Here is a 57,671-nt window from a genome sequence, read left to right on the forward strand (position 1 = left end):
TCCGGTGCGTGGTCGAAGACCATGCGCACCGCCCGTTCTTTCAGCTCCGGTGGATATCTCTTTTGTGTATTCATGGCTCCATCCTCTCAGACTATGGAGCCTCCAGGAAAGTCGGGGCGGTTCACTCAATGAAGATGGACGCATCTGGTGGGGCAAGAGTGGCAACAATATTCCACGTGTGAAGCGTTTTCTGACTGAAGTCAAAGAGGGCATGGTGCCCAATACCCTTTGGCTGCATGGCGAAGTTGGCAACACCCAGGAGGCAAAAAAGGAACTTCTTAGTATCTGTGACTTCGAGGATCCTCAGAGTGTGTTTATTACACCTAAACCGACACGTCTTATCCGTAGAATAATTGAAATGGCTTCAGACCAAGACTCATTGATACTTGATTCATTTGCAGGAAGTGGCACCACAGGACATGCGGTATTGCTAGCAAACCAAGCTGATGGGGGCAATCGCAGATTCATACTAGTAGAGATGGAACGGGATGTTTGCCAGAATGTGACTGCGCAACGATTGGAACGTGCAGTGCTGGGATTCACTAAGCATGACGAGAGGGGCACAAGAAGCATCGAAGGCCTCGGAGGTGGATTCCGTTATTGCAGGCTTGGTGCACCAATATTTGACGAAGAGGGTGGCATCAGTGCAGAAGTTAACTTCTCAGATCTAGCCGCCCATATATATTTCGCGGAAACAGGCAATCCAATTAGTATTGATACAGTCAACCAACATGAGTCACCACTGTTAGGAATTCATGAAGGAGTAGCAATATACCTGCTCTTCAACGGCGTCTTAGGAGATATAACAATCGATGGAGGTAACATACTTACTTCCTCAACGCTTTCGATGCTACCGGAACACAATGGCCCTAGAGTAATCTATGGTGAAGGTAGCAGGCTAGGACGGGAGCGAATGCGACGCGAGGGTATCACCTTCAAACAAATACCCTATGGGATTAAGGTAAATTGAAATGCTAACATTGTTGAATTACCAGCAAGAATGTTTACGCTGTCTTCGTGAGTATTTTTCGCACATAGGCTCAATGGGTGCTGCAACAGCTTTCTATCATTGCACACAACGTCCATACCATCCTGCCCCCAATCTTAGAGAATTACCATATGTTTGTATCCGTGTGCCGACTGGCGGGGGCAAGACCTTTATGGCTTGCCATGCCCTGGATATCGCAGCGAAGGAATATCTGCAGCAAGAACGCTTGGTATGTCTTTGGTTGGTTCCTAGTAACGCAATCCGTGAGCAGACACTTAAGGCTTTGCGTGATAGAGATCATTCATATAGACAGGCCATAGATACGGCATTCGCTGGCAATGTTGAAGTAATGGACCTATCAGAGGCACTTTTCATCCAGCCTAATACATTAAGAGGCGCTACCTGCATAATCGTATCGACCCTTGCGGCATTAAGGGTTGAAGATACAGAAGGCCGTAAAATATATGACTCTGCTGGAGCCCTTCAGCCCCATTTTTATGGCCTGCCATCTTTTCTCGAAGAGAAGCTTGAAAGGAACGGCGATGGTACAATCCCATATTCGCTGGCAAATGTAATGCGATTGTGGGAGCCGGTAATAATAATGGACGAAGCTCATAACGCCCGTACCAGGTTATCTTTCGAAACATTAGAGAGGTTCAATCCATCTTGCATAATAGAATTCACGGCAACCCCACAGTTGGAAAATGACCCAGGGCATGGGAAATATGCTAGTAATTTGATTGCGCATACATCAGCGGCACAACTTAAAGCCGAGCAAATGATAAAACTCCCGATAAAGCTGCATACAAGCCCCGACTGGAAAGAAATCTTGGCATATACAGTTCAATCACAGCGAACCCTTGAAGAGTTGTGTGTTAAGGAACAAGAGATGACGGGTGAATACATCAGACCCATTGCCCTGCTGCAGTCCCAACCGCACCACAGAGAAAGGGAGACAATCACGGCTGAGATAGTGAAGGAAGCCTTACTCAGCGACTGCAAAGTCCCAGAAGAGCAGGTTGCCTTGGCTACAGGTACACACAGAGAGATCGAAAACGTAAATCTCTTCGACACAGACTGCCCTATAAGATACATCATTACACAACAGGCGTTGAAGGAAGGATGGGATTGTTCCTTTGCATATATTTTCTGTAGCGTAGCTGATATTGGATCTGCTCGCGACGTTGAGCAGTTACTTGGTCGCGTACTTCGTCTACCGAATGCAAAGAGCAAACAATGTGAGGAATTGAACTGGGCTTATGCGACGGTTAGCTCCCAAAGATTCATTGATACGCTTAACAGCCTCGCTGAAGCATTAATTGAGAATGGCTTTGAAAGAATTGAGGCCCAGTCATTTATCGCACAAGAACCAACTGACGTGCCTTTATCGGGAACTTTGCTCTATACAGCCTATGTATCTGAGCAAGTACCCGAGGTACCGGACCTCTCTTCTCTTGAGGAGAGATTACAAGAACGAGTGGAATTCGATCCAGGGAACAAGACTCTAACTGTCTATGGGGCTTTGACTGAACCAGAGCATAGTGCATTGGAGGCATGTTTTCAAACACAGGAAGGCAAGCTAGTTATTCAGCGGCTAAATGAGGAGTTACAACAGAAAACAGCTGTTCTTTCTCAAGTAGCGGAGCCGGTGAGAGTTCCATCACTATGCATTAGAATAGACGGTCAACTAGAGCTATTCGAAGAATCCCACTTCCTTGACAATTTATGGAGCCTTACTGAATGCGATCCAGTACTGACAGAGAGCGATTTTCCTACTACAGTGGAGGCCCGCACAGATGGTGAAGTGGACGTTACGGAGGCCGGGACGATAGAAATCCGTTTCATTCAGGAAGTGCGCTCGCAGCTTTCAATGATGCGGATTGAGAGGGGTTGGTTGCAGCCCGAGCTAGTAAATTGGCTGGATAGAAATATTCTGCATCCGGATATCACCCGAACCCAAGCCACTCTTTTTATCTATCAAGTAGTTGGCCACCTTCACGAGAGCCGCGGAATGACCGTCGATCAGCTTGTCCATGAGAGATACCGCCTTCGCGATGCGATCGCCGCATTAATCGATAAGCATCGTGATGAAATGCGAAAAGAGGGATACCAGAAAACCCTTTTTGGGCCTCAGGCGGCAGAAATAGAAACAAGCCCCGATGTAACCCTTGATATCGGCCAGGCTACTTATGCACCACGCTGGTATTACAATGGAAGGTTTCAATTCCAGAAACATGCCTTCCCTCAAGTTGGAGAATTGGGCTCGGATGGAGAGGAATTTGAATGTGCCCAGTTCATCGACCAATTACCTCAGGTAAAACGATGGGTACGTAATCTAGATAGGCGCCCGGATTCCTCTTTCTGGCTTCAAACGGCATCAGATAGGTTTTACCCGGATTTCGTTGCTGAATTGGCGGATGGCAGATACTTGGTCGTGGAAAGCAAGGGCGAGCATTTATGGAGCAACGAAGATTCAAGGGAGAAACGCGCCGTCGGAGAGTTATGGGCGGCTCGTAGCAATGGGCAGTGTATATTCGTGATGCCCAGAGGACCGCAGTGGTCTGCCATAAATGATGCCATCAGAGCATGAGTAAATTGAATAGGATAGTTCTTAGAGATACCATTATATGGTATATTGTGTATTACAGTATAGGGATTATTGTGTGAAGGTATCAGATATTGATACGAATATGGGGTTGGAGGGATGAAGAATGATAAGGATTAATGCTAAAGGTTTAGCAAAGTACATGGCAGCAAGTCCGTCAACACAACGTCGAACCTTAAGGGACTATAAGAATCCAGATGATGAGAGTAGAGCAAAGATTATCTACTACAAAGAGGCTAGAGATTACATCCGCCGGTTTCATCAAGATAACAAAGATACTGATTGGCTACGACAGCAAGCTTCGATATTGAAATTAGTTGGTGAACAGGCTACGGGACAGACTGCTTCTCGCTTGAAAAATAATGCCAGAGCCCTCATCCAATATGCACATTACTTTGGAAATAAGACCTACACGCTTCTCGGCGACTTGAGCTTGCCAATGGACATAGCTGGCGTACGGGTTATTTGCACTCCGGATTTGTATGTAAGCGAGAACGATAGGGAGAAGTTGATCAAACTTGATTTCTTGGTGAAGGAACCAGACATAATGATTCCAAAGGTAATCTGTCAGCTGCTTTATGAAGCGGCAATTGCCACAGGTATTGATATAGCGAGTTCTGACGCGATATACATCGATGTTCCGCGAGGTAAGATGTACAAAAAAGCTAGAGGTGGGGCAAGAATCGTAAGAGATATTGAAGCAACATGTCAAAATATCGCTGCAATATGGGATTCAATTTAGGCGATGTCAAAAGAATCTTTAAGTTGGAACCCTCTACAAATTGTGCCCAAATTGTGCCCACTATATCGTTCAATATCATTAAGTATCAGCACATACCATTAACGTGACCTGTAAACATGCAGTTCAGGAAGACATATAATTACCAGCAAATTCCTTAATTCCGGCATCACGCCCTCGAAAGGCGTTGTGCTTCGAGAGCATTCTTCCCGTCCGATGCGGTTCAGGCGGGGACTATGGACTCGACACAGATGCCGTCCACGGGTATACTCTTGTCCACCCGCAGGCGGGCACCGGATGCCGTCACCACGGTGTCGTCCAGCACCATGGTGGCCTCGCACGCGTCCAGGTGCTCCGAACAGGCGTACCCGGCTGGGCACCTGCGGAAGGTATAGACGTTTTCCTGGGGGCCTCGGACCTCTTTCTCGTAGTCGCCGGCGCCCACCAGGGACAGGTAGACCTCCCAGTTGTGGATGGCGTTCTCGTACGAGGGCTCCTTTCTGAAGCCGAGGAAGGCGAGGCGCGGGGTCAGCTTTCCCAGTGCCCGGCTTGTCGCCTCCACCATCTTCCTCCCTCGCGGGACCCGTACCATAATGCGGCTCTCCATCCCTACCAGCTTCACTACCGGCTTCATGACCCCGGCCGCTACGGCGAGATCATCCATCGAGTTCTCCTTCCAGACTACGGAGGTGTAACGGAGAGACGCCTGTCCCGACAGCGGGAGCTTACCCGTTACCGGGCGGAGTTAGAAGGACCGCTCTCCTTGAGCCTTCCCGACAGGCACCTTCGCGTCCGCGGTGCGACAAGGCAGCGGCGGCTGTACGGACCGCCTCAGGCTTTGTACTTGCTGCGCAGCTCGCGCTTGAGGATCTTGCCGATGGAGCTCTTGGGCAGCGTCTCCAGGATGCGCACCTCGCGGGGCTGCTTGAAGGCGGGAAGGCGCTCGCGGCAGAACTCCAGGATCTCCTCGGCCGAGGCCTCGGCCCCCAGCTTCAGGGCTACGTAGGCCACGATCTCCTCGCCGTAGGTGGAGTCGGGGATGCCGATGACCGCCGCCTCGGCCACGGCGGGATGGGTATAGACGACCTCTTCTATCTGCATGGGCATGATGTTCTCGCCGCCCTTGATGATGATGTCCTTAACGCGGTCGGTGATATACAGATAACCGTCCTCATCGAGGTATCCGATGTCGCCGCTGTGCATCCAACCGCCGCGCAGCGCTTCCTCTGTTTCACGCGGCAGCTTGTGATAGCCCTTCATCACCTGCGGTCCCCGGATGACGATCTCTCCTATCTGGCCGGGCGGCAGCGGGTTGTCATCCTCGTCGAAGATGGCCAGTTCCATGTTCGGATAGGCCTTTCCGGTGGAACCGTCGCGCCATTCCTGGCTTGGCCGCAGGCAAGCTCCCATGCCCGCGGTCTCGGTCATGCCGTAGAGCTGGCGCATGCCGCAATCGAACTTGGCCATGAACTCGCGCCTCAGCTCCAGGGGCAGAGGGGCAGCGCCGGCAATGCAGTCCTTCAGCGAACTCGTATCGTAGGCATCGGCGTTGGGGTGGTTGAGGATGAGCGAGTACATGGTGGGGACGGCGGGGAAGAAGTTCACCCTGTACTTCTCGATCAGGCGCAGGCATTCCTCGGGGTCGAACCAGCGCATGAGTATGGCCTTGGTCTCAGGGATCTCGCTGAAGTTCCCGGAGTTCATGGCGCCCACGCCGTAGATGTGTGCCATGGGCAGGCACACCAGGGTTATCATGGCCTCGGTCACCTCGTTGGCGAGGTAGGCGCTCTCGGCTGCCGTGATGAGGTTCTCGTGGGTGAGCATGACCCCCTTGGGCTTGCCGGTGGTGCCCGATGTGTACATGAGGATGGCCACGTCGTCCGGCGCACGGTCCACGATCTCGAACTCGGGGGAGCTCTCGCCCAGCAGCCTCTCGTAAGAGAGGGTGCGCTCCGAGTCCTCTCCCCCCACCACGATGATATGGCGCAGCTTCTCCAGCCCTTCCACCGCCTCCAGTATCTTGGCAAGGAGGATGGTATCGGTGACCACGGCCACCGCCTCCGAATCCTCCAGGATGTAGCGGCACTCGTCGGCGGAGAGGACGAAGAGGATGGGCAACGCCGTGCCCCCGATGGCGTAGATCCCCCCGAAGGCCTCGAAGACCTCCGGGCAGTTGGACATGGTCACCGCCACCACGTCGTCCACGCCGATGCCCAGCCCCGTGAGGGCGTTGGCAAAGCGGCCGGACTTCTCCCTTGTCTCCACGTTGGTGATCTCCCGCCCCTCGAAGATCATGGACACGGTCTCTCCGACCCTCTCAACATGTTGTTCGCCCAGCATTCCCACGTTCATGCGATTACCTCCGCTTGGATCCGTGAGCGCCTAGCGCCCCCTGCTTTTCCCTCCCCGCCCGTGCCCGGCGGCGGTGTAATGTATTTTCCCCATCGCGCCCATTTCGTAACATGGTGCCGTGTACATCCGCCGCGATACTGTTTAGCTTATGCGAGACGGCCATGTTAATATCGCTTTGGGGGATCTACGCGATCGAACCTTAAGGGGGATACCGATGAGACCTTCGATCTTTACCTTCATTCACCGCCGCATCACGTTTTACGTGACGATCATCTCGGCGGCGGCCCTGCTCCTGACCTTGGTGCCTCTGGGGCCGGGCCTCGGGGCCGCGGGCACTTCGCCCCCCACCTATGAGGCGGCCACCTTCGACCTCTTCAGCATGTTCCCGCAGCAGTTCCTCTCCCCCGCCACGGGAAGGACCTGCACCTGGATGCCGCTGGAGACGCGCAACATCGCGGCCGGTGGCGACTGGACCTGGCTGTCGGCGCGGAGCGAGTCCCCCTATTTCAGCGCCCTGGTCATACCCCCGCTGGTGAGACCCGTGGGTGCCGGGGCCTCGGCGAAGTCCTGGGTCCTGGTATCGTGCTCCCCGGCGACGCCCGACGGCACCGTATGCTATATCGAGGTCACCGCCACGCGCGGCTCCGAGCGGCACCACGTCTGGCTTAAGGTGACCGCCCTGGCCTCGCAGCCACAGCTGGAGAACTCTACGGGAGACCTGCTGACCGGTCAGGGCTATCGCTCTCCCCTGCTGCAGGCCTGTGGCAGCGGGGCACTCTCCTGGTGCCTCGCGGCCACCAACCTGGGTGGCAACCAGGACACATACCACCTCGCCTACGAGGCGGACTTCCCCTGCCAGGTGAGGTTCGAGAACACCGGCGGAGCGGAGATCACCCAGCTGACCGCGGCCGGTCGTACCCACAACTACCTTTACTCCACGCCGGTCTACTTCTACGCAGAGGTCACCCCCACCGCCACCTTGCCCAAGAACCAGCCCTTGAGCGTGACCTTCATCCTCGGCCCGGGGTCGTACACCGCCGCCACTTCAAGGGTCACCGTGCAGGTGATGAACCCCGGCATGCTCTACTGCGCCAACGACATGGCCGGCATGCGTCCCCACGCGCACCAGGTGATGGCGGGCGAGACCACTTCCTTCATCTTCCATGTCACCAACCTCGACGCGGCCGCCGCCGACATCTCCCTGGACGTCACCGGTGGCGCCGGCGACTGGGAGGTGGGCCTGGACAGGGACACCATCACGGGGCTGGCGCCACGGCAGACCGGGCAAGCGGTGCTCACCGCCGTGTCCTCCCCGGCGGCTGCCCCAGGGGAACGCCTCGAGCTGACGGTGACCGCCACCAGCAGCCTGGGACGGGCAGAGAGCGTGCAGGTCGCCGCGGAGGTGACCGAGGTGCGCAACGTCTACTATTTCGCCATCGATTCCATGGACCCGGAGTACCTGGACCTTGACCGCTCCGGCACCGGTCCCGGCAGCGACGGCGACTGGCTCATGCCCAATCTGCACGCCTTCACCGCCGAGGGGGCGAACTACACCGACGCCAGGGTCTACCTGCCTTCGGCCACGGACATGAACCATACCAACGCCCTCGCCGGCACCTACACGGGGACCCAGGGCCTGTACATGGTGGGAGGCACCTTCACCGCGTTCACAGCGCACGACGAGATCGTAAGCGCCGCCAACTCCATGGACCTCATGCGTTACGGTCCCTCCGGGGAGCCCATCAAGCGCATCTACGAGGTGGCCAAAGACGAGACCGGGGGGGATTCCCTCACCGGCTTCTGGTCGAACAAGAACTGGCTGGCCAACATCGAGGGGGAGAGGACGGTGGACATCGTCGGCAACAGCGAGCGCTTCCCGCTCTTCTTCCCTCCCCCTTACAAGTACGGCGCGGCCGGCGACCCAAGCACGGACGAGGACCCCTCCGACCCGCTCTGCGGGCCCTTCTCGGCGTGCTTCTATACCGACACCACGCGCGAGGTGCTCATCCCGGCGCTGCTCGGCCAGTTCAACCTCATCCTGGGCCTCGGCCTCTACGTCATGCCCGTCGCCCTAATCGTCGGCAGGACGCCGGGCAACCACTGCGAGGACCGCTACCTCATGGACTCTTTCATGCGTTCCATCATCGAGGAAGACCCCGATGTCTGCTATATCAACGCCTCCGACCTCGACAACACCGGCCACTTCACCGGCAGCTCCTGGTACGCGGGCGAATGGGACACCAGGGGCACCGCGGGGGCGGCTGACGACACGAGCATGTTCAGCCCCTGGATGCGGCGGGACGACTGCCTGGACATCTGCCGCGAGATCGATGTGCTCTTCGCCGACTTCGTCCAGCTCCTCAAGGACCGGGGTGTCTACGACAACAGCATCATCGTGCTCCTTTCCGACCACGGCATGGAGAACATGAAGGACTACCGCAACGGTTACGAGGTTCTCGACCTGCGGCTCATCCTGCGGGACCAGGGCCTGCTCCACTTCGAGGACTACTACGAGGGCGGGGGGACGGAGATCAACTTCATCTGGTGCGACGACCCCGTAAAGCTGCAGGCCATCGAGGGCATCCTGGAGTCATATACCGTGGACGACCCCGAGCTGGGACCGGTGCAGCCCCTCATGGTCATCAACCGCGAGGAGACCGTCTCCGGGGTGGACTTCGGCGAGCTGGGGCACGTGCGCCCCATGGAGCTATACTCCGAGTTCTGGGCTAACCACCCGGACGAGCCCGGCGGGCACATCTGGCCGGACCTCTTCATCTTCCCCAGGTACAACTACAACGTCGCGGCACACGGCCAGGTGCTGGCCAGCGCTATCAACCCGGTGGGCATAACCCTGGGGAACGTCCCCGACAGCGTGGAGGTGGGCTTCCCCGGCGCCCACGGCGGGCTGCAGACCGCGCACATGCCGCTGGTCTTCAAGGCGCCCTCGGGCTGGCCGGACTACGTGCCCGGGACGGTAGTCGCGGAAGAGGTGGAGATCGGCGATATCGCGCCGACCATCTACGGGATACTGGGCTGGGAAGCCCCGGACTGCGTGGACGGGGAACCCCTGCCTGACTAGCCCGGCCGGAGCTTTGGGCAGCAAGGGGCGCGGGAGACCGCGCCCTTCAGGCGAGCCTACCTGATCTATGCTTGCATGCGCCGCCCTGCGGGCGTCGCTGTCGCTTACGCGATGCGACAGGTGCGCAGACCACACGTGCCAGGCGTCATTCTTAGTGCGTGGCGGCTTTGGCGATGCGCACGTCCTGGGCGTTGGTACCTCCCGCCACGCCGATGGAGCCGGCCAGTGCGCCTTCCGCGTCGAGGATGGGAATCCCGCCAGGTATGGGGCAGACCCTCTCGTTCCAGCCGCCGCCGGGTATGCCCAGTCCGGGAAGGCCCTTGACCCCGTAGGCGGATATGTCCGAACTGGGCATGCGGAATGCGGCGGCCGTCCACGCCTTGTCGCGGGCGAGCTCGGCGGTGGGATAAGGGGCGCCGTCCATGCGGTAGAGCACCCTGGGCCAGCCCTCCGCGTCACTGAGGCAGACGCTCACCGCCAGCCCCAGCTCCTCCGCCTTGGCCATAGCGGCCTCGACGACCTCGATATAAGCATCCAGCCTGCTCTCGAGCGGGGGGTCCTCGGCGTCGTACATGGCCGACCAGCAGCGCTGGCTAACGGTGTTGTCGTCCGAGGCGGATGGCGTGCCGCTGGTGCCCACGCCGCCGATGACCGCCATGTCTTTGTCTCGGATGGGGATGCCCCCCATGATGGTGGTCAGCCTTCCCTTGTGCTTGAACTGAAGCCCCATGCCGTGATGGCCCAGCGGGAGCTGCTCCAGGGGCATCAGCGCGGTGCGGGGCTCGGTCATACGCCCCAGCATGAGGGTGGGGGCGAGGAAGACCGCCGAGGTCCAGGCCTTCTCCACCCCGATATCGAAGGTGGCGGGGGGAGCGCCTTCCATGCGGTGTCCCGCGATCACCGCGCCCGCCTTGTCCACCACCACGATGCTGCAGGGCCAGCCGATGAGGTCGCCCGCCACGCGCTCCGCCGCCTGCAGCCCCTTGCGCGCGAGGTACAGTGTGACCACGTCTATCTCGTTGGGATTGGCCATATTCATCCCTCCCCTCGCGGTCCCGGCCAGTCAGCGGTGGCGATGAGGTCGGCCCTGGACTTCGAGACGTTCTTTGCGATAACGTCTCCCGTCCTGACGGGAGGTCTTACCTTCACCTTCACCGTCTCCTGCATGATGGGCGCCAGCAGCGCCTTGGGGACCGGACGCGAGGTCCGCACCGGCAGCAGAGGGAAGCCCTCGTCGCCGGTACGCACGGTGGCGGTGAGGGTGCGCACCGGGTTCTCCAGTTCCTTGAGCACATACTTCTCACCCTGCCTGCAGTCCGCGCCCTTCAGGCCGGCTATGTTGCCTTTCCTGTCCCTGAGCACGGTCACCCGGCATCCCAGCGGGCACCCTATGCAGACAACCGTCTCCCGGGGCGCCATCTCAACCACTCCCTTTCGTGTCGCAGTCCACCACGAGTTCCCCTTTGATACCCGATTTCCGCAGCGCCTCTCCCTCGAGGTCGAGGACGATCATCTCGCTGGGCCGTACGGAGCGGAACTTCTTTTTGAGCACGCCGCCCACGTCCAATCTTGCGCTGAGCCCGGGCTCCTTGACCCGCATGTGCAGGGTCACGTCGCCGGCGCCGGAGATGAGCTGGGGGACGACGTACCTGACGTTCTTTCCAGGGACGACCTTGATCCCCGCGGTGCGCTTTGCTCTTCCCTTGTCCGCGAAGACGGCGGCGGAGCGTCCGGCCACCTCCGCCTCCCTGCTCACCCAGTCCACCAGGTCGTGCACCTGTACCACGTTGCCGCCGGCGAAGATACCCGGGACGCTGGTCTGGCGGTCCTGGTCCACCACCGGTCCTCCGGTCACGGGGTCGAGCGCGACGCCTGCCCTCCTGGAGAGCTCGTTCTCGGGGATGAGGCCGGCGGAGATGAGCAGGCAGTCACAGGGGATGAGCCTCTCGGTGCCCTGCATGGGCTGCCGCTGTGCGTCCACCCTGCACACCGTAACCCCCTCCACCCTCTCCTCGCCGTGGATGAAGGATACGGTATGCTCCAGCAGCAGGGGGATGCCGAAATCGTGCAGGCACTGCACCTCGTTGCGGATGAGGCCCCCCGGCCAGGGCATGATCTCCACCACCGCCTCGACCTTCGCCCCCTCCAGGGTGAGGCGTCGGGCCATGATCATACCGATGTCTCCTGAGCCCAGGACGACGTAGCGCGAGCCGGGCATGTATCCCTCTATGTTCACGAACCTCTGGCAGGTCCCGGCCGTAAGCACCCCGGCCGGCCTGGTGCCCGGTATCCCCACCGCCCCCCGCGACCTCTCGCGGCAGCCCATGGCCAGCACCACCGCTCCCGGCCTGAACTTCATGTAGCCGTGTTTGCGGCTCACCGCGGTTATCTCCCTCTTTTCGTCCAGGTCGATGACCATGGTCTCCAACTGTGTCTCCACGCCCATGTCCACGGCTCTGTCCATGAAGGCCTTCTCGTATTCCGGCCCCGTCATATCCTGCTCGAAATAGACCAACCCGAAACCGTTGTGGATGCATTGCGGGAGCAACCCTCCCAGCTGTTCCGCCCTCTCGATGATGAGCACGTTCTCCGCTCCCTGCTCGCGGGCGGCGATGGCGGCGGCCAGCCCCGCGGGCCCCGCCCCGATCACGGCGACGTCGACCCGTTTAGCCATCTCTGCCCCCTTTCTCCAGGAGCTGCTTGGTCCGCAGGGGCACCTGGGTGGAGTCCCTCCCCGCCTTGGTGACCTCGGTCTCCGGGATGCCCAGTTCCCTGGCGATGATGCGGGTGACGCGGGGGCCGCAGAACCCGCCCTGGCAGCGGCCGGTGCCGGGACGCACCCTGAACTTCACGCCGTCCAGGGTGGTGGCGCCGCGCTTTACGGCCTCGACTATCTCGCCCTCGGTCACCGTCTCGCAGCGGCAGACCACGTGCCCGTAGCGCGGGTCCTTCTTGACCAGAGCGGCCCTCTCCTTGTCCGAGAGCTTGCTGAAATCGGGGATGTCCTTGCGGTGGGGGTTGAACTTCGGGTCCGGCTCCATCTGCAGGCCGTCCTTCTGCAGTATCTCCACCACCTCCAGGGCCGCGCCCGGGCTGGCGCTCACCCCGGGGTAACCGATGGTCATGTTGATGAAGCGGGGCACGCGCTCGGACATGGCCACCTCGCATTCGTGCCAACCGATCTCGAAGTTGCGGAACATGAGGTAGCCGCAGAAGGAGTTGATGACGTCCTTGTCCGAGATGTCCGGGATGAGCTTGCGGGCGTTCTTCAGCGCCAGCCTGGTCATGTGCTCGGTTGTGGAACGGTCGTGGCGCCTGTTTATCTGCAACTGGATGCCGAAGAGCAGGTTGCCCTCGACCGTGGGCACCACGATGTTCATGTCTCCGGGCTCCTCCGGTATCACCGCCAGCAGGCTGCTCGCCAGCTCGGAGCAGTTCCTGTCCAGCACGCCCACCTGGCCCTTGATGGGGAAGAGGACGAAGTCGTCGGCGCCCAGCATGGCCGCTATGCGGTCAACCCACTCGCCGGCCGCGTTGATGAGGTAGCGCGCCTTTATCTCCCCCTGGTCCGTCCGCACCGTGAACCCGCCGTGCTCCGCCTCGATTCCGGTCACCTCGGTCTCCAGCATCAGCCTGGCCCCGTTGGCGGTGGCGTTCTCCATCATGGCCTGGGTGAGGTAGACGGGGTGCACCACGGCGATCTCCGGGTCGTGGAGCCCGCCCTTTATCTCCGGCGATATGAAGGGCTCCAGCTCCCTCAGCTCGCTGTAAGCGTAGTATTTGTCCGACCCCAGGCCCAGGCTCTCGGTGCGCCTGGCCAGCTTGTCCAGCTTCTCTTTCTTCACCTGGTCCCGGATGAGCAGCCAGCCCCCCACCCGAATGAAGGGGACCTCGAGCTCCTCGCACAGGGGCTCCATGAGCGGCAGGGCCCTCCAGAGCAGCCTGGTGCGGTGGTACTCGGGACGGAACTCCAGGGTGTCCCTGCCCTGGCAGACCACGCCGACGTTGGCCTTGGTGATGCCCCAGCCAACGTCGGCCCTCTTCTCGACCACGGTGACGTCGGTCTTGTACCTTGACAGCTCCCTGGCGGTGGCGGCGCCGAGGATGCCGGCGCCGATGATGAGGACCTCGGTCTCGAGATCAGGCATGGCGAATCCCCCTCCCTCTTCACGTAGCGGCCATAGTAAATAGTATAGAGCATATGTAAACCTACACGGCGAACGGTTTCTCCCGCAGGATGCACCGCCGTTATGTGTATCGGGCACGGCGGCGAAAAGCGGGGGGTAACCACTAGTTAATTGCATATTGCAAAGTTTTCTAATTTCAATTATCCTGGTTAAAGGAGCCGTGAGTCAGCGGAGCTGTCCGCGGCCGCGCCAGATGACGAAGGTAACGCGGGTCAGTGTGCGGCCTTGACGGATGTGATAGAAATGAATGGGAGATTGCGATATGAGGAACAAGTTCGACATCAGGGGCAAGACAGCACTTATAACAGGGGGCGGGAGCGGCATAGGTTTCGCCATCGCGGCGAGGCTCGCGAACAGGGGGGCCGTACCCATCGTCCTCGACGTCAGCCGTGATTCCCTCGACCGGGCCGTGGGGGAACTCAAGGGTGAGGGTTACGAGGCGTACGGCTACCAGGCCGACGTGACCAGCATCGAGGAGCTGCGGAGGATCAAGGACGAGCTGGAGGCGGAGGGCTTGAGCCCGGACATCCTGGTCAATTGTGCCGGCATCACCCTCATCGCCCACGTCACCGCCACCGAGCACGAGGAGTGGCAGCGCATCATAGACGTCAACCTCATGGGCACCATCAACACCATCGAGACCTTCGTGCCGGCGATGACGGAGCGCGGGTGCGGCCACGTCGTAAACATCGGGTCCATAGACGGCATCATACCGATCCCGGGGCAGTCGGCTTACTGCGCGAGCAAGTTCGCCGTGACCGGGCTCACCGAGGTCCTGCATTACGACCTCAGGGGCAACGGTGTGGGCGTGACCCTGGTCTGTCCCGGTTATGTGAAGACGCCCCTCGCGAACACCTCCACCCTGAAGGACTTTCCCCTCCACTTCAGGGGGGCGCGTCTGGTGGAGAGGTTACTGCTCAGCCTGGGCGGCTCACCCCGCAAGCTGGCCTTCCGCGTGGTCGAGGCCATCACCCATGACAGGTTCCTGCTCATCCCGGGCCTGCCCAGCAGGACCATGTACCACTACCGCCGCCTCTTCCCCCGCCTCGCCACCCGTTCCGGGCTGGGTGTGGCCAAGTTCTTCGCCTGGTGGCGGAAGAAAGTCCCCAAGCGCACCATGCAGTCCATCTGAGGGTTCAGGCCCTGCTGTCGCTCAAGTAGTCCTTGGCCTTGCGGGCGTTGTGCCACCCCTCGCTGCGGACCTCGTGCCCCTCCAGCCTCTTGTAGGTGAGGAAGAAGTTCTCTATCTCATCGAGGAGGGATTCCGGCAGCTCGTACAGGTCCTTGATCTGCCCCCAGCGGGGATCGCTGAGGGGCACGCCGATCACCTTGTTGTCCCCGCCCTTCTCGTCCCGCATCTCCAGGTAGCCTATGGGTTTGGCCTCGACGAGGCAACCGGGGAAGGTGGGCTCCTCGATGAGCACCAGCACATCCACCTCGTCGCCGTCCTCGGCCATGGTGCCAATCGCGTAGCCGTAATCAGCGGGGTAGTGGACGGAACTGGAGAGGACGCGGTTCAGCTTGATCCTGCCGCTTTCCGGATCGTACTCGTACTTGTTGCGTGAGCCCTTGGGTATCTCCACGATGACTTTGATAATATCTGGAAACCGGTTGTCCATATGCTATCACCCCTCTGCAATCCGCCATCGCGCCGGGACAAAGCCGAGTATAATACTTTGCCCGCCAGGATTTCCATTTCCACCACCGGCCACGTTGACGGGGGGAGGTCGCTCGCTGTAAGATAAACCGACTAGTTGGTATGTTTAAGGGGAGCGCGTTGCCCGAGACCATTGCCAGGACCGCCAGGGGAGAGAAGACGCGCCGGCGCATCGTCGGCCACGCCACCCTGCTCATGTACGAAAAAGGGTTCGCCAGGACCACCGTGGACGACGTCATCGCCGCGGCGGGGGTGACCAAGGGCAGCTTCTACTTCCACTTCGCATCCAAGGAGGAGCTCGGTTACGCGGTTATCGAGAACGCCTCCAGCCACATCCTGGGAAGAATGCGGGAGTCCCTGGACCGGCATGACCTCACGCCCTACGAGCGTGTCGAGGCCATGCTCCGTTGCAGCCAGGACATCGTGGAGGCGGCGGACTGCTCGCGCGGCTGCATCCTGGGGAACCTGGCACTGGAGACCAGCCATTCCAACGATGCCTTCCGGGAGAGGATAGCCCGGGCCTTCCACGACTGGTCACGGCTCATCGCCTCGGAACTGGAGAAGATGAGGCTCGAGGGGGAGCTTCCACAGGACTTCGACAGTGCCAGCTACGCGGATTTCGCCATCAGCGCCCTGGAGGGCGGGATCATGATCAGCAAGGTCACCCAGGACCCCGCGCCCATGCGCAACAGCGTGGCCCTGATACTCAAGCAGTTCACGGACCTGCAAGAAAGAACTCATGCGGTCAAGAGGAGGTAATGCACATGGCGGACGACGTTTACGTGGCCCTGGCGAAGCACCTGGACGAGATGCCCATCGGGGCCCCCATGAGTGACGAGCTCATGGGGATACTGCGCATCCTTTTCACCCCGGAGGAGGCGGAGTTGGGGAAGAGCCTGCCCTTCATGAACTCTACCCTGGAGGAGATCTCGGACGCGGTGGGCATGCCGGTCGGGGAGCTGGAGGGCACGCTGGACGGCATGGTCTCCAAGGGGACCGTGTTCCGGAGCGTAAAGGGCGGGGTTGCGAAATACCGCCTGCTCCCCACGGTGGTTGGTTTCTCCGAGACGCCCTTCTGGCCCGGCCAGGACAACGAGAGGGTGCGAGCCCTGGCCCCGTTGTGGAACAGCTATTTCAAGGCCGCCTTCGCCAAGGAGATCGGCGACCGCAAGACCCCCATCCTGAGGGTGGTGCCCATCGCAGAGGAGATCGCCTCCGGCACGGAGGTGCTGCCCTTCGAGACGGTGAGCAAGCTGGTGGAGGAGGCCGACTACCGCGTGGTGGCCTACTGCCCCTGCCGCCAGTTCAGGGCGTACGTAGGCGAGGGGTGCGAGCACGAGCGCGAGAACTGCTTCCACTTCGGCTCCATGGGGCGCTACATGGTCGAACAGGGCATGGGCAGGGAGGTGACCCTGGAGGAGACCCTGCGCAAGCTGCGCGAGGCCCACGAGGAGGGGCTGGTCTTCTCCACTGACAACTACGGGGGCAAGGTCTCCACCATCTGCTGCTGCTGCGGCTGCTGCTGCGGTTTCATCCAGGCCAGGAAAGAACTGGGCTACGCCAACGCCATGTCCCCCTCCAGCTATGCCGCCGCGGTGGACGAGGAGTCCTGCGTCGGGTGCGGCGACTGCCAGGAGCGCTGCCCGGTGGGGGCCATCGCCCTGGACGACGGGGAGACAGCCCGGGTGGACGAGACCCTGTGCCTGGGATGCGGCGTGTGCATCCCCACCTGTTCGGGGGAGGCCCTGGTGCTGCAGCGCCGCGGGGACGCCGGGGAGATCCTCTCTCTGCCAGAGTTCGTGGCCGCGCAGATGGCAGAGAAGCAATAGCGGGAGAAAGGTCTCCGCGATCCGAGGAGGAGGATGTACATGACGGATGTTGTTTACGAGCGGCTGCGGGAGTTATTGGACCGGCATCCAACCGGGTGCCCGGCCGCGCCCGAGATCATCGAGATATTGCAGGCGTTCTTCACCGTGGAGGAGGCGGAGGTGGCCCTGGGGCTGGGTTTCCGGCCCTTCAAGGTGGCCGATGTCGCCCGCCGCGCCGGAGTCGATGAAGCTACCGCCGAGAGGTGCCTGGTTTCCCTGGCCGACAAGGCGGTGGTCTTCGTGCGTGAAAAGGAGGGGGTGCGCGGATATGCCCTCCTCCCGGTCATGCCCGGTATCTTCGAATTCCCCTACATGAAAGGGATGAGCGAGGAGATGCGCGCCAGGCTGACCCCCCTGTGGAGGAGCTACCTGCCGAAACTGGGCAGGGAGTTCGGCGGCACCGAGACCAGGTTCTCCCGCATCATCCCCATCCAGGAGGAGGTGGAGAGCGAGCCGGGCGTCCTCCCCTACCAGAAGGTCTACGAGATGATCGACAACGCCAGGGTGGTGGGCATCGGCACTTGCGCCTGCCGTGACATGGAACGCAGGTGCAACGCGCCGCGAGAGGCGTGCATGCTCTTCGACGAGACCTGCACCTACCTGGTGGAGCGGGGGTTCGGCCGCTATCTCAGCAAGGAGGAGATGAAAGAGAAGCTGCGGGAGTTCGACGAGGCGGGCCTGGTGCACCAGATCAACAATGTGCAGGAGAGCCTGACCTTCGTGTGCAACTGCTGCACCTGCTGCTGCGGCCTGCTGCGCATGAGCCTGCAATGGGGCAACGCGCCGGTCTTCACCCCCTCCGGGTTTTCTCCGGCGGTCGATACGGAGCTGTGCACGGGTTGCGGTATCTGCGCGGACGAGAGGTGCCCCGTCGGCGCCATCGAAGTGGTTGAAGGGGCCGCGGTGGTGGCCCGCGACCGCTGCATCGGATGCGGGCTCTGCGTCAGCGGTTGCCCCGAGGAAGCCCTGCGCCTGGTCAGAGACGAGGAATACCGCGAACCCCCGCGGACTACCGGCGAGATGGGCATGAAGATCCTGCAGGAGAAGGGCAAGCTGGAGGCCTTCCTCGAGGTCATCAAACCTTAAGAGGTCATTAAGGGGGCCAGGTCTTGGATTTTGGATACTCCGGTATCTAAAGATAGTAAAGGGATTTTCATAGGCGATGATCAGGTATGTCTCTATTTCCAAATTCTGGAATCCTAATCCAAGACCTGACCCCATGATGAAAGGAGCGGCGGTATGGATGACGTCTATTTGAGACTGAGGGAGTTCATGGACAGGTTGCCGGGGGGATTCCCGGCCACCGAGAGCGGAGTGGAGCTGAAGTTGCTCCAGCGCTACTTCACCCCCGAGGAAGCGGAACTCGAGATGCACCTCAATCCCTTTCCGGAGACCGCGGCCGCCATCGCGGCGCGCGCCGGCCTGGAAGAGGCGGCGGCAGCCAGGTTGCTCGAGTCCATGGCGAGACAGGGGTCGGTCTTCAGGATCAGGGCGAGCGACCAGACCATGTACATGGCCATGTCGTTCCTGGTCGGCGTATACGAGTTTCATCTCAAGATCATGGACCGCGAGCTGGCCGAGCTGCTCGACGAATACCTGCCCCACCTTACGGAGTCCTGGATCGGTGGGAAGACGAAACAGCTGAGGGTGGTCCCGGTGGGGGCGGCGGTCGATGCGGGCAAGGGAGTCGCGACCTACGACCGCGTCCGGGACATGGTGAAGGGATATGACAACATTGCCGTGGCCGACTGTATCTGCCGCGTTGAGCGCGGTCTCCTCGGACACGAGTGCGAACGTCCCCTGGAGACCTGCCTGGTCTTCGGTTTCGCCGCGGACTACTATGCCGAGAACGGCATCGGGCGCAAGATAAGTCTCGAGGAATGCCTGGATATCCTGGACAAGGCCGAGGAAAGCGCGCTGGTGGTCTCCCCGAGCAACGCACAGGACTTCGTGAACATCTGCTGCTGCTGCAGTTGCTGCTGCGGCATGTTGCGCGGGCTCTCCATCCTCGAGCGACCGGCGGACGAGGTGCAGTCCACCTATAGGGCGGTGATAGATGCGGATGAATGTACCGCGTGCGGCACCTGCCTGGAGCGCTGTCAGATAGCCGCCATCGTCGAGGGGGACGACTACATGGAGGTAGACGAGGCGCGCTGCATAGGGTGCGGCCTCTGCGTCCCCACCTGTCCCGCCGATGCCGTGGAGATGGCGCCCAAGGAAACCGCCGTGGTGCCGCCCGCCAACGTGGTGGAGATGAACATGCGCATCCTGCAGGAGCGCGGCCTGGCCAGGTGAGACCGTCGATCGTTGCGCGGTCCTACGAGCGGTCCATGAACTCCAGGACGTGACGGGCTATCTCCTCGCCCTTGTCCTCCTGGAGGAAGTGACCGGCGTTCTCAATCACTATCTCGGGCTGCTCAGCGGCGCTCGGGATCAGTCCCCTGAAGAAACGGTCGCCGCCCCTGGTTATCGGGTCCCGGTCCGAGAACATGACCAGCACCGGCTTGTCCCACGACGCCAGCACCTCCCTGGCCGCCCTCATCTCCGGGTCGGCGGGGTCACCGGGCTCGACCGGGATGAGCAGCGGCCACATCCTCGCCCCCGCCTTGTAACTGTCATCCGGGAAGGGGGCGTCATAGGCCGCGACGACCTCGGGCGGCAGCTCGCTGACGGTGGCGGACTGCACGATGTTACCTATCTCGAAGACCGGCGACTCGGCCGTGAACTTGCGCCACTGCACCAGTGCCTCCGGTATCCTTCCACCGGCCACGGGGAGCCCGGTGTTCATGATCACCAGGCGGGCGAAACGCTCCGGCATGAGGGTCGCCACCCGTAGGCCTATCAGTCCACCCCAATCCTGGACCACACAGGTCACCGCCTCAAGGCCCATCTCCTCGATGAATCTCATCAACGTGTTGCGGTGCATCTCGAAGGTGTAGTCGCCGCGCTCCGAATACTTGTCCGATCTGCCGAAGCCGATGAAGTCCATGGCCAAGACGCGGTGTTTCCCGGCGAGCACGGGTATCATCTTGCGGTAGAGATAGCACCAGCTCGGTTCGCCGTGCAGGCAGAGGACAACCTCGCCTTCGCCTTCGTCGATGTAATGCACCCTCACGCCATCGAAATCCAGGTAATGCGGCTTGAAGCTGTAGCCTGGAAGGGCAGTGAACATTTCCTCCGGAGTACGCAAGACCGCCATCACCATCACTCCCGTCCATACGTTTGCCCGCCGTAAACCACTATCCCCTATTCTGACGCTGTCCGTGCGGTGTCGCAATCATGCGAGGAGCCGCGCCCGCAGGGCCGTATGGATGAGGGGCGCGTTACGCGCCCCTCTGACCGACCTCGTTCCGCCGTCCGCGGGGAACGCGGGTCAACTCGTGTAAACGGCGGCCCCGCTGCGGGCGACGGGTTGCAGTCGCTGCCCCAGGTAGAGTTCGCGGCAGAGGAAGCGCCTCTTCTTGCCGCTGGAGGTCTTGGGCAGGCTCCCCGCCGGCACCAGCACCACCTCGCGCACCGGCACCCCCACCTCCTCCCGCACCGTGGAGGATATGGCGCGCGCCGTCTCGCGGGCAGCGTCGGGGCAGGTAAGGCGCGTCTCCCCCACCAACACCAGGCGCTCGCGCCCCCGGCGGGTGGTGACCCCGAAGACCACGGCGTTGCCCTTGCGCACCCCGCTCACCCGCTCGGCGCAGCGCTCCACGTCCTCGGGGAAGAGGTTGCGCCCGCCTATGATCACCATGTCCTTGATCCTGCCCACCAGGTAGAGTTCGCCGTCCGCCAGGTAACCGAGGTCACCGGTGTGCAGTCGGCCGTCACGCAGCGCCCGGGAAGATGCTTCCGGGTCGTCCCAGTAACCCCGCATGAGCGAGGCGCCGCGCACGCAGACCTCTCCCACCTCTCTCTCGCCCGCCTCGCCGCCGTCCTCCCTGACCACGCTGACCTCCAGCCCGTCCAGGGCGCTCCCCAGGGACACCAGCGCGCGTGTCCCCTCTTCGCCGGGCTCAGACGGGATGGCGCGGTTCTCCTCCTCTATGCCCGCGCGGGAGACGTGGTCCAGCCGGTATTTCTTGCCCGCCTGCGGGAAGGTCACGGCCAGAGTCGCCTCCGCCAGGCCGTAGACGGGATAGGGCACCTGTTTCCTCAGCCCGTATTCCCTCCCCGCCTCGACGAAACCGTCCAGCACCTCCGGGTCCACCGGCTCGGCGCCGTTCAGGGCCAGGCGCAGGGAGGAGAGGTCCAGGTCACCTGCGGTACTGGCCGCGAGCACGCGCGCGGTGAGGGCGTAGGCGAAATTCGGGCCGCCCGTTATGGTGGCGCGGTGGTCGCTCACCGCCCGCATCCAGGATGCGGGCTCCGAGACAAAACGCTGCGGAGACATGAGAACGAGGGAACCGCCGAAGCTGAGGGCAGTGATGAGGAAGCCGATGAGGCCCATGTCATGATACAGGGGCATCCACGACACCACCCTGTCGTGATGGGTCGCTCTGACCTTACGGCTTATCGCCCTCGCGTTGGCCATGATGTTCGCGTGGGTGAGCACCACCCCACGCGGTTCGCTGGTAGAGCCGGAAGTGAACTGTACCAGGGCGATGTCTTCCGGGGTGGTGGGCGCCGGGGGCATGCCGCCGCCGGCGTCGAGCTCCTCGCAGGCGACCATTTTCATGCCCACCCCCACCTCTCCCGCCATGGGGAGCAGGGACCCCGGCAGAGCCAGGAGTTTCGCCCCCACCATCTGCAGGCGCCGGCGGCTCTGTTCGATGAACGCATGGGGTTCGACGGCGCGCATGGGCAGGGGCAACGGGACAGCCACTGCCCCCGCAGCCCAGCAGCCCAGGAAGGAGATGACCGTGGAGGGGGTCGTCTGGGCCATGATCCCCACCCTGTCCCCCGGCTCTATCCCCAGCCTCACCAGCCCGCACGCGGCCCGTTCCGCCGCCTCCACCAGCTCCCGGGGCGTGAAAGCCGCCTCTCCGCCCTCTTCCAATATGGTCAAGCCCCGCTCCGAGCGGGACAGGCCCTTCATGATGTCCTGCCAGACGTTCCTCGCGTTTCTCATAGACTTACCTCCCTCTCTCCCGCCGCCGCAGCGGGCGGCCCCTCCTTGCCGATATCTTCCCGGAAAGCCATGCCGGGTGGCGCCCCGCCCGGAAAAGGCGCAAAGAGTCCCCCATCCATGATGCTGGTACTATCTGTCAGCCTCTGCCGAGACGGCCCGTTTAAGCCTTATCCTTCCACTCCGTTCCTGCAAGGAAGAACACGTTGAGGGCGGGAGGGTTACACGGGCCTCTCGCAGCCGGCCCTCCCGTCCGGCACGGATTATCGGACCTGAAGCGGAATGGATTACAATGGCCGTAACGGCATTTCGGTACGTGAACGGGAGGGGAGGTAAGGCGTGAAGGACCTCCGGGGCAAGGCCGTTCTGATCACCGGAGCAGCGAGCGGCATAGGCAGGGCCACGGCCCTGGAGTTCGCCCGCGCTGGCGCGGGTCCCATGCTGCTCTGCGACGTAGACGAGGGGGGCCTGGAAGAGACGGCCGCCATGGTCCGGGGCCTGGGAGGGGAGGCGGTATCCCTTCCCGCCGATGTCTCGGATTACGGCGCGGTCAGAGCGATGTTCGAGACGGCCATGGAAGCGGCCGGGCGCATCGATTTGCTGGTCAATGTGGCCGGCATCGGTATCGTGGGTCCCATGGAGGTGCTGGAGATAGAGGACTGGATGAAGGTCATGGGCGTGGACCTCTGCGGCGTCCTGCACACCGTGAACCTGGCCTATCCCCATATGCTCGCGAGGGGCTCAGGCCATATCGTCAACGTATCCTCGGGCGCCGGCCTGCTGGTCCCCACCCCCTACAATGCCCCCTATAACACCAGCAAGTTCGCGGTTGTGGGCCTGTCGGAATCGCTGCTGTACGAGGCCCGCGCCCATGGCATCGGGGTCACCTGCGTATGCCCCGGCCTGGTCAGGACCCCTATCTACGAGACCTCGCGCCTCAAGGGCCTGGCCGACGGGATGAAGCGCGAACTGGACGGGCTGATGGTGACCGCCGAAGGGCCGGAGGACACTGCCCGAGCCATCGTCGATGCCGTGAGAAAAGACCGTTTCCTGGTGGTGACGACGTTCTTCTTCAAGAGCCTCTACTTCGCGAGGAGGCATCTCCCCTTCGTCTGGTTCCCGCTGATGCGCTTCTTGTCCCGCCTGCTCGTACGCCACCTGGAGCGTTTCAGGATACCCGCTTGAAGCGCGGAAACGGATGGGATCCGGCCGGACCGGCGCTACGCGCACGTTCCGCTAGTGCTGTCTCCCCACGCGGAACGCCTCGGGTATCTCCAGCTCGGCGGATCCCGCGGAGCACTCCGGCACCGCCGCGGCCAGGTTGTGCACACGCTCGTAGGGCACGCTCACGAAGACCACGTCGGGGGAGAACTTCTGCATGCGCCGGGCGGTCCAGTCACCGAAGGTGACGTTGGTGCGGCCGCTGGCGACGGGATAGGCGATGGCCGCGTGGCAGAGAGAGCCGGTCAGCTCCACCTGCAGAGGGATGCCGTCCCAGTAATGGTCGAGGGAGACGAGGCGGCAGGCCTGCTCCGCGTTGACCAGGAAGACCACGAGATCTGGGCGGGCCTCCGCCTCCGCCACCGGCCCCATGAGTATGTGCTCGCTCAGCCCGGTGGGGGCCGGGGTGCCCAGGGCCATCATGCGGTGGAAGCTGGTGATGGAGTGGGTGAGCTTCTCCCCCCGCGTCAGGAACCATTGCAGGCCGCGGAATGCGGGGCCGGGAGGCGGCGGGGTGAGGCCACAGTGCCAGCCGCCGCCCGGGCAGGCTGAGGTCTCCTTGTCGATGATGAACGACTTCCCCCTGGCCGCCTGCTTCAGGGCGTTGCACATCCATACGCGCCTGCGCTTCCCCGCCTCCACCTCGTCGTTGGTGAAAGTGACCGCCACCGGCTTGCTCTTGATCCCCAGCACCTCGACCAGCTCGTCCAGCTCCGTCCGCCAGGCCTTTTCCATCTCTCCACCTCCACGTCGCACTACTCCAACAACGCGAGTATGTTACCACCGGTGATCATGTCCTTCAGCTCGCCGTCCTCCCCCGCCGCCTTGCGGGCGATGCGCAGGGAGTATTTCGGATCGCTCTCCGGCCAGTCGGACCCGAACATCACGCGCTCCCGCCCCGCCACGTTTATGGCCGCCTTCACCTTGCGCAGGGGCTGGAAGGAGGTCTCCAGGTAGACGTTCTCGTAACGGCGGGCCAGCTCGAGCGCCTTCTCCGGATAGTAGAGTCCCATATGCACCATGATGAAGGGGATGGCCGGGAAGGCCGCGATGAGCTTCTCGAAGCGGCTGGCTTCCCCGTAACCGGAACAGCCGTCGTCGGTGATGTAGTAGCTGAACTCGCCGCTATGGGCCTCCACCGGTCTGCCGTAGGGAGCGAAAGCCTCCAGGAGATCGAAGAAGAAAGGGTCCTCCGGAGGGATACGCTGCAGGATGGGATGTATCTTCAAGCCCTTGCAACCTGCCTCCATGGCCAGGTGCAGCCCCCTCTCCCAATCCGGGGAGGGGTGGGCGCAGGTGAAGGGGATGAGGCGCGGTTCCCCCATGCACTCCTCGAGATAGTCCATGGGCGCCGCGAAGGGAGCCACGGGGCATACCACGCTTTTGTCTATGCCGTTCCTGTCCATGTAGGCGAGGAGGTTCTTCTTGCATCCCATGGAGATGCGCAGCTGGCCCTCCATGGCTATGAGGATGCGAGCCCACTCCGGTGGCTCCCCTCTCCACAGGGGGTTGTTGAACCCCAGCAGCTCGTAGTCCCGCATCAGCAGCCTGGTCATCTTGCGGCGTTCGGGGTGCGGCGAGACCCCGTAGATGGTGGCCTCCATATGGGTATGGGCATCCACGATCATGGTGACTCCCCGTTCAGTACCGGTACCGCTCGACTGCTCTCAACAGATTATCACATCCCGCCACACTGCAATGCAGAGGTCAGCCAGATGGGGTCAGCCCCTGACATGTGACATTTCTTCAAACAAAGGGCTGTTCTTGATGCCCGAGTATCAGAAACGTCACATGTCAGGGGCTGACCCCATTAGAGGTATCCCGCCAGCAACTACATCCGAAGAACCTGTTAGAATATTTAGAGCGTCTCACCGGTCTAGCGGCCGGTCCCGGCATCCGGCCCCGGCGTCCGGCCCAGGCGCAAAGGTGGTGGATATGGACGAGGTCATAGCAGTGAGCAGGGAGCTGTCCTACGAGGAACACGTCTTCCGCGAAGAGCCGTTCTACGTTCCCGTCGCAGACGAGGTGGAGACCTTCCGGGCCGCCTACCACGCCAGCCTGCCGGTGAACCTCAAGGGGCCCACCGGCTGTGGCAAGACCCGTTTCCTGGAATACATGTCATGGCTACTGGGTAAGGAGGGCGGCTTCGACCTGCCCCTGATCACCGTGGCCTGCCACGAGGACCTCACCGCCGGCGACCTGGTCGGCCGTTACCTGCTGCGCGGGGAAGAGACGGTATGGGTGGACGGCCCCCTCACGGCGGCTGTGAAGACAGGGGCCATCTGCTACCTGGACGAGGTGGTGGAGGCGCGCAAGGACACCATGGTGCTCATCCACCCCCTGGCCGACCACCGTCGCATCCTGCCCCTGGAGAAGAAAGGCGGCTTCATCCACGCCCATCCCCGCTTCCTGCTGGTGGTCTCCTACAACCCCGGCTACCAGAGTATGCTCAAGGACCTCAAGATAAGCACCCGCCAGCGCTTCGCGGCCATCGACTTCTCCTACCCCGACCCGGCCCTGGAGGCGCGCATCATCGCCGGTGAGGGCGGCGTCACCATGGAGTTGGCGAAGCAGCTGGCCCTGCTGGGCGAGAAGGCGCGCAGGCTGGGGGAGAAGGAACTCGAGGAGGGACCCTCAACGCGCCTGCTCATCTACGCCGCCCGCCTCATCGGGCAGGGGGTCGGAGCGCGGCGCGCCTGCGAGACCGCGGTGGTCTCCGCGGTCTCCGACGACCCGGTGATGCAGCAGGCCATGCGCGACCTGGTGGCGGCGGTCTTTCCTTGACCTCGCACCTCAACCTCGCCATCTACGCCAGCATTCTCCTGCAGGGAGCTGGTGAAGCGGGCCGCAACACGGTCACCCTGGAAGAGGCGCGCGCATCCTTCTCCCTCTTCGGCAAAGGCCTGAGCGACAAGTACCTGCAGGCGGTGTCCTTGGAGAACGCACCGGCCATCCTGGCCAATCCCCGCCGCCCCCTCCCGCTCAGCAACGGCAGGGAGGTTTACCTGCCCCCCTGTCTGGATGTATGCGCCTCGCGGGACGAGAACTGGAGGATATACCGCCTCTACACCGCGATGCAGGCGGGGCAGTGGGAGGCGGGGACCTTCGACCGCCCGCGCGCGGACGAGGCCGCGGCCCGCGGCGGGAGGCAGGCCTGGATGAGGAAGAAAGAGCCGCTGGCCTTCCTCCGCTTCTTCCTGGGAAGTTTTCCTATGCCCTTCCTGGCCGCGGACATCTTCGTCATCCTGGAGACGGCACGGGTCTCCGCGGCCACGGCACGCCGCTACGCCGGATTGGCCGGGGACCTGGTCTGGTTCCTGGCCAGGCTGGGGCCACGCATCGAGCCGGTGGACCACCGCGCGGCGCTGTGGAACCTCTTCTTCGACCTCATGGCCCTGGTCACAGGGGGCACGGTACAAGGAGGTTATCCCGGCGGTATCATGGCGGCAGCGGAGGCTGTGGTCGAACCCGGCGCCCATCTCAAGGGATGCCTGGACGCCACCCTGGCAATCTATGCCATCCTGGAAACGCAGCTCAGGGCATCCCTGGCCCCCGAGGAACGCATCCTGCTCGAGGGGGCGGACGGTTTCTTCACCGACACTATGCCCGGACTGCGCGGCAACCGGGCAACCCGCTTCGGAAGGGAGGAAGCCGAGGGCATCGACCTGGTCCCACCCGAGGTGGCCGAGGCGCTCAACCTGGATTTCTACTCCTATCTCCTGCCGGCCGGCGTCGGAGAGTTCCTCAGCGAGGACGCGTTGGGCAGGAAGCTGACCGAGGACAGAGGCGGCGCGGAGGGCCGGGATAAGAGCGAGCGCCGGGAGAGAATCGCGGCGGATACCGGACGGGAGGAACAGCGCATCCTCTACCCCGAGTGGGACTACCTCGCGGGCGGCTACCGGCGCGACTGGGCGACCCTGTGTGGGATGAGGGCGGAGGAGGGGAGCGAGCGGGACGCGCGCAGGTTGCTGGCGGAGTGGGACGACCTGGTGCGCGAGGTGACACGGCAGTTCCGCATGCTGCGCCTGCAGGAGCGCACCTGGAGAAAGCGCCTGGAATGGGGCGAGGAGATAGACATCGCCGAGGCGGTGGAGCGCCAGGTGGCGCTGCGCTGCGGGCTTCCCCCCACGGAAAAGGTGTACATGGAGAAGCGTCGGGTGACGCGGGAGGTGAGCGCCCTCTTCCTCCTGGACCTCTCCGCCTCCACCTCCAGCGAGATCACCGAGGGCTGCCATGCGGGAGAGACGGTGCTGCGGGTACTGGTGGCGAGCGTGTCGATCATGGCCCGGGCCCTGGAGCAGCTGGGAGACCGTTACGGCATCTTCGGCTTTTCCGGTTACGGCCGGGAGCGCGTGGAGTTCCTGCGCATCAAGTCCTTCGACGAGCCCCTGTCGGAGGCGACATGGCAGCGCCTGGGGAGCCTCAAACCCCTGAAGAGCACGCGCATGGGGACGGCCGTGCGCCATGCCCATCATCTGCTCAACGCCGAGCCCTCGTCCCTCAAGCTGATGCTCCTGCTTTCCGACGGCTATCCCCAGGACTATGACTACGGCGAGGACCGTACCGACCGCGAGTACGGCCTGCGCGACACCGCCATGGCCCTGCGTGAGGCGGAGGCGGGGCACATCATCCCCTTCAACCTCACCGTGGATGCTGCCGGCCATGACTACCTGCGCCGTATGTGCCCGCCCCACGGTTACCTGGTGCTCAAGAGCGTGGAGGACCTTCCCGTGGAACTGCCCAAGGTGTACCTGCGCTTGAGAGGAAGCTGAGGTTTGGCCCCCGAATGTCTTGGGTAGAAGCAAGAGTGTCCCGTAATGCTGCACTGGCCCTTACCGGGAAAGAAAGGAGCCGGTGATGCCCGAGATAGAGCGCTGTCCCGCATGTGGAGTCCCCATGCAGACTGTCACCAACCACATCTGGCTGGCCGGTGGGGTTATCGTGCAGAGCAACGACCGCGACCACCGTATGGTGATCATCGAGTGCGAGAACCTGGATCCCCTGTATCAAGGTATCAGGGATATAATCGGCGTGCCCATCGAGCGCATCATCATCGAGACCAAGCGCAGGGCCACCTGTGAATACATCGGGCGCATCATACCACCGGAAGTAAAGGACATGATCCGGGACCACCAGATCAGTGTGGAGCCCATGGTCGAAGCTCTCAACATGACCAGCGCCGTCATGGGCTACGGTGAGACCAGCCTGGTCGGCGTCCGCTTCGAGGGGGATGACGACGATTTCGTGACCGAACGCGTGAAGAAACCTTACTCCGTCCCCCTGTGGTGCGGGGACCTCACCGGCTCCACCGAGGCGGTGACCGGGATAGACAACGACGTCGTCTACGAGATGGAATCGCCCGATACGGTGGTGATCACCTGCCGGCCAGCCGAACATCCCGAACAGTTCCAGGGCAGGCTGGAGATCAAGAGGATCGACTTCACCGAAGGTGGGATCGAGCTGGAGAGGTGCCCTTCATGCGGTGGGCCGGCGGCATTGTCCTCCTTCGAGTGGCACGACGACCGGGGCATCATCACCAGCCGGGAGACGGGAAGGCGGGTGGCGATGCTGGGACCCTCTTACCAGGACGCCATCTTCAGCGAGCTGGGGAAAGAACTCGGTGAGACCATCCCGCGAGTGATCGTGGAGGCGCAGCGGCGCTTCGTGAATACCGGCTTTTACAGCATCGAGGAGATCCAGGACGAGGAGGGCTTCCGCCGACAGTTCGCGCTGAGAGGCCTGGGAGAACTGGGAGAGATGGAGCTGAGCGGACGTGGACTTAAGGTTAGCATCAGGAACGCCGCGCTGCACCTGATGGTGGTGGGCCTGATGCAGGGCTACTTCGAGACCGCCGTGCGCTCCGGGTCCGAGGCGGACTGGGAGATGCGCGAAGACGGCGTCCTGGAGTTGGAGATCACCCGCAAGGGCTGAGCAAGAGCCGCCTGCCGCCGCCTTGTGTTCTTCGTGGCGAGAGTCTGTGCGACAGAGATCACGCGGCCACCCCGCTACCGTGCGTTCTTGCGCAGCATGCTGCCGGGCAGGGCGCCGGGCACCACCTCTCCGCCCTCGACCACCGGGGTGCCGTTGATGATCACCGTGTCCAGCCCGGTGGGGAAGCGTTCAGGGTCGCGGAAGACGGCCTCGGTGCGGAAGCCCTGCGCGTCCATGACCAGCAGATCGGCGTGGCATCCCTCCTTGACCAGGCCACGCTTCTCGATGCCGAAGAACTCGGCCGGCAGCGAGGTGCAGCGCCGCACCGCTTCCGGAAGGTCCAGCAGTCTCTTCTCGTTGACGTAGCGGCCTATGAACTTGGGGTAGCAACCGTAGAAGAGGTAAGAGGGCTTGCCCACCCCCATGAGGATGGTGTCGGTGGTGATCATGGTGCGGTCGTCCCGCAGAGCGGGGAAGGTGTAGCGCTCGGTGAAGGCGTCGTCAGGTTCGGACATGGACTCGAAGACCAGCACCTGCCCGTCCTCCTCGATGAGCAAGTCGCACATGACGTCGAAGGGGTGCTTTCCCTGCTCCTCCGCGATGTCCGTGAACAGCCGCCCCTCCAGGTGCTTGTTCTTCTCGCTGTGTACGGCCATGACGGTCACCGCGTCCCACCCCATCTGGCGCATGATATTGAGCGACCAGTTGTTGCGGCCGGAATGGGGCCAGGTCGGTTTGCCCTTCTCTATGTCCCGCAGCATCTCCCTGCGCCGCGCGGGGTCGCTGACGCGGGCCAGCACCTTCTCACGGTTGCCGGTGAGTACCCAGGGCGGGAAGAAGGCCAGCAGGTGGGTAAAGCCCGCGGTGGTGGGCATGATGTCCATGGCGATGTCAGCGCCGTCCTTGCGGTTCTTCTCCAGCCGTTTCAGCACCGTGTTCATGGAGGCGTCCAGGGCGAAATCCGGCGCCAGCCTAAGAGTGGTTTCGGGATGGCGGCACATCCACTTCAGGGCCTTGAGGGCGACGGGGTGTACCGGCCCCGTCCAGGGGATGGAGAAGATGTGGGAGACCTGCCCCCGGATGCCGTTGGCCCGCGCCACCTCGCCCACCTCGTCGATGGCCCTGCCAAGTGTGGTCGCGGTATAGGAGCGCAGGTGGCTGGTGAAGATGCCGCCGTAGCGGGTCAGGGGCCCCGATAGCTCGACCAGTTCCCTCGTATCCGAGAAGAGCCCCGGGAAATACTGCAGCCCGGTGGAGAGGCCGAAGGCTCCCGCCTCCATGGACTCCTCCAGCAGCCATTTCATCATCTCCAGCGCGCCGGTGCCCGCGGGCCTGTCCTCCAGCCCCAGGGCGGAGATGCGCAGCATACCGTGGGGCACCAGCAGGGCCATGTTGAGGAGGAGGCCTTTGCCGTCCACGTGGTCCATGAAATCGCCCATGCTCTTCCAGCGGATGTCGCCGTCGAAGTCCATCTGGGTGAAGACCTCCAGGTAGGTCTTGAGCCCCTCGCGGTTTTCATCGGTGATTGGCGCCAGCGACATGCCGCAATTGCCGCCCACGAAGGTGGTGATGCCCTGCCTTACCAGTGGTTGTAAGAGCTCCGCCGCGTCCTCACGGAAGAGGGCCAGGTCCGCGTGGGAGTGAACGTCTATGAAACCGGGGCAGACCACGCGCCCGCCCGTGTCGATGCGCTTCGCGGCCCCGGCCTCCCCCAGGTCACCCACGGCCGCGATGAAGCCGCCCTTTACGCCAACGCTGCCGCCGTACGGAGCACCGCCGGAACCGTCGACAACCATGGCGTTCTCGAGGATGAGATCGTACAACCTTATCGCCCCCTCTGCCTTATCGTGCATCTACCGACATGAACGGTTTGCGAAATCCCCGCACATATTCTATTCAACCACAGATCATTGATGGGGTCAGGTCTTGTTTCTTGGATTAAAGAGTCCCGATGCTTCTCTTATAGTCCATGTACAAAAGAGGTGTATTTGCTAAATTATGGCATTACATACCGGGGTATCCAAAATCCAAGACCTGACCCCTTAGACTTCAGTAGGAGATGGTTATGGTATGGATTGTCGGGTCGCCGGGGGCGCCGGCTGCTTCCCCGGGGACGCCCGCCGCGACCTCTGCCCTGAGGTACAGCAGCATGCCGCCCCGCTCCCCCGGCATCTCCACGGCACGGTACAGCTCCGCCCCCTCGACCTTATAGCCGCCCGGGGACGGCTCCGGAGCTTCCAGCACGATGCCGTTCAAGACCATGTCCTCCCCGAGATAGTTGCCCGCCTCGATACTGGCGCTCCAGGTCTCCACCGCCGCGGTCTTGCTCACCGCCGCCCACAACGCGGGCCGCTCCAGCCCGTCCAGGTCGGTCTCGCCCCCGGGCACCGAGCCGTCGTAGAAGGGATAGGAGGAGACCCCGTCGAGGTAGGCGAGGGAGACGATCTCTCCGCCCTCCACTTCCACCAGGCGGTAGCCGGGATAGTTGTCGCCGGTGCCGCCCTCGCCGAAATATACGCAGGTCTGGCAGGAGTAAACGGTGTCTCCCCCGCCGCTCTTCCAGGGGACCATCCCGATCCTGTCGCGGTGCTGGTGCCCCCCGAGGACCACGTCCACCTCCCGGCGCGCGGCGACCCCCAGAAGGGCATCCCCACCCTCTCCTCCACCGGCGCCTATGTACAGGGGGAACTTGACAACGTTGACGAAGGAGTACGCCCTGCCGTCGGGAGTATAGGGGTCGTGGTGCATGGCCAGCACCTTGAGGCGGGCGCTGTCATGGGAAGACAGGTCGTCCTCCAGCCACGCCAGCTGCCCCGTATAGGTGGAGGGGTCGCCCTCGTCCGCCGCTCCCAACACCTGGCCCTGCCATTTGCGCGGCTCCATATAGGCGAGCTTGTTCATGACCACGCGGTCGTCAAAGGGCCACTGGTAGGTGTGCAAGCAGGCGAAGTGGCAGTCCCCGAGGTCAAAGGAATAGTAGAGCGGCCCCAGGTTCTCCTCGAACCACCTCAGGCCGTCTATCTCGTTCACGTACCCGTCGTGGTTCCCGGGCAGCAGGAAGACGGGGACCTCCAGGCGCAGCAGGGCCTCGTAGAACCTCTCGTATTCGCTGAGCAGCTCGCCGGGTCGGCGCTGCCCGCGCACGAAATCGCCGAGCATGACCACCAGGTCCGGGCGGATGAGATTGACCTGGGCGATGGCCGCCTCGAAGAAGAGCGGTTCGCCGTCCTCGGATATGCCCTTGTCCGTCTGGTGCTTGGCCAGCGAGGAGTTGTTCGGCTCGTGGACGTGGACGTCGGAGAGGGTGACGAAGGTGAAGTCCCCATCCGCGTCTTCCACCAGGGCTACCGCGTGGGGCTGCGTGTCGCTGACATGTTCGCCGCCCACATCCACCTCCAGGGTGAGGTCATACAGTTCGGGCACCGCCTCCGCCGGGACGCGGAACGAGACGTGCCAGACCTCCGCGCCGCTCACGCCGGCGCGCTCCGGCCAGCGCTCCGAGGGTCCGGGCTTCGCACCCACAGCTTTTAGCTCCAGGGAGATGCCGGCCAGTTCCGCGCGGGAAGGTCTCAGCCTGGCCTGCCACCCCGAGGCGTCCGCCTGGATCACCTCCGCGTCTCCGCTGTCCAGGTCCACCTCCACCGCCAGGACCTCTCCGGGCACCACCATGGCGGGGCAGCCGATGGTGGGCCAGATGAGCTCGTCGATGCGGGGCTGAGGGTATTCCCCGTCCGTGGGATAGCGGAAGAAGGGCGAGTGCAGGAAGGAGAGCAAGGCCCCCGTGAGCCCCAGGCAAACCAGGACCAGGATGATGACGGCTCTTGCCGCCGCCTTGAAAAAACGGCTCATGCGCTTCCGCTCCCCGTTCATGGATGTCTGATCAGATTATATAGGACCATGCCCGCCTCTCTACTCGACGGAGAGAGGATACCTGCAGCAGAGACGTTGCCCAGCCGGTTTCCCGGTTCACACCGCTGTCCGAGCCCGAGGCTAGCCGTGCTCCTCCTCGATGCGCATGGCGGCGAAGAAGACTACTATGAAAAGGACGGCCAGGAAGGCCAGGCCCCAGAAATAGCTGTCTCCCCCCGTCAGCGACTTGATGCTCCCCAGGGCCAGGGTGAGGATCACGCCCCCCGCGTTTCCCAGCAGCAGCAGCATGCTGGTTGCGGTGCCGGTGAGCGCCGCACCCGTGGTCTCCTCGGCGAAGGCCAGCAGGACGGGAAAGGCGCTGAGGAGGAAGAACCCCAGGATAGCCCCGACGATGTAGATGAGGAACGTCATCCTCAGGGCGCCCACCAGGAAGAGGGTGGGGGCGGCCATCAAACCCGCCAGGAGCAGGAAGGGCTTGCGCCACATCAGCTTGTCGGAGATGAAGGGGATCACCAGGCACCCGATGACCCCCGCGACCACCATGGCGGCCCCGATATATCCCGCAGTCTCGGCCGAGATACCCTTGGGCGCGAGGATGTCCTCGATGAGCTGCATGAGGGCGACGAAGGCGCCGTTGCCGATGAGGATGATCAGGCACAGGATGCGGAAGTTGTGCAGCCCGAAGAGGGCGCGCAGGCTCTTGAGGTTGATGGCCACGTCCTCGCCCAGGGCCTCCTGCTCCGTCCGCTTGGGCGGGCTGGGCGGGCGTGCCCGGCCGAAGAACGCGAAGAAGAGGAACCCCGCCGCGGCGGCCAGGCTGTAGATGAGCACCACCATGCGCAGGGCGCCGAGGTCGTCGCCGAAGGCCTCGAGCAGCGGCTGGGTGGCGGCCTGCGCCACGATCATGCCCAGGAATAGGGAGAGGGTGGCCAGGCCGCTGGCCATGGCCGTCTCCTCCGATGGGAACCAGGTGCTGACCATCTTGGTGATGCTGTTGAGCACGAAGGGCTGACCGACGGAGATGCCGATCATCCCGATGAGCACCAGGGCATAGTTGTCCACGAAAAGGCGCAGGAAAGAGAAGGCCGCGGTAAGGAGGGCGCCGATCATCACCGCGTAGCGGAAGCCCTTGCGGTCGATGACGAAACCGGCCGGTATGGAGACCGGTATATAGATCAGCGGGAACATGAGCATGAGGACCACTATCGGGAATTCGTCGGTGAAGCCCATCAGTTCCTGGGTCCGCGACAGGATGGGGGCATAGTTGAGCCACATGAGCTGGGTGATGGCGGCCACGAACATAAAAGCGACGAGCACTACCCAGCGGTAGCGATAAGAGCCGTGTTCGACCTCGTTCTCCATGGCGGCCCCCCTCGGTCCGAAACGGATATGCCCCTTGCAGCCGGAAAGCGCTCCCCGTTACCTAAAAGCATAATCCAGATCGGGCGGCATGGATAGCTTGCATTACTCCAGGCGGACATTATACTTGATGCTTGTATGGCGAGAACGCGGCCGCGCGCCCGTATAGAGGGAGGAGAGGGAGATGGAGGACCTTGCGGGAAAGGTCGTGTTGATCACCGGCGCCGCGAGGGGGATGGGCAGGTTGCATGCTAACAACTTCGCTCGCGAGGGCTGCCGGGTGGTCGTCACGGACATCGACGAGGTGGAACTGCGCAAGGCGGCCGCCGGGATGCAGGAGGCGGGGTACGACGTCGCCTTCTATCAACAGGACATCTCCAGCCGCGAGGGTTGCTTCAAGCTGGCCGAGCGCGTCGCCGACGAGATAGGCCCCGTGGACATCCTGGTCAACAACGCCGCGGTAGCCACCAACGAGACCATCCTTGAGACCTCGGAGAGCGCCTTCCGGCGCATCACCGAGGTCAATTACCTGGGGCAGGTATGGATGCTGCAGGCCTTCGTCCCGGAGATGGTCAAGCGTGGCAGCGGCCACGTGGTCAACATCTGCTCAATGGCCGGAAAGGTCGCCGTGCCCAACCTCGGGCCATATTGCGCCACCAAGTTCGCTCTCATCGGCCTCACCGACTCCCTGCGCCAGGAGCTGAAGGGCACCGGGGTCAGCTGCACAATCGTCAATCCCGGCTACATCTCCACCGGGATGTTCGAGGGGTCCAACCCCCCCCTGATCACCCGCTGGCAGGACCCCCAGAAGGTGGCGGACGCGCTCCTGGAGGGCGTTAAAAAGAACAAGGCCGAGGTCTTCATGCCCCGTTTCGTGGGCTGGCTGTCGGGCTTCGGGCGCGGCCTGGGCCTGGCCAGGTTCACGGACGTGATCTTCGCCATCATCGGCGCCGACCGCAGTTTCGGTTCCATGAAGAAAGACCGTGGCCGGCCGTTCTGAGCCGCGGTCTAGCGAAAACGAGCAGGGAGAACCCGAGAAGGGAGATGTGAGGAAGATGAAGGACCTGGCAGGAAGAGTCGTGCTCATCACCGGCGCCGCCCGCGGCATGGGAAGACTGCACGCCCTCAACTTCGCGCGCGAGGGGTGCCGGGTGGTCATAACCGACGTGGACGGAGCCGAGCTGGAGAAGACAGCGGGCGAGATGCGCGACGCCGGGCACGAGGCCCATGCGTACGTCCAGGACGTCTCGGACCGCGCGGCGTGCTTCGAGCTGGCCGGGAAGGTCGAGGCGGAGGTGGGGCCAATCGACGTGCTGGTCAACAACGCGGGCATCGCCACGAGCGAATACGTCATGGAAACGAGCGAAGAGACGTTCCGCCGCATCACCGACGTGAACTACCTGGGGCAGGTGTGGATGATGCATGCGGTCGTCCCGGGGATGCTCTCACGCGGCCGAGGCCACGTCGTCAACGTCGCCTCCATCGTGGCCAAGGTGGCGCCGCCCAAGCTGGGGGCCTACAACGCCACCAAGGCCGCCCTCGTCGGCATCACCGACACCATCCGCCAGGAACTCGCGGGCAGCGGCGTGAACTTCACCATCGTCAATCCCGGCTACATAGCCACCGGCATGTTCGAGGGCGCCAAGGTGCCCTTCATCACGCACTGGCAGGACCCGCAGAAGGTGGCGGACGCCCTTGTGGAGGCGGTGAAGAAGAACAAGGCGGAGATATTCGTGCCGCGCCTCATGACCCTGCTGTCCTCCGCAGTGCGCGGCCTCGGCCTGCCGCGCATGGTCGATCTCTCCTTCGCCGTGCTGGGGGCCAAGAAGTCGTTCGAGACGATGCAGCGGGACCGCGGCCGCCCTTTCTGATCCACGTGCCTCCGCATCACCGGAAGAGGTCCGTTCTGTTCCCCGTAGGGTGGGGTCAGGGATATATTTAGAGCCGCGAGAAATCGAAGCCCTGACCCCGTTTCCATTACCTCAGATCAACGTTTACCATCCTCCCGTGCGGCGATCTCCAGCGCTTTCGCCTCGAGCTGCTCGGAGTACCTTTCCCACTGCGACTTCTCCCCTTCGTGAGCGCGCCACAACTCGAAACGGCAGGTATCGGCGCCCGCGGGGATGGTCTGGGTGAAACGCACCTGCCAGTCGGTGAGTATCCCCTTCTCCTTGACCGCCTCCAGCATGCCCTGGACGAAATAACGCTGCACGCGACAGTCGAAGGCCGCGTAACAGTCCTGGTGCGGGCACCACAGGATGTGGAAACTCACCTTGTCCTCGGCATCGATGCTCGGGTCCTCGACGGAGGCGTATGCGATGCAGTTGACCACGGTGGCGAAGAAACTGGCCACCTCGGCGTCGCTCAGCCCCTCGGGCCTCTCCAGGCCCTCCATCATCTGGCGCCCGATGTCCAGCCCCACCTCGCGCAGGACCGTGGCGACCACCCGCTGCCCCTCCTCCCCGAACTCGCGCTCGCAGGCCTTGAGGATGCCGATGACCGCCATTGCCTGCATGTTGCCCCACACCCACAACACGCCAGGGTCGAAGTCCGTCTCCGCCATCACCCCGCGCAGCCTCGCGAGCCCCTCGGCGTAGGGGAAGTTGAACTCGAACTTATTCCAGGACTTCTCCTTGCGGTGGTCGTAGTGGGTCATGCGGATTCCCTCCCTTTCCTCGAGCCGTCCCGGCCACGGGTACCCTCTCTGAATCTATCACAACGCGGGCGGCCTGGTCTTGTCTTTTACGGCACCGAGGGGCGAAAATAAACACGACTCTATCCCTCGATCACCGAGGTGGGCGCCGCATGGAGAGAGGAAGGCTAAAAGGGTGGCTGTCGTTTCGCGGGGAGGCCCTGCGTTACGGCCTGCTGACGAAGCGCGCGGGATTTCTTCTCCTGGTCAATATAGCCACGATCATCTTCGGGGGCGCCTTAGTCATCTTCATGCTGGAAAGAGACGCCAACCCCAACATGCGTTCATACTTTGACGCCGTGTACATGATCGTCATCACCCTGGCCACGGTGGGATACGGGGATGTGACCCCGGTTACGCGGGGTGGCCGGATCTCGATCATCGTCATCCTGTTGTTCGGCGTAGTGACCCTGAGCGCCTTTATCACCATGCTGGCCACCAGGAGGGCCAAGAAACTGAGAAGGAGGTTTGCCGGTTTGGATGGACAGATCACCACCAAGGACCATATAGTCGTCTGCGGGTGGAACCCGCGGGGGAAATACGTCATCGACCGCCTCAAGGAAGAGTTGAAGAACGAGCACACACGCATCGTCCTGCTATGCGATCTGGAGGAGAACCCCGTGGATGACGATTCCATCTTCTTCTTCCATGGCGATCCGGTGAGCGAGGCGGCGTTGCGGCGCGTGAATATCGCCGAAGCAAAGACCGTTATTCTGCTCGCTGACGAGAGCAAGGGGAGTTGCGGAGCGGACGCGGACGCCAGGACGGTGCTCGCGGCCTTGACCATCCGGGATATCAGCCCCGGTGTCAAGATGACCGCGGAGGTGCTCGAACCGGAGAACGTACACCACGTCAAGCTGGCGGGAGCCGGAGAGATACTCGACACCAATTCCTTCCTGGGGAACCTCATCGCCCGCTCGGCCCTCCATTATGGGCTCATCAACACCGTCTCGGGCATGGTCTCGAGGGATGCGGATACCCATCTCTATACCGTCCCCATCTCAGGGGAGATGCTGGGGAAGTCACGGCAGGAGATCGCCGACGAGATGCTCGAGAAATATGGGGCCCGCCTCATGGCCATCACCAGCGCCAAGGGAGTGAGGCACGAGGAAGAAGGCTACCGGCTGGAGGAGGGCGACTTCCTGATAGTGGCCGCGGAGCAGCCTCCGCCGGGCGCGCATCAGTGATCCAGTCCGGCAAACTCGTGCCACAGCCGGCTGATGCCCAGGGATCGGTCTGTTAAATGCATCATGCGCCGCTCTCCCGCGGCATGCCCAAGCATATCAACCATGCCGTCTGACAGATGCCATCATGGCTTCGACGTTCTCTGGCTTGGCGTTCGGAGGAGTGGAGCAGCCGGAGGAGAGGATGAAGCCGCCTCCCTCACCCACCTCCCTGATCAGCCTTTCACAATAGGCATCCACTTCATCCGGCATACCCAGGGTCAACAGAGACGCCGGGACATCCCCACAGATGCACATGTGGTCTCCCAAGATCTCCTTGGCCTTGAAAATATCCGTCATCCCGTCCAGGTAGAGGATGCATCTCCGTGCGGGAAGCTCCCTGATATATGGCAGCATGGGCGTCCAGTCCGCGTCAAAATGAAGGAAGGGAGTGATGCCTTCGGCCACCAGCCTCTCGGTCGCCTCCACGAAGAGGGGCAGGGCAAAACGCTCGAACATAACTGGAGAGATAAAGCTGGCCGAGGGCCGGGCTGAGCCGATATGGCAATAATGCACCCAGCGCGGCCTGGTCTGAAGGAGCATCAGCTCTATCATGAAGCGATTGGTCAGCGCCAGGGCGCGCAGCACCTCGTCGCCATGACGCTGCAGGTCCAGGCAAAAGTCGGCCATGGAGCGCAGCACCGAAAGAACATCGAAAGCGACGAAGCTGAGCGCGCCTCCGGTCAGGCACGGTATGCCCCTCTTCTCCCATTTCCTTACGAAGAGACTGGACCTTGCAAGAAAAGGAAGGGTTTTCAGCGTGAACCGCAGCCCTTTCCCGGCGCTTCTCAACTGGGGATAGTATTTACCCACCATGCGCCGGTAAATGCGCATGAAGCCATAACGGCATATCTCTTCGTAGATCTCCGGCCCTTCTCCTCCCGCCTCCAACATCTGGGGGATCTCGTCCTCGCCGCATCCATCCCTGCCGGGCATCTTGAAATCCTGCCAGAAGAAGAGCTGCATGTAGGGACCCGAACCGCCGATGAAGAGGTGGTTGCCGTCCCAGCGGAAATCATCGTAAGCGCGCTCAAAGGCCGCCTCCGCCTTGGCGAAATCGAAGAGCAGTTCTCGCATGGTGATGCCAGCATGGCGTGCGACATACAGATCGAAGTTGGGGGCTATCGGAACACGGTCCGGTTTGCGCAGGTACACTGCCGCTGCGATGCGTTCCCTGGGTGTCATGCTTTCCATGCTCTACCTCCCATTCTCCGTTTCCACCGGGAAGGAGATACCATATTCTCTCTTCCTCCTTCGGTCTGCCGGGGATCAACCTCCAGCCGGCCGGAACTTGGGGAGGGTGATCTCCTCGGTCACCTGCGCAAACACTACCTCCACCGGCATCTCGCATGCGAGTGCGTCGAAATCGCAGTCCACGATGTTGCTCATCATGCGGTAGCCCTCGTCCATCCTGATGATGGCCACGCAGTAGGGGGTCACCCCCATGAAGGCGGGCGGCGCGCCCTCGTAGGTGACGGTGAAGGTGTCTATCGCTCCCTTTCCTTTCGACTCCAGCCATTCCAGGTTGTGGCCCATGCATCCCGGACAGAGGTGCTTGGGGAAAAAGATGACCCTCCCACAGTCCCGGCAGTGCTGGTAGAGGAGCTTGTTCTCCCTGCAGCCATCCCAGAAGACCTTGCTCAGGGTGGTTATCAACGGCAGCGGCAGCGTGTACTCTTCCATGCTCTACACCTCGTTTCCCAGTATGCCGACGTGGAAGTCCATGCCTATCCCCCCGGAGGCGGTGTCCAGGGCGTACTTAACGTCCGCTACCTGACGCTCACCCGCCTTACCCATGACCTGGCGGGCCGCCTCTACCAGGACGGCCACGCCGCCCCCGGCCCCGGTATGGCCCTGGGCCATCATGCCGCCGTTGGTGGTCACCGGCAGCCTGCCCCCCGGAGCGGCGTGCCCCTCCTCGAAGAACCTGCCAGCCTCGCCTTTCCCGCACAATCCCACCAGTTCCATGGAGATAAGGATGAAGGTGGGGAAAGCGTCGTAGAGCTCCGCCACGTCGATGTCCTCGCGCCCGATGCCCGCCATGGCGAAGGCATCGTCCGCCGCCGGGGTCCAGGTCTTGTAGAAGTCCCCCTGGCCCTCCGTGGCGGTGAAGTTGGTGCAGCGGGAGCCCACGCCCAGGATATAGGCCGGCCTGTCCGTCAGCTCCCGCGCCCTTTCCGCGCTGGTGACGATGAAGGCGGAGGCGCCGTCGGCCAGCTTGTTCATCATCCGCTTGCGCACCGGGCTGGAGATGACCTTGGAGGCCAGCACATCGTCGGCGGTCCTCAAGTCGCGCAGCATGGCGTTGGGGTTGAGGGCAGCCCACTTACGCAGCGTCTCAACCACGCTGGCGATCTGCCTCTCGGTGGTGCCGGTATCGTACATGTAGCGCTGCTGCAGGAACCCGGCCAGGGCGAGCTGGCTGAAACCGAAGGGGATCTCGTATTCCTGGCTCATGGAGACCACCGCGAACTGCGCGATGGCCGCGCCCATGTCCAGCCCCGTCCCCAGCCGGTCGGAGTGCACCACCAGCACCGCCCTGGACAGCCCCGCGCAGATCAGCCCCATGGCCGCCTTGAGGGAGTTAGAGGAGCTGGACCCCCCGGAACCGCAGACGAAGTTGGCCTTGCAGCTCCCCCCGAGGCCCATCTCCTCCACCATCCAGGAGCAGACCATGTTCGCGTTATCGATGGGGTTGGCCACCGCCAGGACCGGGATGACCGTGTCTATCTCGTCCTTGGAGATGCCCGCGTCCAGGATGGCCATCTCGCTGACCGCCACCGCCTGCTCTACGAACGATCGCTCCGGGTAGATGCCCGTCGGTACCTCGCCGATGCCGACGATGGCCGTCTTGCCTCGAATGCTTTCCATATCCTTCCTCCTGTTACTCGGTTGTCAGAGCAAACTCGCTGGTTCCAGGTCCTGCCCTGGGTGCCTCCCGCCGCCACAACCCGCTCGCGCCGAGGGCACGATGCCATCCCTCAGATGATCTCTTTCGGTATCTTCCACACCCTCTCTTTCAGGGAGAGCAGCGGCCGGGTGTTGTATCGCTCCATGAACTGCTCCTGCCCCATCTCGGGATTGACCATGCAGCGCGAGGGCAGGCCGAGGACGAAGCGCTGGATGCAGCCCTTATTGCAGCGGGTGCACCTGACGATGTCCTTCACCTTCCCCTCCCTTACCTTGTTGGGCCACTCGGGGTCGGCGATGAGGGCGCGCCCCTGTGAGATGATATCCGCCTTGCCCGCGGCTACGGTCTCTGCCGCCAGGTCCGGGTCGTGCACCGAGGGACAGATGACCGGATAGTCCCGGCCCATACCCTCCTTGATCCCGGCCTTGATGATCCCGCTCTCGTCCACTACCTGCCCGTCGGTATCCGGAAGGAAATAGCGCATGGATTCGTAGCTGCCGTCGGAGAGGTGGACGCCGTCGGCCCCCGCCTTGATGGCCAGTTTGCAGAACTCGATGGTGTCCTCGACGTGGAAACCGTCCTCCTGGTGCTCGTCGGCGCTGATCCTCACGGTCACGAGATACTCGTCGCCCACCGCCTGCCGCATTTGGCTGATGCATTCACACATGAAACGTGCGCGGTTCTCGAGAGAACCACCATATTCGTCGTCTCGCTGGTTGGAGCGAGGCGAGAGGAACTCGTGCAGCAGGTAGCCGTGGGGGGCGTGCCATGGTCTCCAAATCCACGCCCTTGGGCATCATCTCCTCCTGCGGCGCCCAGGGGATAGCCGAGGGGGCCGTGGGCTGGATGCCGGAATACTCCGAACTTCCCTGGCGCCCGGCTCCCGGGGCGATCTGGCAGATGACCCTGGCCCCGTGGGTGTGGATGGTCTCCACCAGCTCGGAGTGGTCCGCCGCCTGGTACGGGTAGACCAGCATCAGGTTGTTGTGCGCCTCGTAGGTCTTTACCGTCTCGTGATCGGTGCCGCCCACCGCCTCGATGACGATGAGTCCCGCTCCACCCATGGCCCTGGCGGCATAATAGGCCGTCTGCTGCCTGCTTACGACATGATTGGGGCCGGTGAAGCAGACGTTCATGGGGGCCATGGCGATGCGGTTTTTCACCTCCACGTTCTTGAGCATAATGGGCTCGAACAATGCGTCGTGCTTGGACATCTCGGCAATCCCCTTTCTCTGAATATAGGGTCTTACATCCGTCAGACCTGGCGCACCCGGCCCTCCCAGTAAGGGGCGCGCAGCTCCGTCTTGAGGACCTTACCCGCCATGTTTTTGGGCAGGGCGTCAACGAACTCCACGGACTTGGGCTTCTTGTAGGAAGCCAGGTTGTCACGGCAAAGTGAGATGATCTCCTCTTCCGTCGCCTGCATGCCTGGTTTGAGGGCCACGAAGGCCTTGACCGACTCCCCCCAGGTCTCGTCGGGCACGCCGATGACCGCGGCCTCGAAGACGGCCTGGTGCCTGAAGATGACGTTCTCCACCTCCTTGGGGTACACGTTGTACCCCCCGGTGATGATCATGTCCTTGAGGCGGTCGGCGATGAACAGGTAGCCCCCGTCGTCCAGGTAGCCCACATCCCCGGTGTATAACCAGCCGTTTCTCAAGGCCTCTGCCGTGGCCTCGGGGTTGCGCCAGTACTCCTTCATCACCAGGGGGCTCGAGACGATGATCTCACCCGTCTCGCCCGCCGGCAGGTCGTTACCGTCCGGGTCCACAACCCTCACCCTGGTATAGATGATCTCGCGCCCGGCCGAGCCCAGCCGCTTCGTCTGTTCCTCGCCTCCCCCCACCACGTGGTCGCCCTGCGCAAGCATGGTGATCACCGGGCACTCCACCAGGCCGTAAGCCTGGGCGAAGACGCCTCCGAAGACATCGAGTGCTTCCTTGAGCTTCTCCACCGCGATGGGCGCGGAGGAATATGGCAGCGAGCGCAAGGACGAGAGGTCGAAGTCTGCCCGGCTGGGATAGGCCAGGAGAAAGTAGATGATGGTGGGTGCCAGCCACATGGTGGTCACCCTCTCCTTCTGGATGACGTCGAGGATGTAATCCACGTCCAGGTGGCCGATGAGGATGTTGGGCACCCCCATCATGAGGTGGGGCGGCAGCAGGATACCCGCGCCGTGGTTGATGGGGGCCACGTAGATGACCACATCATCGGCCTGTATTCCCATTTCGATGGCTGAGAAGGTGGCCAGGGCGCCGAAGCTCTTATGGGTGTGCAGCACCCCCTTGGCCTGGCCGGTGGTGCCCGAAGTGTACATTAGGGCTACTGGGTCGTTTTCGTCGATATCGACAGCGGTGTGCCTGCCGCTCGCCTTGGCCATGAGGTCCTCATAAGATTCCATGCCGCCGAAGCCCTCTCCGTCCACGATGAAGTGCTCCACCGTCTCCAACTGATCCCTTACCGAGGCGATGCTTTCGGCGAACTGCTGCTGCATGATCACTGCCTTTGAGCCGGCGTTGTTGAGATGGTAGACGTGCTCCGCCGGAACGTGGCGGAAGTTGAGCGGCGCCCACACCATGCCGCTCTTCTCGATGCCGATCATGGCCTCGGCGGCGGTCATGGAGTTCTCGGAGAGCACCGAGACGCGGTCGCCCTTCTCAAGGCCCAGACCGTAAAGCATATTGGCGAGCTTATTGAGGCGTGTCTCGAACTGCCGGTAGGTCGCCCGCTGCTCACCGAAGATGACGCAATCCCGCCCGGGCTGGTACATGAACCCCCTCTTAATGATGGACCACATATCCATGGCTTCTCACCCCTCCCTCTTCGCTCGCAGGTATTCCCATGCGATGATCACCCGCGGCATCCCTTGCATGTTCATCAGCTCCTAGCGCAGCAGCGTCCTGGCGATGAAGACGCGCTGTATCTCCGAGGTCCCCCCTCCGATTACCGACGCCTTGGCCGCCCACAGGGAGCGGCCGACGTTCTCGTCGGTCATGCACCCGTACCCGCCGAAGACCTGGATGGCCTCCAGGGCGTTGCGCAAGGCGGCTTCGGTGGTGAAGAGCTTGGCGATGGCGGCCTGCAGGTGGAAGACCTGCCCGGTGTCGAACATCCAGGCCAGCTTGTAGGTGAGCAGGCGCGCCGCCTCCAGGTCCACCGCCATGTCCGCCAGCTTGGCCTGGACGAGCTGGAACTTGGAGATGGGCCGTCCGAAAGCGTGCCTCTCCTTGGCGTATGTGATGCAGTCGTCCAGGTTGCTGGCCATACCGCCCAGGAACCCGGCGAAGGCCAGCCGCTCCCATCCCAGGGAGGTGAGCATGGCATAGAAGCCCTGCCCCTCCACCCCCATGAGGTTCTCCACCGGAACGCGGCAGTCGTCGAAGGCGATCTCCCCCACGTCGGAACCTGCCGACGGGGTGTACAATCTCAGGGGCTTGCCCCGCACGAAACCGGGGAAGCCGCTCTCCACGATGAAGGCGGAGATGCCCTCGATACCCGCCGCGTCGGCCGTCTTGGCGAAGGTGACGAAGGTATCGGCGTGGGGGGCGTTGGAGATGTAGATCTTGTTGCCGTTCAAGACATAGGAGCCGCCGTCCCTCACCGCCTTGCTCTTCATGGCCGTGGCATCGGAGCCGGCTTCCGGCTCGGTGAGGGCGAAGGCCCCGATACGCGAGCCGTCGCACAGGGCGGGGAGATACTCACGCTTCTGCTCCTCGCTGCCCAGCACGGCGATGGGCATGGCGCAGATCATGGTGTGGGAACCCCACTTGATCATGAGGTCCATATCCTTGCAGTACCGGGCCATGACCTCGTTGGCCAGGGTGGTGGTCACCGCATCCGCACCTCCGCCCCCGTACTCCTCGGGGACCGGCAGGCCGAGCAGTCCGAAGTCGGCCAACTTTTTCCATATTTCGTGAGGGAATTCCTCGGTCTGTTCCCGCTCCCGCGCCCCCGGGGCGATCTCCTTCTCCGCGAACTCCTGCACCGACTTCGCGAAGGCTTTCTGCTCTTCCGTGAAATCGAAATCCATGTCTCACTCCTTTGAGGGCAGGGCGACCACGGCTATACCGTCGATCTTGCTTTCGCTGCTTGCGTTGACCACGGAGAGCGCGCAGTCGACGAGCCTCTCCCCGTCCTGTTCGTATTTCCTCACGATCTTACCCTTGCAGACGATGGTCTCACCCGGCCATACCTGCCCGGTGAAGCGGATCCTATACAGCCTGACGTTTCCCGCGCCCACCCAATCGGTGAGCATGCGCGCCAGGTAACCGCCCTGCATGAGGCCCATGGCGAAGACGGATGGCAGGCCTATGGCTATCGCGAAGGCCTCGTCGTGATGGATGGGGTTGAAGTCGCCTCCCGCCCCGGCGTACTTGACGATATGGGTGCGCGTGACCTCCAGGGAGAGTTCGGGGCTTTCGTCTCCTTCCGCTATGTCCTCGAAGTAGAGCTTGCCTTCTGCCATGCTCATCCCCCCTCAGGCCGCCGATTCGCGCTCGATGAAGAGCATGCGGTCCTTCTGCACCAACACGCCTTCCTGATTGGTGTATGTCGATTCAACGGTGATGAAGTTCATCTTCCCGCCGCGTTTGCCCTCCTTCTGGTAAAAGTCTTTGACCTTTACGGCGACGGTCAGCACGTCCCCCGCACAGACTGGCGCCAGGTACTCGAACTCCGATTCGCCATGCACGCTGGTGGCCACCGATATGCCCATCTCCTGCATCATATTGAGGAGGAAGTCCTCGTCGGGCACGTGGTGCAGGAAGGTGGCGGTGAAGGTGGGCGGGGCGGGGACGGACCTGAAGCCCATGCTCTTCGCGATTTCCTCGTCGTAGTAGAGGGGGTTCCTGTCCCCCAGGGACCGCGCGAACTCCTTGATCTTGCCTTTCTCGACGGGCAGCTCGAAGGACGGGAACTCCTTGCCTACGATGGCTTCGTTGACCATTTCACACGCCTCGCTTTCTTTGCCTAGAGCTTGAAGAGCTGCTCGGAATTGGTCTCGGTGATGGTCTTTATCTCCTCGACGGTGAAGGGTATCTCCGTCCTGGGGCTGGTGTGGATATCCAGCCACTCCTTGGGTGGCACGAGCACGTTGGGGAGTGGCGTGTCGGTCCCCCACAGCACCTTCTCCGGGCCGCAGTCGTCGATGAACCTCCGCAGCAAGGTGTAATATTCCTCAGCGTGCAGACCGAAGAGGAGCTGCCAGTAGGAGCAGTCGAAGTAGAGGTTGGGCAGCAGCCTGCCGAACATGATGGCCTCGGGCCACCAGTCCATGCCGAAGTGGGCGGCGATGAACTTGGTGGCGGGGAACTTGCTGGCCGCCTCGGCGATCCATACCGGGCGGGCCGTTTCCAGCACCACCGGCGCCGCGGGCTGGGCGCCGGAATGGAAGAGCAGGGGGAGGTCCCATTCCGCGCATTTCTCGTAGACCGGATACATCACCGGGTCCATGGGGTTGAAACCGGCGGAGGGATGGAGTTTGATCCCCCGCATCCCCCATTCCTCGATACACTGGACGATGTGGTCCATGGCCCCCTTGCGGCGAGGGTCGATGGCGCAGAGAGCCACGAAGCGATCGGGGTGGGCCTTGCACAGGTCGGCGTACATGCGGTTCATCTCGAAAATGGGGATCTCCGGCTCCCCGATCTCCTCGCCGAAGTCCACCCCGAAGAGCACCGCCCTATCGATGCCCGCCTCGTCCATGTGCGCCAGGTATTTTTCGCCCTTCTCGTCCTGGAGCATGGGATAGAGCGTTTCTTTGCCCTGCTCGAAGGTTAGTCTCTGCCCCAGCGCCCTGCCCGCAGCCATGACCATGGTGCGGATGCAACCCTCCTCGTAGGCCAGGGGGACCATGCCCGGGATCCAGATGTGCACGTGACAGTCGACGACCATCTCCTTCTCCTTTCAATAGGAATAGTTATTATTCACGTTTCGTGAGCGATAACTCACATATGGGCAAAAACGAACGTTTCTCTCCTCTGCGCTATTTCTTTCTTCGGAGTTCTCTCGTGCGGCCTACCTCTTGAACATCGCCCGCACGAAAGCGCGCACCCTCGCCTCGTCCAGCATGGACCCCATGTTTATCTCCCTGGCCAGGATGAGACTGTAGTACTGGCCCACGTAATCCCAGGCTAGAAGCTCGGTGTCGACGTCCCTTCCGAGATCGCCCTGCTTCTTCGCCTGGTCGAGCGCCGCCTTGACCGTGCTTACGCTGGCCTTGAAGAACTCGACCAGGGGTTTCTTTAGATCCGGGTCATACGTACTGCTCAACAGGTGCGAGAAATACTTGGAACCTCCGGTGGAGGACTTGATGTAGTCGAGATAGGCGGCTGCGCTGTCCTCCAGGTACTGCAATGGGTCATCCCGGTTCTTTGTATAGCACTCCCTATAGCGCGCCATCAATTCCTGGACGATCTCCTGGAAACAGGTGATGAACAGCTCTTTCTTGCCGTCGAAGTGCTTGTAGAGCATGGCCTCGGAGATACCCGCCTCCTCCGCGATCATGGCCATGGTCCCCACGTCGTAGTTCTTCTCGGAGAAGACCTTTATCGCGCCCTGGATTATCCTCTTGTGCTGCTGCTCGTACTGCTCGTATTTCTCTTTGGCCTTTTCGACGATGCTCATATCCGGCCTTACCGTGAGTTATCAATATCTTTTCCGTAATTATACGCTCACAAAATATCATCGGTTGCTTCTGCTGTCAAGCGGGGCGCCGCCCCCAGGACTCTCCGTCATCGCGCACACGCGATGCGGTTGGCAGCGCAGATCACGCGTGCCAGGCCTGGTCTCCTGGAATCGGCCAGGCGACTGGCACCGCCGCGCCGGAGACGGCACTGTCTATTTCGCGATGCATTCCGTCGAGGATCTGCTCTACTCCTGGGCGCCGAGGCCCTGCCCCCATCGCTCGAAGATCTTCCGGATGGCTTCGCGGTGCTCCTCGGAGAGGAGCATGATGGGCTGGACGTGGGATTCAAGGTCCAGTACCGAGCGCAGGTCGAGCAGGTGCGAGGTGTTGAGCATGCGCTTGCTCGCGGCCAGGGTCACCGGCGACTTGGTGGCGATATAGGCGGCCAGTTTCATCACCTCGTCCGATATCTTCGTATGCTCGACGACCTTGTTGACCAGCCCTATTCGCAACGCCTCCTCCGCCCCCACCACATCGCCGGTGAAGGTCATCTCCTTCGCTTTCGCCAGGCCAACACGCTCGGCCAGGAAATACGAGCTGCCCATGTCGGGCGTGGCGGCTATCTTTATAAAGCCCATGCTGAACTGCGCCCTCTCCGTGGCGTAGGTGATATCCGAGGCCAGCGCCAGCCCCAGCCCGCCCCCCACCGCATAGCCGTCAACCTCGGTGATGACCGGCTTCGTCCCCGTGTAGAGCCTGAGGATCACCTCGCCGATGGCCCTCATGCTCTGGTTTAAGAAGACGGGGTCGAGGTTGTCCCCCAGCAGGGTGAGGTCGGCCCCGGAGCAGAAATGGCCGCCGTCGCCGCGCAGCACGATGACCCTCACCGCCTCGTCGTCCAGCACCCGCGTCAGCCCCTCCACTATGGGATAGCCCAGCTCCACGCTTAGGGCGTTCATGTCCTGGGGCCGGTTCATGCTGCAGCGCGCGACGCCGTCCGTTATCTCGATGCGGAAGACATCGGGGTCCATGCCTCCCCCTTTCTCCACCGGTGGACCATGAGACGCGATGCCGGTGCTTGACAGAAGTCCTTGTACTCCACGCCCACCAGCCCGTGCAGCTTCTCGTCCAGCGCCTTCTTCCTCGCCTTGTCCGCCTTGACCTCTTCCAGGTCGATCCCCGCCTCCGCGAGGACCTCGGCCGTGTGTCGGAAGTAACAGGACATGGTGACCTCCCGCCTTCGAACCATCTCCGCCTTTATTCAACCATAACGGGGCCGGAGCTCAAAACTCGCCCACAGGTTCCCGGGGTCGGCCACCCATGTCGTGAGGCCGCGACATACCGGGGATGAAGATCCACGGAATGCTGTGCCGCAGGGACCATATCGTCTATCATTGAGTAGCCGTGCACGGAGCGGAGAGAAAGATGAGCGGGAGATGCGCGTAGCCCTTATCTATCCCGATTACTACCAGTCCGGCTGCATCGAGGGCGAGCCCCAGGGCAGGATACACCTCGGCAGCGCGTATCTTTCCGCCTGCCTCAAGCAGGCCGGCCACGAGACCGCCTTCCTGCACCTGGTGGAGCCCACCGGCCGCGAAGAGTTCCTGGAATGGCTGACCTCCCAGCACGCCGGCCTTGTGGCTTTCTCCTCCACCAGCCTGATGTTCTCCAAGGTGCGCCAGATGGCGCGCTGGGCCAAGGAGGAGACTGGCCTGCCGGTCCTGGTGGGCGGTGTCCACCCCACCCTCGATCCCCTGGGGGCCCTGGAGGACGAAAGCATCGACATGGTGTGCGTGGGCGAGGGCGAGGCGGCGCTTGTGGAGCTGGCCGGAGCGCTGGAGGGCCGCGGCGAGGTGGACGGGGTCGCGAGCATCATGGGGCGCTGGCGCGGCAGGGACTTCGCCAACCCCGTGCGCCCCCTCCTCGAGGACCTGGACCAGCTGCCATTCCCCGACCGCTCCATCTTCGACATGGAGAGGATGGCCCCGGACCAGCTGGAGCGGATAACCGTCATGGCCTCGCGGGGCTGCCCCTACCGCTGCCGCTACTGCTCCAACCACGCCCAGAGGAGCGCCTACCCCAACGCGGGCCGCTACGTGCGCTTCCGCAGCGTAGACAACGTGCTCAGCGAGGTAGAGGAGCTGGCCGCCCGCGCGGAGGGCGTCGACCACGTGCGCTTCGACGACGATATCCTCACCCTGCGCCCCCGGTGGTTCGAGGAGTTCGTGCGCCAGTACCGCCGCCGCATCGACCTGCCCTTCATCTGCAACTCCCGCGTCGACCTACTGGACGAGGAGAAGATCGCCGCGCTCAAGGAGGCGGGGTGCAAGACCATCTGCATGGGCATCGAGAGCGGCAACCCCTGGCTGCGCCGCAACGTGCTCGGGCGCAGGATGAGCGACAGGCGGATCCTCGACGCCTTCCGGCTCTGCCGCAAGTACGGCATCGGTACCGTCTCCCTCAACATGATGGGTTTCCCCCAGGAGGACTTCTCCATGGTGCTGGACACCATCAAGCTCAATGGACGCGCCGAGCCCGGCATCACCCAGATAACCGTCTTCTACCCCTTCCCCGGCACCGAGCTCTACAACACCTGCAAGGAGAAGGGGCTCTTCGTGGACGAAGGCACCGACACCCTCTTCACGCGCCGCTCCGGCCTCAAGTTAGACGGCATAAGCGAAGAGCAGATGGAGCTGGTGAGCGAATATTTCACCCCCCTGGCCTGGCTGTATCACGGCATCTTCACCCTGCCGGACGGGCTGGCCCGCCCCCTGGAGCAGGCCGTCGATTTCGCGCTCGCCAGCGACCGCATCCCCCACGGCTGGAAGAGGAGAGCGGCGGAGCGGCTGCTGCGGCGCCTTCCCTGGGACTGGTACATGACCACCAAGTACTGAATCTGCCCGCTTTGGTCGCGCTATCCTTCCGGGTGTCCCCTGGAGACGCTCCTCGTTACCGCTGGCGTTAGGTCCAGAGGGCGCCGGGAACCGCATGCCGCTGGTCACGGGATTCAGGTTAAAAAGAACCTTGCCGAAGCAATACTAAAGGTGCACGCTGGTTAAACAAAGGGTGGGAAGTTGGACATCCTCGACAAGACCAGGGGAAGGTACAGAAAAGAGGCTCTTCTCCTCTACGGCAAGGTCATGCTCTTGGCCCTGCTGCCGGGTATCGGAGGCATCGTCCTCACCGCCTGGCTGGCCGCGAACACCGACGTGAACCCATACCTCATCGGGGTGCTGGTGGGAGCGGTCACGGTAGCGGTGGCTGCCTTCGCCGCCGTGGCGTACGCGTCCAGGACCTACATCAAGCCCATGGTGTTGATAAACGCCTTCGCGCAGGAACTCAAGGACAACAATTTCCAGACCATCGAGCAGGTGGAGGGCGCGGGCCTCCTGCGCAGCGCCATCGAGACCATGAACGAGCTCAGCGAAGCGTTAAGCGCCTTCCTGTCGCAGACGGGGGATACCTCCGGGAACCTGGCCCTCTCCAGCGAGACCCTCCTGCATATCACCAGCGCGAGCAATACCACCCTGCAGGGCATTACGAAAGCGCTGGTGGACCTGACGTCGAAGGCCGAAAACCAGCTGAACAGCGTCTTGGGGGCCAAGAGCGCCACCGACGAGATCTTCGAGAACATAGAACGGGTGGAGGAAGCGGCAAGGATGTCCCTCGATTTCTCGGGACAGGTCATGGAAGCGGTTGAGCGGGGCTCGGCGACGGTGGAGCGTGTCGTGGAGAAGATGGCGGAGATCAAGGAAGCCACGGGCATGCTCGCCGGCCTGATCAAGGACCTCGATGAGCGGTCCGAGGAGATCGGGATGATCGTCGAGGTCATCACGTCCATAGCCGACGAGACCAGGCTGCTCGCCCTGAACGCAGCCATAGAAGCCGCCAGGGCGGGAGAACACGGGCGGGGCTTCTCCATCGTCGCGAGCGAGGTGAGGAGGCTGGCGGACGGCTCGTCGGAGGCCGCTGGCAAGATAGAGGGCCTGCTGAGCGAGATAAAACGCTTCGTGGACGGTGCCGCCACGGCCATGCAGGAGAGCATCGAACGCGTGGAGGACGGCGCGTCCGTCGCCGCCGAAGCGAGGGCGATGCTGAAAGACATAAGCGATGTCTCGGTGAGGATAGGTCACTTCATCGATTCCATCACCGACGCGACCAGGTCCATGGGACCGAACAATGAAAGGATATCCGGCGTGATTGAAGCCATGACCCAGTTATCGGAGGACGTGGCCGCCAACATGCAGGAGGTCGCCGCATCCGTCGAGGAGCAGGCGGGTTCGGTACAGGAGATAACCGCCCTCATGCACGAGCTGGACGCCATGTCCAGGGGACTTCACGAACTGATCTCCTTCTACAAGCCGTCGGCTGAGACCGCGAGCTGAGGTCATGGCGGCAGGGCGGCCGCTCCCGGCCGGGCATCCGCTGGCAGACCAAGCGCTGATCCGGCAACCCGGGTTGACCATGGCCCGGACCGGCGTCTACAAATGCTGCCGGGGCGCGTCTTTCAGTATCCGGACGGTGCCGCGGTCCCCGTCTACCTGCACTATCTGCCCCGTCTTGATGATGCGCGTCGCCGGGCCGACGTTGACCACGGTGGGGATGCCGTACTCGCGCGCCACGATGCTGCCGTGGCTCAAAAGGCCTCCCAGGTCCATGACGATCCCCGCCGCGGTGAGAAAATGGGGTGTCCAGCCGGGATCGGTGAAAGGGGCCACCATGATCTCGCCCGGCTGCACCTGCCCCACATCGGAGCGCAGCATAACCCGCGCCGGTCCGCTGACCACTCCGGGGCATACCGCCAGGCCCTTTAGCTCATCGACGCCGCTGTCTATCTCGTCGGGGATGAAGTCCTCGGGATCGAACCTGCCGTAGATGAGTTTGGGCGGGGTTATGGCCAGGTTCCTCTCGTAGTCGGCGCGGCGACGCCGGATCTCTTCCCTCACGGTTTCCCGGTCCTCGTCACGCAGCACACCGTCTATCTCTTCCAGGTAGAGGAAGAAGATGTCCTCCGGCTCGTCCAGCAGGTCGCGGGACGCCATCCGCCTGCCCAGCTCGAGGAGGAGGGTACGGATAAAGGCCACTCCCTTCACGGCTTCGTTCTTGACGTTCTCGCGCATGAGCAGGCCCTGCTGGGCTTGCCGCAGCACGTGGTCGAAGAAGAGGCGCTTTATCGGGTTCGCGAGCAGGCGCCGGCACCGCGAGGTCAACTCCTCGCGTACCATCTCGTTCTCGCGCAGCTTCGCCAGGGGATCGACCTTGTCCATGCTGAGCAGATAACCGCGCAGGACATCCAGGACGAAAGCGGGGTCCTCAGACCACCTGCGGTTACGCAGCTCGAGTTCTCCCCGGGAATGATGTCCGTGCTCCAACATGAACCTTCTCCAGCCGGAGAAGAAACCGGCCGCGGCCAGGTCGTCCCGGAAGATATCCTCCAGGGCCTCGAAGGAGGTGCCGGAGAGAACGGCGTCCCTTAGCCCCGGCTCCGCATGCGCCGCCAGGGCCAGCCCCCACAGCTCGAAGCCGGCATCGGCGCTGCGCATGCCCGCAAGACCGCTGCAGAGCCGGTTTGCCGAGATGCCGCGGTATTGTTTCAGCCAGGTGCCGCAGAGCCTGTCCAGGGTCATGAAGTAGTACATGCCGCGCGCGGCGACGCCGAGGATGGCGTCGCTCTCCGCCATCAGCCGCAGGACGCGGTCGATCCTGGCCACAATTTCATCCTCACCGGCGCGGGAGATGTCGATATCCTGGATATCAGCGATCTCCGTCCGCAGCTCCGCGATGAAGTCGCGCCCCTTCTCGCTGGAGAGAGAATGAAACCAGGCCAGAAAGGCGGGAGCCCTGGCCAGGACCTTGCCCAAACTGAAGTCCAGGTCCGGGACGTCCCCGTCCGGGATGGATACCTCCTGGAGCTGCGACCCCTCGCCGCTGAGGCCTCCCTGTGCCCCGCCGAGGGCCTGCCCGACGTCCATGCGGCGCAGCCCGGGGAAGGAGCGTATTGCGCCGGTCATGGTGTTGAGGTTGAAGTACGCGCGTCCCGCGATCTGTCCCACGATGGTGTTGTCCCCGAAGTCGAGGCCGATCCTGCCGAAGATGGACCCGAAGACCTGGAAGACTATGATCTGCACCAGCGACCAGGTAGCCGGGGTGACCACGTCGGGGAGCACCTCGCCCGCGTTGATGTTGCTCCATACCTGGCGGTCCTCCCAGCTCCTCTCGCGGCCCAGCGCGGTGATAGGCCGCGCCTGCAGCAGGAAGACCCTCCCCGCTGCGATGGCCCATTCCAGGTCCAGCGGGCAGCCGAAGACCGCCTCCGCCCGCATGGCCATGAGGCAGATGATCCGGGCCGTGTCCTCGCCTATGCAAGGGTTGGATGCGGATGAGGACAGCATGAGGAGGCCTCTCCTGGAGACGATGAAGCGGTCGGGCGCCGCCCGGCCGGAAACCAGGGAATCCCCCAGGCCGGTCACGGCCTCAATGGTGATGCGGTCGGCCCTGGCGGTGACCGGGTCGGCCGTGAAGACGACCCCGGCCGCCTCCGCCGGGACCATCTCCTGGACGATCACCGCCATGTCCACGCCGAGCTGTTCGAAGCCGTTCTTACGCCGGTAGTCGAAGGCACGCTCCGTCCATAGCGACGCCCAGCACCTCTTGACGGTCCCGAGGAGGCCGTCAAGGCCCGTAACGTCGAGAAAGGAATCGTACTGTCCCGCGAAGGACGTGCCGGGGAGGTCCTCGGCCGTGGCAGACGAACGCACCGCCACCGAACCGGCAGCGAGCTCCCGGTAAGCCTGCTCAAGCTCGCCGCACAGCCCGCTGCTCAGGGGAGCCGCGGCGATATCTCGCCGTATTTTCTCAAGAGCGTCCTTCACCTCCTTGGTCGTGAGCTTCGCGGCGTCCCGCTTCAGGGATTCTATCTCTGCGGCGATACCTTTCCCGTCGATGTGCCCCCTATAGGCGGAAGAGGTTATGCAGAATGCCGGGGGCACCGGAAGGCCGGCTCCGACCAGGCGGGCAAGGCTCGCGGCCTTGTGGCCCACTAGGCCCAGGTCCTTCTCGCTCAGCGCATACAGGGGGATGATATGGCCTGACCTCACGCTGCTCCCCGTCTCTCAAGCCGTTTGCGACTCAAGTTAGTTATCGAGAGAAATATCGCTCCCCTGAAGGGACCCGATGGTGAGAGGATGGGGTCAGCCCCTGACATGTGACATCTTCTCGATCAAGAAAGATCGTAAAGAGATACCGCCATTGAAGATGTCACATGTCAGGGGCTGACCCCATATAACAGGCCGGAGGGTCGGCCCTCCGGCCTGCCGTTTCGCTGGTAGCGGGGGGGAGATTCGAACTCCCGACCTTCGGGTTATGAGCCCGACGAGCTACCTGACTGCTCCACCCCGCGCCGGTTTTCAACGTTTTCATTATACATGCCACGACGGTGAATATGAAATGTTGCGCGATGGAGACACCGCGACGGGGGCAGGCGGCGGCGAGAGAAAGGCAGGGCCTGGCCTCGGGCTGACATGGATATGGACGGGAGCACGGATGGTCGAAGGGAACCGCGAAGGTATCCGGCATTGTCAATAGAAATAACGTGTATATAGAATTCTCCACAGAGAGAAGGGAGGACCGATGACTGGAGGTCGGCTCAGGTGAGGGAACACAAGGGCACGGTAATCGCGATAACCCTGTCCGTCGCCATCCTGGTGGTCCTCGCCGTCCTGGGACCTTACCTCTACGACCGCCTGCGCCGGGATTCCGCCGCGGCCGGCGGGGGAGCTGCCGAGGCCGAGGAGTTCAAGCCCCTGACCCACGACGAGCTGCTGGGGCCTCCCCTCTCCTTCGAGACGCCGGCTTTTGTCCGCATCCCGGTGGTGGGGATAGACGAAGAGGTAAGGGAGGGCAGCGACGACGAGGATGAGATGTACACCATCCTCTCCATGGGACCCATCCACCTCACCCATACCGGGTTCCCGGGCTGGCCGGGCAACTGCGTCATCTCGGGCCACCGCACCACCAAGACCAGGCCCTTCAACCGCCTGGATGAGCTCGTGGCGGGAGATGCCATATTCATACAGAACCCGCGCGGCATCTACGAGTATCGCGTGACCGAGCTGCGCTACATCGACCCCAGCGAGAACGTCACCATCCAGACCGAGGAGCCCATCCTCACCCTCACCACCTGCGCCCCCGAGGGCGACGCGACCTTGCGCCTGGTGGTGCGGGCATCCCTAGCCGGTTTCACCCCCGTCGAGGAGATGGAGGTGGGACCGTAGCCCTCAAGTGGCCTTGATCTCGAGCTCGAGCAGCTGGGGCTCGGGGCAGCGGTAGCTGATGTCGGCCTCAAGCCCCTCCACGTACTCGAAAAGCCCCGCTATGCGACCCACCAGCCTGGGGACATAGAGGGGGTTCTCGATGGTCATCTCCAGGTAGCCCTCGCCGCAGTTGAAGCTCCGGACGTTTCCGAACCCCCCGGCGTGCAGGTATCTGGCCGCGGCGCGGTAAGCGCCGTTACGGGTGCGTATGGGGACCCCCCGGAAGTCGCGCAAGTGATAATCCTTGGTTACCTGGATGATGAGGGGCTCCAGGTCTCTGCCGGTCTTTCTCTCCAGGTCCCTTACCACCCCCAAGAGGATATGCGTGGTTGAGAAGACGAACCTGCGGTTGTTGTCACGCCTGCATATCATCCCCTCGTCCTCCCGCCACTCCAGCTCCGTCAGCGCGCGGGGGAGCCCGCAGGATGAACACCCCTCTCTGCGATCGCCATGAGGCGGGATCAGCCTGCCCGCCAGGGAGAGTTCCCTCTTGGCCTCCCTGATCGACCTCATTGCCTCCACGTCCACCTCCGCCCAGTGCTTCTTCTCCGGTTGGAGCAATATGGAGATGATGTAGTCGTCGCCCTCCTTCCTCCACGCCAGCTCCGAGCCCATGCCCTCCACGAACTCGAGCAAACCCTTGGTGCCCCAGGCGATGGAGATGATGTCGAAAGGATGCCTGACCCTGAAGACCATGAGCTTGCCGCGCCGGTATTCCTCGAGTTGCATGTGGCCGAAGCCGAACAGGGCCAGCTCTCCGACGATGCTTTTAAAGGCGAGGCGCATGGGCAGAAGGCCGATGACAAACTTACGCCATCCGTACAGGATGTTGTCCTCGATGTAGTCCCGCGTCGCCGCCTGCTGGCCCCGGAGCATAGCCTCCGAGATGTTGACGCCCAGGAGCTGCTCTAGCTCCGACCAAAGGCGGGTGTAGTAGTCGGCCTCAAAGAGCACCATGCGCATGGTGGGATCGTTCCGCGCCAGGATCACCCCGTT

At 62.6% G+C, this 57,671-nt stretch carries 49 protein-coding genes and 1 tRNA gene (1 of these 50 running past the window's edge); 19 read left to right on the forward strand and 31 right to left on the reverse strand.

From position 1 onward, the window contains the following. From AB1384_10750 to AB1384_10760, 3 genes are all read left to right on the forward strand, one after another. On the forward strand, positions 1 to 970 hold a 970-nt coding region (locus AB1384_10750), incomplete at its 5' end, for a DNA methyltransferase (GenBank protein MEW6554751.1). 1 nt (position 971) lies between these two features. Continuing rightward, entirely contained in the window at positions 972 to 3,578 is a 2,607-nt protein-coding gene (locus AB1384_10755) for a DEAD/DEAH box helicase family protein (protein ID MEW6554752.1), read from the forward strand. A 121-nt stretch (positions 3,579 to 3,699) separates the two neighbouring features. Beyond that, positions 3,700 to 4,335, forward strand: a complete 636-nt coding sequence (locus tag AB1384_10760) for a hypothetical protein (protein ID MEW6554753.1) — start codon at positions 3,700 to 3,702, stop codon at positions 4,333 to 4,335. A 220-nt stretch (positions 4,336 to 4,555) separates the two neighbouring features. Here the strand turns inward: AB1384_10760 and AB1384_10765 are convergent, their stop codons facing one another. Then, positions 4,556 to 4,996 (reverse strand): hypothetical protein, encoded by a 441-nt coding sequence (locus AB1384_10765; protein ID MEW6554754.1) that lies wholly within the window; start codon positions 4,994 to 4,996, stop codon positions 4,556 to 4,558. 167 nt (positions 4,997 to 5,163) lie between these two features. Further along, entirely contained in the window at positions 5,164 to 6,684 is a 1,521-nt protein-coding gene (locus tag AB1384_10770) for a long-chain-fatty-acid--CoA ligase (protein ID MEW6554755.1), read from the reverse strand. A 214-nt stretch (positions 6,685 to 6,898) separates the two neighbouring features. Here AB1384_10770 and AB1384_10775 point away from each other — a divergent pair, with 214 nt between their 5' ends. Continuing rightward, positions 6,899 to 9,763, forward strand: coding sequence for an alkaline phosphatase family protein (locus AB1384_10775; protein MEW6554756.1), 2,865 nt, complete (start codon positions 6,899 to 6,901; stop codon positions 9,761 to 9,763). 151 nt (positions 9,764 to 9,914) lie between these two features. Here AB1384_10775 and AB1384_10780 read toward each other — a convergent pair whose 3' ends face one another. From AB1384_10780 to AB1384_10795, 4 genes are read right to left on the reverse strand one after another with little or no spacing between them, the layout of a single operon-like run. Then, positions 9,915 to 10,796, reverse strand: a complete 882-nt coding sequence (locus tag AB1384_10780) for a heme-binding protein (protein MEW6554757.1) — start codon at positions 10,794 to 10,796, stop codon at positions 9,915 to 9,917. A gap of 2 nt (positions 10,797 to 10,798) precedes the next feature. Beyond that, the gene (locus AB1384_10785; protein MEW6554758.1) at positions 10,799 to 11,182 is read right to left on the reverse strand and encodes a DUF1667 domain-containing protein; all 384 of its coding nucleotides are present in this window, start codon (positions 11,180 to 11,182) and stop codon (positions 10,799 to 10,801) included. 1 nt (position 11,183) lies between these two features. Next, the gene (locus tag AB1384_10790) at positions 11,184 to 12,437 is read right to left on the reverse strand and encodes an FAD-dependent oxidoreductase (GenBank protein MEW6554759.1); all 1,254 of its coding nucleotides are present in this window, start codon (positions 12,435 to 12,437) and stop codon (positions 11,184 to 11,186) included. Then, positions 12,430 to 13,911: an FAD-dependent oxidoreductase gene (locus AB1384_10795; GenBank protein ID MEW6554760.1), complete on the reverse strand. Its 1,482-nt coding sequence runs from the start codon at positions 13,909 to 13,911 to the stop codon at positions 12,430 to 12,432. The genes AB1384_10790 and AB1384_10795 overlap by 8 nt, the downstream gene beginning before the upstream one ends. A 301-nt stretch (positions 13,912 to 14,212) precedes the next feature. Here AB1384_10795 and AB1384_10800 point away from each other — a divergent pair, with 301 nt between their 5' ends. Continuing rightward, complete coding sequence (locus AB1384_10800) at positions 14,213 to 15,082, forward strand: SDR family NAD(P)-dependent oxidoreductase (protein MEW6554761.1); 870 nt, start codon at positions 14,213 to 14,215, stop codon at positions 15,080 to 15,082. Between the two features lie 4 nt (positions 15,083 to 15,086). On the opposite strand, the gene AB1384_10805 is transcribed toward AB1384_10800, so the two are convergent. After that, positions 15,087 to 15,569 (reverse strand): inorganic diphosphatase, encoded by a 483-nt coding sequence (locus AB1384_10805; protein ID MEW6554762.1) that lies wholly within the window; start codon positions 15,567 to 15,569, stop codon positions 15,087 to 15,089. A gap of 158 nt (positions 15,570 to 15,727) precedes the next feature. On the opposite strand from AB1384_10805, the gene AB1384_10810 reads away from it, so the two are divergent. From AB1384_10810 to AB1384_10825, 4 genes are all read left to right on the forward strand, one after another. Further along, positions 15,728 to 16,366, forward strand: coding sequence for a TetR family transcriptional regulator C-terminal domain-containing protein (locus AB1384_10810; protein ID MEW6554763.1), 639 nt, complete (start codon positions 15,728 to 15,730; stop codon positions 16,364 to 16,366). Positions 16,367 to 16,371: 5 nt separating this feature from the next. Next, complete coding sequence (locus AB1384_10815; protein ID MEW6554764.1) at positions 16,372 to 17,436, forward strand: 4Fe-4S binding protein; 1,065 nt, start codon at positions 16,372 to 16,374, stop codon at positions 17,434 to 17,436. Between the two features lie 39 nt (positions 17,437 to 17,475). Further along, positions 17,476 to 18,561 (forward strand): 4Fe-4S binding protein, encoded by a 1,086-nt coding sequence (locus AB1384_10820; GenBank protein MEW6554765.1) that lies wholly within the window; start codon positions 17,476 to 17,478, stop codon positions 18,559 to 18,561. Positions 18,562 to 18,714: 153 nt separating this feature from the next. Continuing rightward, the gene (locus AB1384_10825) at positions 18,715 to 19,770 is read left to right on the forward strand and encodes a 4Fe-4S binding protein (GenBank protein MEW6554766.1); all 1,056 of its coding nucleotides are present in this window, start codon (positions 18,715 to 18,717) and stop codon (positions 19,768 to 19,770) included. 22 nt (positions 19,771 to 19,792) lie between these two features. On the opposite strand, the gene AB1384_10830 is transcribed toward AB1384_10825, so the two are convergent. Continuing rightward, the gene (locus AB1384_10830; GenBank protein ID MEW6554767.1) at positions 19,793 to 20,674 is read right to left on the reverse strand and encodes a haloalkane dehalogenase; all 882 of its coding nucleotides are present in this window, start codon (positions 20,672 to 20,674) and stop codon (positions 19,793 to 19,795) included. A gap of 174 nt (positions 20,675 to 20,848) precedes the next feature. After that, the gene (locus tag AB1384_10835) at positions 20,849 to 22,534 is read right to left on the reverse strand and encodes a fatty acyl-AMP ligase (protein ID MEW6554768.1); all 1,686 of its coding nucleotides are present in this window, start codon (positions 22,532 to 22,534) and stop codon (positions 20,849 to 20,851) included. A gap of 336 nt (positions 22,535 to 22,870) precedes the next feature. Between AB1384_10835 and AB1384_10840 the strand changes: the two genes are divergently transcribed. Further along, positions 22,871 to 23,716 (forward strand): SDR family NAD(P)-dependent oxidoreductase, encoded by an 846-nt coding sequence (locus AB1384_10840; GenBank protein ID MEW6554769.1) that lies wholly within the window; start codon positions 22,871 to 22,873, stop codon positions 23,714 to 23,716. A 51-nt stretch (positions 23,717 to 23,767) separates the two neighbouring features. Here AB1384_10840 and AB1384_10845 read toward each other — a convergent pair whose 3' ends face one another. Together AB1384_10845 and AB1384_10850 are read right to left on the reverse strand one after the other, a co-directional pair. Next, on the reverse strand, positions 23,768 to 24,487 hold the full coding sequence (locus AB1384_10845) for a DUF169 domain-containing protein (protein MEW6554770.1): 720 nt from the start codon (positions 24,485 to 24,487) through the stop codon (positions 23,768 to 23,770). Between the two features lie 20 nt (positions 24,488 to 24,507). Continuing rightward, positions 24,508 to 25,380, reverse strand: coding sequence for an amidohydrolase family protein (locus AB1384_10850; GenBank protein ID MEW6554771.1), 873 nt, complete (start codon positions 25,378 to 25,380; stop codon positions 24,508 to 24,510). Positions 25,381 to 25,687: 307 nt separating this feature from the next. Here AB1384_10850 and AB1384_10855 point away from each other — a divergent pair, with 307 nt between their 5' ends. The 3 genes from AB1384_10855 (at position 25,688) to AB1384_10865 (ending at position 29,683) form a co-directional block, all read left to right on the forward strand. Next, a complete protein-coding gene (locus tag AB1384_10855) occupies positions 25,688 to 26,536 on the forward strand; it encodes a CbbQ/NirQ/NorQ/GpvN family protein (GenBank protein MEW6554772.1) in 849 nt (282 codons plus the stop codon). Next, positions 26,533 to 28,524, forward strand: a complete 1,992-nt coding sequence (locus tag AB1384_10860) for a hypothetical protein (GenBank protein ID MEW6554773.1) — start codon at positions 26,533 to 26,535, stop codon at positions 28,522 to 28,524. The genes AB1384_10855 and AB1384_10860 overlap by 4 nt, the downstream gene beginning before the upstream one ends. Positions 28,525 to 28,609: 85 nt before the next feature. Further along, a complete protein-coding gene (locus AB1384_10865; protein MEW6554774.1) occupies positions 28,610 to 29,683 on the forward strand; it encodes a hypothetical protein in 1,074 nt (357 codons plus the stop codon). Positions 29,684 to 29,757: 74 nt separating this feature from the next. On the opposite strand, the gene AB1384_10870 is transcribed toward AB1384_10865, so the two are convergent. From AB1384_10870 to AB1384_10880, 3 genes are all read right to left on the reverse strand, one after another. After that, positions 29,758 to 31,506, reverse strand: a complete 1,749-nt coding sequence (locus tag AB1384_10870; protein ID MEW6554775.1) for an amidohydrolase family protein — start codon at positions 31,504 to 31,506, stop codon at positions 29,758 to 29,760. A 226-nt stretch (positions 31,507 to 31,732) separates the two neighbouring features. Further along, positions 31,733 to 33,532 (reverse strand): metallophosphoesterase, encoded by a 1,800-nt coding sequence (locus AB1384_10875; GenBank protein MEW6554776.1) that lies wholly within the window; start codon positions 33,530 to 33,532, stop codon positions 31,733 to 31,735. Between the two features lie 141 nt (positions 33,533 to 33,673). Beyond that, positions 33,674 to 34,915: an MFS transporter gene (locus tag AB1384_10880; protein ID MEW6554777.1), complete on the reverse strand. Its 1,242-nt coding sequence runs from the start codon at positions 34,913 to 34,915 to the stop codon at positions 33,674 to 33,676. Positions 34,916 to 35,096: 181 nt separating this feature from the next. Here AB1384_10880 and AB1384_10885 point away from each other — a divergent pair, with 181 nt between their 5' ends. Together AB1384_10885 and AB1384_10890 are read left to right on the forward strand one after the other, a co-directional pair. After that, positions 35,097 to 35,912 (forward strand): SDR family NAD(P)-dependent oxidoreductase, encoded by an 816-nt coding sequence (locus AB1384_10885; GenBank protein ID MEW6554778.1) that lies wholly within the window; start codon positions 35,097 to 35,099, stop codon positions 35,910 to 35,912. Between the two features lie 55 nt (positions 35,913 to 35,967). Further along, a complete protein-coding gene (locus AB1384_10890; GenBank protein MEW6554779.1) occupies positions 35,968 to 36,783 on the forward strand; it encodes an SDR family NAD(P)-dependent oxidoreductase in 816 nt (271 codons plus the stop codon). 116 nt (positions 36,784 to 36,899) lie between these two features. On the opposite strand, the gene AB1384_10895 is transcribed toward AB1384_10890, so the two are convergent. Continuing rightward, a complete protein-coding gene (locus tag AB1384_10895; GenBank protein ID MEW6554780.1) occupies positions 36,900 to 37,568 on the reverse strand; it encodes a hypothetical protein in 669 nt (222 codons plus the stop codon). 149 nt (positions 37,569 to 37,717) lie between these two features. On the opposite strand from AB1384_10895, the gene AB1384_10900 reads away from it, so the two are divergent. Then, on the forward strand, positions 37,718 to 38,791 hold the full coding sequence (locus tag AB1384_10900) for an ion channel (GenBank protein MEW6554781.1): 1,074 nt from the start codon (positions 37,718 to 37,720) through the stop codon (positions 38,789 to 38,791). Between the two features lie 96 nt (positions 38,792 to 38,887). Here the strand turns inward: AB1384_10900 and AB1384_10905 are convergent, their stop codons facing one another. The 13 genes from AB1384_10905 to AB1384_10965 form a co-directional block, all read right to left on the reverse strand. Next, entirely contained in the window at positions 38,888 to 40,021 is a 1,134-nt protein-coding gene (locus tag AB1384_10905; GenBank protein MEW6554782.1) for a uroporphyrinogen decarboxylase family protein, read from the reverse strand. Between the two features lie 75 nt (positions 40,022 to 40,096). Next, positions 40,097 to 40,510, reverse strand: coding sequence for a Zn-ribbon domain-containing OB-fold protein (locus AB1384_10910; GenBank protein MEW6554783.1), 414 nt, complete (start codon positions 40,508 to 40,510; stop codon positions 40,097 to 40,099). A 3-nt stretch (positions 40,511 to 40,513) separates the two neighbouring features. Then, positions 40,514 to 41,698, reverse strand: coding sequence for a thiolase family protein (locus AB1384_10915; protein MEW6554784.1), 1,185 nt, complete (start codon positions 41,696 to 41,698; stop codon positions 40,514 to 40,516). 110 nt (positions 41,699 to 41,808) lie between these two features. Further along, entirely contained in the window at positions 41,809 to 42,486 is a 678-nt protein-coding gene (locus tag AB1384_10920) for a hypothetical protein (protein MEW6554785.1), read from the reverse strand. Beyond that, positions 42,398 to 42,952 carry a hypothetical protein gene (locus AB1384_10925; GenBank protein MEW6554786.1) on the reverse strand — a complete coding sequence of 185 codons (555 nt, stop codon included), beginning with the start codon at positions 42,950 to 42,952 and terminating at the stop codon, positions 42,398 to 42,400. The genes AB1384_10920 and AB1384_10925 overlap by 89 nt, the downstream gene beginning before the upstream one ends. Before the next feature lie 41 nt (positions 42,953 to 42,993). After that, positions 42,994 to 44,541, reverse strand: a complete 1,548-nt coding sequence (locus AB1384_10930; GenBank protein MEW6554787.1) for a long-chain-fatty-acid--CoA ligase — start codon at positions 44,539 to 44,541, stop codon at positions 42,994 to 42,996. Positions 44,542 to 44,622: 81 nt separating this feature from the next. Continuing rightward, a complete protein-coding gene (locus AB1384_10935; GenBank protein ID MEW6554788.1) occupies positions 44,623 to 45,768 on the reverse strand; it encodes an acyl-CoA dehydrogenase family protein in 1,146 nt (381 codons plus the stop codon). A 3-nt stretch (positions 45,769 to 45,771) separates the two neighbouring features. Next, positions 45,772 to 46,203, reverse strand: coding sequence for a MaoC/PaaZ C-terminal domain-containing protein (locus tag AB1384_10940; GenBank protein ID MEW6554789.1), 432 nt, complete (start codon positions 46,201 to 46,203; stop codon positions 45,772 to 45,774). A gap of 12 nt (positions 46,204 to 46,215) precedes the next feature. Continuing rightward, positions 46,216 to 46,683 carry a MaoC family dehydratase N-terminal domain-containing protein gene (locus tag AB1384_10945; protein ID MEW6554790.1) on the reverse strand — a complete coding sequence of 156 codons (468 nt, stop codon included), beginning with the start codon at positions 46,681 to 46,683 and terminating at the stop codon, positions 46,216 to 46,218. Positions 46,684 to 46,706: 23 nt separating this feature from the next. Further along, complete coding sequence (locus AB1384_10950) at positions 46,707 to 47,630, reverse strand: amidohydrolase family protein (protein MEW6554791.1); 924 nt, start codon at positions 47,628 to 47,630, stop codon at positions 46,707 to 46,709. A gap of 123 nt (positions 47,631 to 47,753) precedes the next feature. Then, a complete protein-coding gene (locus AB1384_10955; protein MEW6554792.1) occupies positions 47,754 to 48,362 on the reverse strand; it encodes a TetR/AcrR family transcriptional regulator in 609 nt (202 codons plus the stop codon). 246 nt (positions 48,363 to 48,608) lie between these two features. Further along, positions 48,609 to 49,394: an enoyl-CoA hydratase/isomerase family protein gene (locus AB1384_10960; protein MEW6554793.1), complete on the reverse strand. Its 786-nt coding sequence runs from the start codon at positions 49,392 to 49,394 to the stop codon at positions 48,609 to 48,611. Next, positions 49,364 to 49,588, reverse strand: a complete 225-nt coding sequence (locus AB1384_10965) for a hypothetical protein (protein MEW6554794.1) — start codon at positions 49,586 to 49,588, stop codon at positions 49,364 to 49,366. Before AB1384_10965 ends, AB1384_10960 begins: the two co-directional genes overlap by 31 nt. A gap of 211 nt (positions 49,589 to 49,799) precedes the next feature. Here AB1384_10965 and AB1384_10970 point away from each other — a divergent pair, with 211 nt between their 5' ends. Further along, positions 49,800 to 51,257 (forward strand): radical SAM protein, encoded by a 1,458-nt coding sequence (locus tag AB1384_10970; GenBank protein MEW6554795.1) that lies wholly within the window; start codon positions 49,800 to 49,802, stop codon positions 51,255 to 51,257. A gap of 180 nt (positions 51,258 to 51,437) precedes the next feature. Next, on the forward strand, positions 51,438 to 52,748 hold the full coding sequence (locus AB1384_10975; protein MEW6554796.1) for a methyl-accepting chemotaxis protein: 1,311 nt from the start codon (positions 51,438 to 51,440) through the stop codon (positions 52,746 to 52,748). 96 nt (positions 52,749 to 52,844) lie between these two features. Here the strand turns inward: AB1384_10975 and AB1384_10980 are convergent, their stop codons facing one another. Next, complete coding sequence (locus AB1384_10980) at positions 52,845 to 55,460, reverse strand: PEP/pyruvate-binding domain-containing protein (protein ID MEW6554797.1); 2,616 nt, start codon at positions 55,458 to 55,460, stop codon at positions 52,845 to 52,847. Positions 55,461 to 55,685: 225 nt separating this feature from the next. Next, positions 55,686 to 55,762 (reverse strand) — tRNA-Met (locus AB1384_10985). A gap of 250 nt (positions 55,763 to 56,012) precedes the next feature. Here AB1384_10985 and AB1384_10990 point away from each other — a divergent pair. Beyond that, positions 56,013 to 56,636, forward strand: a complete 624-nt coding sequence (locus AB1384_10990; protein ID MEW6554798.1) for a class E sortase — start codon at positions 56,013 to 56,015, stop codon at positions 56,634 to 56,636. A 3-nt stretch (positions 56,637 to 56,639) separates the two neighbouring features. Here AB1384_10990 and AB1384_10995 read toward each other — a convergent pair whose 3' ends face one another. Further along, positions 56,640 to 57,671: the 3' portion of a hypothetical protein gene (locus tag AB1384_10995; GenBank protein MEW6554799.1), read on the reverse strand. It continues 69 nt past the right edge of the window; 1,032 of the gene's 1,101 nt are visible here — the last part of the coding sequence; its start codon lies off the right edge, out of view — the gene reads right to left on this strand; its stop codon occupies positions 56,640 to 56,642.

It is taken from the genome of Actinomycetota bacterium, from assembly GCA_040757835.1.
In the GTDB taxonomy this organism is placed as follows: Bacteria; Actinomycetota; Geothermincolia; order Geothermincolales; family RBG-13-55-18; genus SURF-21.

Bases quoted from the DNA above. Each gene is read 5' to 3' on its own strand.
- AB1384_10755 (MEW6554752.1), top strand. From the start codon at position 972: ATGCTAACATTGTTGAATTACCAGCAAGAATGTTTACGCTGTCTTCGT.
- AB1384_10760 (MEW6554753.1), top strand. From the start codon at position 3,700: ATGATAAGGATTAATGCTAAAGGTTTAGCAAAGTACATGGCAGCAAGT.
- AB1384_10765 (MEW6554754.1), bottom strand. From the start codon at position 4,996: ATGGATGATCTCGCCGTAGCGGCCGGGGTCATGAAGCCGGTAGTGAAG.
- AB1384_10770 (MEW6554755.1), bottom strand. From the start codon at position 6,684: ATGAACGTGGGAATGCTGGGCGAACAACATGTTGAGAGGGTCGGAGAG.
- AB1384_10775 (MEW6554756.1), top strand. From the start codon at position 6,899: ATGAGACCTTCGATCTTTACCTTCATTCACCGCCGCATCACGTTTTAC.
- AB1384_10780 (MEW6554757.1), bottom strand. From the start codon at position 10,796: ATGGCCAATCCCAACGAGATAGACGTGGTCACACTGTACCTCGCGCGC.
- AB1384_10785 (MEW6554758.1), bottom strand. From the start codon at position 11,182: ATGGCGCCCCGGGAGACGGTTGTCTGCATAGGGTGCCCGCTGGGATGC.
- AB1384_10790 (MEW6554759.1), bottom strand. From the start codon at position 12,437: ATGGCTAAACGGGTCGACGTCGCCGTGATCGGGGCGGGGCCCGCGGGG.
- AB1384_10795 (MEW6554760.1), bottom strand. From the start codon at position 13,911: ATGCCTGATCTCGAGACCGAGGTCCTCATCATCGGCGCCGGCATCCTC.
- AB1384_10800 (MEW6554761.1), top strand. From the start codon at position 14,213: ATGAGGAACAAGTTCGACATCAGGGGCAAGACAGCACTTATAACAGGG.
- AB1384_10805 (MEW6554762.1), bottom strand. From the start codon at position 15,569: ATGGACAACCGGTTTCCAGATATTATCAAAGTCATCGTGGAGATACCC.
- AB1384_10815 (MEW6554764.1), top strand. From the start codon at position 16,372: ATGGCGGACGACGTTTACGTGGCCCTGGCGAAGCACCTGGACGAGATG.
- AB1384_10820 (MEW6554765.1), top strand. From the start codon at position 17,476: ATGACGGATGTTGTTTACGAGCGGCTGCGGGAGTTATTGGACCGGCAT.
- AB1384_10825 (MEW6554766.1), top strand. From the start codon at position 18,715: ATGGATGACGTCTATTTGAGACTGAGGGAGTTCATGGACAGGTTGCCG.
- AB1384_10830 (MEW6554767.1), bottom strand. From the start codon at position 20,674: ATGGCGGTCTTGCGTACTCCGGAGGAAATGTTCACTGCCCTTCCAGGC.
- AB1384_10835 (MEW6554768.1), bottom strand. From the start codon at position 22,534: ATGAGAAACGCGAGGAACGTCTGGCAGGACATCATGAAGGGCCTGTCC.
- AB1384_10845 (MEW6554770.1), bottom strand. From the start codon at position 24,487: ATGGAAAAGGCCTGGCGGACGGAGCTGGACGAGCTGGTCGAGGTGCTG.
- AB1384_10850 (MEW6554771.1), bottom strand. From the start codon at position 25,380: ATGATCGTGGATGCCCATACCCATATGGAGGCCACCATCTACGGGGTC.
- AB1384_10855 (MEW6554772.1), top strand. From the start codon at position 25,688: ATGGACGAGGTCATAGCAGTGAGCAGGGAGCTGTCCTACGAGGAACAC.
- AB1384_10865 (MEW6554774.1), top strand. From the start codon at position 28,610: ATGCCCGAGATAGAGCGCTGTCCCGCATGTGGAGTCCCCATGCAGACT.
- AB1384_10875 (MEW6554776.1), bottom strand. From the start codon at position 33,532: ATGAGCCGTTTTTTCAAGGCGGCGGCAAGAGCCGTCATCATCCTGGTC.
- AB1384_10880 (MEW6554777.1), bottom strand. From the start codon at position 34,915: ATGGAGAACGAGGTCGAACACGGCTCTTATCGCTACCGCTGGGTAGTG.
- AB1384_10885 (MEW6554778.1), top strand. From the start codon at position 35,097: ATGGAGGACCTTGCGGGAAAGGTCGTGTTGATCACCGGCGCCGCGAGG.
- AB1384_10890 (MEW6554779.1), top strand. From the start codon at position 35,968: ATGAAGGACCTGGCAGGAAGAGTCGTGCTCATCACCGGCGCCGCCCGC.
- AB1384_10895 (MEW6554780.1), bottom strand. From the start codon at position 37,568: ATGACCCACTACGACCACCGCAAGGAGAAGTCCTGGAATAAGTTCGAG.
- AB1384_10900 (MEW6554781.1), top strand. From the start codon at position 37,718: ATGGAGAGAGGAAGGCTAAAAGGGTGGCTGTCGTTTCGCGGGGAGGCC.
- AB1384_10905 (MEW6554782.1), bottom strand. From the start codon at position 40,021: ATGGAAAGCATGACACCCAGGGAACGCATCGCAGCGGCAGTGTACCTG.
- AB1384_10910 (MEW6554783.1), bottom strand. From the start codon at position 40,510: ATGGAAGAGTACACGCTGCCGCTGCCGTTGATAACCACCCTGAGCAAG.
- AB1384_10915 (MEW6554784.1), bottom strand. From the start codon at position 41,698: ATGGAAAGCATTCGAGGCAAGACGGCCATCGTCGGCATCGGCGAGGTA.
- AB1384_10925 (MEW6554786.1), bottom strand. From the start codon at position 42,952: ATGTCCAAGCACGACGCATTGTTCGAGCCCATTATGCTCAAGAACGTG.
- AB1384_10930 (MEW6554787.1), bottom strand. From the start codon at position 44,541: ATGGATATGTGGTCCATCATTAAGAGGGGGTTCATGTACCAGCCCGGG.
- AB1384_10935 (MEW6554788.1), bottom strand. From the start codon at position 45,768: ATGGATTTCGATTTCACGGAAGAGCAGAAAGCCTTCGCGAAGTCGGTG.
- AB1384_10940 (MEW6554789.1), bottom strand. From the start codon at position 46,203: ATGGCAGAAGGCAAGCTCTACTTCGAGGACATAGCGGAAGGAGACGAA.
- AB1384_10945 (MEW6554790.1), bottom strand. From the start codon at position 46,683: ATGGTCAACGAAGCCATCGTAGGCAAGGAGTTCCCGTCCTTCGAGCTG.
- AB1384_10950 (MEW6554791.1), bottom strand. From the start codon at position 47,630: ATGGTCGTCGACTGTCACGTGCACATCTGGATCCCGGGCATGGTCCCC.
- AB1384_10955 (MEW6554792.1), bottom strand. From the start codon at position 48,362: ATGAGCATCGTCGAAAAGGCCAAAGAGAAATACGAGCAGTACGAGCAG.
- AB1384_10960 (MEW6554793.1), bottom strand. From the start codon at position 49,394: ATGGACCCCGATGTCTTCCGCATCGAGATAACGGACGGCGTCGCGCGC.
- AB1384_10965 (MEW6554794.1), bottom strand. From the start codon at position 49,588: ATGTCCTGTTACTTCCGACACACGGCCGAGGTCCTCGCGGAGGCGGGG.
- AB1384_10970 (MEW6554795.1), top strand. From the start codon at position 49,800: ATGCGCGTAGCCCTTATCTATCCCGATTACTACCAGTCCGGCTGCATC.